This window comes from Pseudomonas sp. TE12234 (genome assembly GCF_054061835.1).
Genome location: NZ_JBSSEP010000007.1, coordinates 224,266 through 270,333, shown reverse-complemented (window position 1 = coordinate 270,333; position 46,068 = coordinate 224,266). Strand labels below are relative to the sequence as shown.

45 protein-coding genes (1 of these 45 only partly in view) are annotated in these 46,068 nt (G+C 59.9%); 25 read left to right on the top strand and 20 right to left on the bottom strand.

What is annotated here, in order from left to right; genetic code table 11:
* The coding region (locus ACVWYU_RS14135) for a type I secretion C-terminal target domain-containing protein (RefSeq protein WP_457372926.1) at positions 1-2,333 on the top strand (2,333 nt) is incomplete at its 5' end.
* A gap of 96 nt (positions 2,334-2,429) precedes the next feature.
* Here the strand turns inward: ACVWYU_RS14135 and lapD are convergent.
* From lapD to ACVWYU_RS14115, 4 genes are all read right to left on the bottom strand, one after another.
* Positions 2,430-4,370: a cyclic di-GMP receptor LapD gene (gene lapD / locus ACVWYU_RS14130; protein ID WP_457372925.1), complete on the bottom strand. Its 1,941-nt coding sequence runs from the start codon at positions 4,368-4,370 to the stop codon at positions 2,430-2,432.
* A 22-nt stretch (positions 4,371-4,392) separates the two neighbouring features.
* Positions 4,393-5,100, bottom strand: coding sequence for a cysteine protease LapG (lapG, locus tag ACVWYU_RS14125; RefSeq protein WP_247257659.1), 708 nt, complete (start codon positions 5,098-5,100; stop codon positions 4,393-4,395).
* Positions 5,101-5,218: 118 nt separating this feature from the next.
* Positions 5,219-5,614, bottom strand: a complete 396-nt coding sequence (locus ACVWYU_RS14120) for a YbaN family protein (protein ID WP_247257660.1) — start codon at positions 5,612-5,614, stop codon at positions 5,219-5,221.
* A gap of 10 nt (positions 5,615-5,624) precedes the next feature.
* Positions 5,625-6,212 carry a UPF0149 family protein gene (locus tag ACVWYU_RS14115; RefSeq protein ID WP_034146211.1) on the bottom strand — a complete coding sequence of 196 codons (588 nt, stop codon included), beginning with the start codon at positions 6,210-6,212 and terminating at the stop codon, positions 5,625-5,627.
* Between the two features lie 389 nt (positions 6,213-6,601).
* On the opposite strand from ACVWYU_RS14115, the gene recQ reads away from it, so the two are divergent.
* The 4 genes from recQ to ACVWYU_RS14095 all read left to right on the top strand — a co-directional run bounded on the left by recQ (position 6,602) and on the right by ACVWYU_RS14095 (position 11,049).
* Positions 6,602-8,728: a DNA helicase RecQ gene (gene recQ, locus ACVWYU_RS14110; protein ID WP_247257661.1), complete on the top strand. Its 2,127-nt coding sequence runs from the start codon at positions 6,602-6,604 to the stop codon at positions 8,726-8,728.
* A gap of 119 nt (positions 8,729-8,847) precedes the next feature.
* Positions 8,848-9,282, top strand: a complete 435-nt coding sequence (locus tag ACVWYU_RS14105) for a MarR family transcriptional regulator (RefSeq protein WP_090324385.1) — start codon at positions 8,848-8,850, stop codon at positions 9,280-9,282.
* Between the two features lie 127 nt (positions 9,283-9,409).
* Entirely contained in the window at positions 9,410-10,669 is a 1,260-nt protein-coding gene (locus ACVWYU_RS14100; protein ID WP_457372924.1) for a type IV pilus assembly protein FimV, read from the top strand.
* Positions 10,670-10,761: 92 nt separating this feature from the next.
* The gene (locus ACVWYU_RS14095; protein WP_457372923.1) at positions 10,762-11,049 is read left to right on the top strand and encodes a SelT/SelW/SelH family protein; all 288 of its coding nucleotides are present in this window, start codon (positions 10,762-10,764) and stop codon (positions 11,047-11,049) included.
* On the opposite strand, the gene ACVWYU_RS14090 is transcribed toward ACVWYU_RS14095, so the two are convergent.
* Positions 11,043-11,936: a DMT family transporter gene (locus ACVWYU_RS14090; protein ID WP_247257663.1), complete on the bottom strand. Its 894-nt coding sequence runs from the start codon at positions 11,934-11,936 to the stop codon at positions 11,043-11,045. The two genes, ACVWYU_RS14095 and ACVWYU_RS14090, sit on opposite strands and share 7 nt — an antisense overlap.
* Positions 11,937-12,116: 180 nt before the next feature.
* Here ACVWYU_RS14090 and ACVWYU_RS14085 point away from each other — a divergent pair, with 180 nt between their 5' ends.
* Positions 12,117-12,932 carry a UDP-2,3-diacylglucosamine diphosphatase gene (locus tag ACVWYU_RS14085; protein ID WP_457372922.1) on the top strand — a complete coding sequence of 272 codons (816 nt, stop codon included), beginning with the start codon at positions 12,117-12,119 and terminating at the stop codon, positions 12,930-12,932.
* Between the two features lie 135 nt (positions 12,933-13,067).
* On the opposite strand, the gene ACVWYU_RS14080 is transcribed toward ACVWYU_RS14085, so the two are convergent.
* The gene (locus ACVWYU_RS14080; protein ID WP_457372921.1) at positions 13,068-13,658 is read right to left on the bottom strand and encodes an HD domain-containing protein; all 591 of its coding nucleotides are present in this window, start codon (positions 13,656-13,658) and stop codon (positions 13,068-13,070) included.
* 18 nt (positions 13,659-13,676) lie between these two features.
* Positions 13,677-13,988, bottom strand: coding sequence for a DUF962 domain-containing protein (locus tag ACVWYU_RS14075; RefSeq protein WP_247257666.1), 312 nt, complete (start codon positions 13,986-13,988; stop codon positions 13,677-13,679).
* A 160-nt stretch (positions 13,989-14,148) separates the two neighbouring features.
* On the opposite strand from ACVWYU_RS14075, the gene ACVWYU_RS14070 reads away from it, so the two are divergent.
* Positions 14,149-15,207, top strand: coding sequence for an AraC family transcriptional regulator (locus ACVWYU_RS14070; RefSeq protein ID WP_247257667.1), 1,059 nt, complete (start codon positions 14,149-14,151; stop codon positions 15,205-15,207).
* On the opposite strand, the gene ACVWYU_RS14065 is transcribed toward ACVWYU_RS14070, so the two are convergent.
* The gene (locus ACVWYU_RS14065) at positions 15,164-16,618 is read right to left on the bottom strand and encodes a TrkH family potassium uptake protein (protein ID WP_090324373.1); all 1,455 of its coding nucleotides are present in this window, start codon (positions 16,616-16,618) and stop codon (positions 15,164-15,166) included. The genes ACVWYU_RS14070 and ACVWYU_RS14065 overlap by 44 nt on opposite strands.
* Before the next feature lie 121 nt (positions 16,619-16,739).
* Here ACVWYU_RS14065 and ACVWYU_RS14060 point away from each other — a divergent pair, with 121 nt between their 5' ends.
* Positions 16,740-17,306 (top strand): NAD(P)H nitroreductase, encoded by a 567-nt coding sequence (locus tag ACVWYU_RS14060; RefSeq protein WP_247257669.1) that lies wholly within the window; start codon positions 16,740-16,742, stop codon positions 17,304-17,306.
* 108 nt (positions 17,307-17,414) lie between these two features.
* Here the strand turns inward: ACVWYU_RS14060 and ACVWYU_RS14055 are convergent, their stop codons facing one another.
* The 6 genes from ACVWYU_RS14055 to ACVWYU_RS14030 form a co-directional block, all read right to left on the bottom strand.
* Positions 17,415-18,758, bottom strand: a complete 1,344-nt coding sequence (locus tag ACVWYU_RS14055) for an ATP-binding protein (RefSeq protein ID WP_457372920.1) — start codon at positions 18,756-18,758, stop codon at positions 17,415-17,417.
* 173 nt (positions 18,759-18,931) lie between these two features.
* Positions 18,932-19,381 carry a Spy/CpxP family protein refolding chaperone gene (locus ACVWYU_RS14050; RefSeq protein ID WP_457372919.1) on the bottom strand — a complete coding sequence of 150 codons (450 nt, stop codon included), beginning with the start codon at positions 19,379-19,381 and terminating at the stop codon, positions 18,932-18,934.
* A gap of 202 nt (positions 19,382-19,583) precedes the next feature.
* On the bottom strand, positions 19,584-20,261 hold the full coding sequence (locus tag ACVWYU_RS14045) for a response regulator transcription factor (protein WP_027922300.1): 678 nt from the start codon (positions 20,259-20,261) through the stop codon (positions 19,584-19,586).
* 7 nt (positions 20,262-20,268) lie between these two features.
* Positions 20,269-20,682 (bottom strand): translation initiation factor 2, encoded by a 414-nt coding sequence (locus tag ACVWYU_RS14040; RefSeq protein ID WP_247257672.1) that lies wholly within the window; start codon positions 20,680-20,682, stop codon positions 20,269-20,271.
* A gap of 110 nt (positions 20,683-20,792) precedes the next feature.
* Positions 20,793-21,092, bottom strand: coding sequence for a YciI family protein (locus ACVWYU_RS14035; protein ID WP_008156126.1), 300 nt, complete (start codon positions 21,090-21,092; stop codon positions 20,793-20,795).
* A 1-nt stretch (position 21,093) separates the two neighbouring features.
* Positions 21,094-21,690, bottom strand: coding sequence for a septation protein A (locus ACVWYU_RS14030; RefSeq protein ID WP_090324365.1), 597 nt, complete (start codon positions 21,688-21,690; stop codon positions 21,094-21,096).
* 87 nt (positions 21,691-21,777) lie between these two features.
* Between ACVWYU_RS14030 and ACVWYU_RS14025 the strand changes: the two genes are divergently transcribed.
* The 9 genes from ACVWYU_RS14025 to arfB all read left to right on the top strand — a co-directional run bounded on the left by ACVWYU_RS14025 (position 21,778) and on the right by arfB (position 31,356).
* A complete protein-coding gene (locus tag ACVWYU_RS14025; protein WP_247257674.1) occupies positions 21,778-22,641 on the top strand; it encodes a PHP domain-containing protein in 864 nt (287 codons plus the stop codon).
* 13 nt (positions 22,642-22,654) lie between these two features.
* A complete protein-coding gene (locus tag ACVWYU_RS14020) occupies positions 22,655-23,284 on the top strand; it encodes an L-threonylcarbamoyladenylate synthase (protein ID WP_090327507.1) in 630 nt (209 codons plus the stop codon).
* 60 nt (positions 23,285-23,344) lie between these two features.
* Positions 23,345-24,103: a segregation and condensation protein A gene (locus ACVWYU_RS14015; RefSeq protein ID WP_457372929.1), complete on the top strand. Its 759-nt coding sequence runs from the start codon at positions 23,345-23,347 to the stop codon at positions 24,101-24,103.
* Between the two features lie 11 nt (positions 24,104-24,114).
* Positions 24,115-25,104 carry an SMC-Scp complex subunit ScpB gene (gene scpB / locus ACVWYU_RS14010; RefSeq protein ID WP_390956981.1) on the top strand — a complete coding sequence of 330 codons (990 nt, stop codon included), beginning with the start codon at positions 24,115-24,117 and terminating at the stop codon, positions 25,102-25,104.
* 231 nt (positions 25,105-25,335) lie between these two features.
* Positions 25,336-26,547: a 23S rRNA pseudouridine(2605) synthase RluB gene (gene rluB / locus ACVWYU_RS14005; protein ID WP_090324361.1), complete on the top strand. Its 1,212-nt coding sequence runs from the start codon at positions 25,336-25,338 to the stop codon at positions 26,545-26,547.
* A gap of 866 nt (positions 26,548-27,413) precedes the next feature.
* Positions 27,414-28,829, top strand: a complete 1,416-nt coding sequence (locus ACVWYU_RS14000) for an amino acid permease (protein ID WP_390956980.1) — start codon at positions 27,414-27,416, stop codon at positions 28,827-28,829.
* Between the two features lie 225 nt (positions 28,830-29,054).
* Positions 29,055-29,555 carry an Hcp family type VI secretion system effector gene (locus tag ACVWYU_RS13995; RefSeq protein WP_457372918.1) on the top strand — a complete coding sequence of 167 codons (501 nt, stop codon included), beginning with the start codon at positions 29,055-29,057 and terminating at the stop codon, positions 29,553-29,555.
* Positions 29,548-30,237 (top strand): DUF4225 domain-containing protein, encoded by a 690-nt coding sequence (locus ACVWYU_RS13990; RefSeq protein ID WP_457372917.1) that lies wholly within the window; start codon positions 29,548-29,550, stop codon positions 30,235-30,237. Before ACVWYU_RS13995 ends, ACVWYU_RS13990 begins: the two co-directional genes overlap by 8 nt.
* 705 nt (positions 30,238-30,942) lie before the next feature.
* A complete protein-coding gene (arfB, locus tag ACVWYU_RS13985) occupies positions 30,943-31,356 on the top strand; it encodes an alternative ribosome rescue aminoacyl-tRNA hydrolase ArfB (protein WP_090324341.1) in 414 nt (137 codons plus the stop codon).
* On the opposite strand, the gene ACVWYU_RS13980 is transcribed toward arfB, so the two are convergent.
* The 6 genes from ACVWYU_RS13980 to phhA all read right to left on the bottom strand — a co-directional run bounded on the left by ACVWYU_RS13980 (position 31,353) and on the right by phhA (position 35,765).
* A complete protein-coding gene (locus tag ACVWYU_RS13980) occupies positions 31,353-32,552 on the bottom strand; it encodes an MFS transporter (protein ID WP_090324340.1) in 1,200 nt (399 codons plus the stop codon). The genes arfB and ACVWYU_RS13980 overlap by 4 nt on opposite strands.
* Before the next feature lie 103 nt (positions 32,553-32,655).
* A complete protein-coding gene (locus ACVWYU_RS13975) occupies positions 32,656-32,892 on the bottom strand; it encodes a hypothetical protein (protein ID WP_247257678.1) in 237 nt (78 codons plus the stop codon).
* A gap of 36 nt (positions 32,893-32,928) precedes the next feature.
* Complete coding sequence (locus tag ACVWYU_RS13970) at positions 32,929-33,060, bottom strand: hypothetical protein (RefSeq protein WP_281198496.1); 132 nt, start codon at positions 33,058-33,060, stop codon at positions 32,929-32,931.
* Between the two features lie 265 nt (positions 33,061-33,325).
* Entirely contained in the window at positions 33,326-34,519 is a 1,194-nt protein-coding gene (locus ACVWYU_RS13965; protein WP_457372916.1) for an amino acid aminotransferase, read from the bottom strand.
* Complete coding sequence (locus ACVWYU_RS13960; RefSeq protein ID WP_017337151.1) at positions 34,519-34,875, bottom strand: 4a-hydroxytetrahydrobiopterin dehydratase; 357 nt, start codon at positions 34,873-34,875, stop codon at positions 34,519-34,521. The genes ACVWYU_RS13965 and ACVWYU_RS13960 overlap by 1 nt, the downstream gene beginning before the upstream one ends.
* Before the next feature lie 104 nt (positions 34,876-34,979).
* The gene (phhA, locus tag ACVWYU_RS13955) at positions 34,980-35,765 is read right to left on the bottom strand and encodes a phenylalanine 4-monooxygenase (protein WP_090324335.1); all 786 of its coding nucleotides are present in this window, start codon (positions 35,763-35,765) and stop codon (positions 34,980-34,982) included.
* 313 nt (positions 35,766-36,078) lie between these two features.
* Between phhA and ACVWYU_RS13950 the strand changes: the two genes are divergently transcribed.
* From ACVWYU_RS13950 to ACVWYU_RS13915, 8 genes are all read left to right on the top strand, one after another.
* Positions 36,079-37,638, top strand: a complete 1,560-nt coding sequence (locus ACVWYU_RS13950; RefSeq protein WP_090324334.1) for a sigma-54-dependent transcriptional regulator — start codon at positions 36,079-36,081, stop codon at positions 37,636-37,638.
* Between the two features lie 248 nt (positions 37,639-37,886).
* The gene (locus ACVWYU_RS13945) at positions 37,887-38,627 is read left to right on the top strand and encodes a flagellar basal body rod protein FlgF (protein WP_090324332.1); all 741 of its coding nucleotides are present in this window, start codon (positions 37,887-37,889) and stop codon (positions 38,625-38,627) included.
* A gap of 45 nt (positions 38,628-38,672) precedes the next feature.
* On the top strand, positions 38,673-39,458 hold the full coding sequence (gene flgG / locus ACVWYU_RS13940; protein ID WP_247257681.1) for a flagellar basal-body rod protein FlgG: 786 nt from the start codon (positions 38,673-38,675) through the stop codon (positions 39,456-39,458).
* Between the two features lie 52 nt (positions 39,459-39,510).
* Positions 39,511-40,206 carry a flagellar basal body L-ring protein FlgH gene (flgH, locus tag ACVWYU_RS13935; RefSeq protein ID WP_457372915.1) on the top strand — a complete coding sequence of 232 codons (696 nt, stop codon included), beginning with the start codon at positions 39,511-39,513 and terminating at the stop codon, positions 40,204-40,206.
* An 18-nt stretch (positions 40,207-40,224) separates the two neighbouring features.
* Positions 40,225-41,334, top strand: a complete 1,110-nt coding sequence (locus ACVWYU_RS13930; RefSeq protein ID WP_247257728.1) for a flagellar basal body P-ring protein FlgI — start codon at positions 40,225-40,227, stop codon at positions 41,332-41,334.
* 11 nt (positions 41,335-41,345) lie between these two features.
* Positions 41,346-42,635 carry a flagellar assembly peptidoglycan hydrolase FlgJ gene (flgJ, locus tag ACVWYU_RS13925; protein ID WP_457372914.1) on the top strand — a complete coding sequence of 430 codons (1,290 nt, stop codon included), beginning with the start codon at positions 41,346-41,348 and terminating at the stop codon, positions 42,633-42,635.
* A 10-nt stretch (positions 42,636-42,645) separates the two neighbouring features.
* On the top strand, positions 42,646-44,691 hold the full coding sequence (flgK, locus tag ACVWYU_RS13920) for a flagellar hook-associated protein FlgK (protein WP_390956974.1): 2,046 nt from the start codon (positions 42,646-42,648) through the stop codon (positions 44,689-44,691).
* Between the two features lie 13 nt (positions 44,692-44,704).
* On the top strand, positions 44,705-46,068 hold the 5' portion of the coding sequence (locus ACVWYU_RS13915; RefSeq protein WP_457372913.1) for a flagellar hook-associated protein 3. Its footprint extends 208 nt past the window's final position; the window shows 1,364 of its 1,572 coding nt (coding positions 1-1,364); it begins with the start codon at positions 44,705-44,707; the stop codon falls past the right edge of the window.

Below are 46,068 nucleotides of genomic sequence, written 5' to 3'. Positions count from 1 at the left end.
ACACCTTCACCTACACCCTGCGCGACGGTGATGGCGATCAAAGCACCACCACCATCACCATCGACGTGCACAACAGCTGTATCCAGGCGGTCAGCGACAACGACGTGACCGTGTTTGAAAAAGCCCTCGACTTCACCAAGGACGGCCAGGACCTGAGCGGCGGGTACGCCACCGGCAGCGAGCCGGGCAACACCGGCGAGACCGCCAGCGGCACCCTGGTCGGCTCGGTCACCGGCGGCAGCGGTGCGCTCACCTACAGCCTGGTCGGCAGCGCCCAGGGCAACTTCGGGCTGATCCAGCTCAACCCCGACGGCACCTACACCTACACCCTGACCAACCCGGCGCACACCACGCCGCAGGCCAACGACGGTCCGAACACGGTGACCGAAACCTTCACCTACCACGCCACCGACTCCCTGGGGAACGTGGCCACCAGCACCATCGTGGTCAACATCGTCGACGACGTACCGAAGGCCAACGCCGATGTGGCCTCAGTCGGTGAGGGCGGCGTGATCACTGGCAACGTGCTGGCAAACGACGTCGGCGGTGCCGACGGCCCGGCCGTCGGTGGCGGTGTGGTCGGCGTGCGCGCCGGTTCGGACACCTCGACCCCGGTGGTCGGCGGCCTCAACAGCCAGATCAACGGCACCTACGGCTACCTGACCCTCGATGCCCACGGCAACGCCGAATACCACAGCTACCCCAACAGCGTGAATGGCCCCGGTGCGACCGACACCTTCACCTACACCCTGCGCGACGGTGATGGCGATCAAAGCACCACCACCATCACCATCGACGTGCACAACAGCTGTATCCAGGCGGTCAGCAATAACGACGGGAATGTCGTGGCAGTCGATGATCACGTCATCACCAACGTGCTGTCGGGCAGTGTGACGTTGCCGGGCGAGTTGCTGTTGGCCAACGACACTGCCGCCAATGGCGATCCGCTCACGGTGTCGCCGACGACCTTCAACACCGGCTGGATCTCCAAGGCAGCGGACTTCACCGGCACTGGCGCGATCAACTTCAAGGGTACCAACCCCAACAACACCGAGAACCAGAACCTGTGCGACGTGCGCAGTGCCTTCTCGGCCAATGCCGCGACCATGACGGCGGTGCTGGTGGTCAGCGGTTTCCTCGGTGCGGTGACCAATGCCCACGCCAATGATGAGGATCGCATCACCGTCAACCTGAAGCAGGGCGAAACCCTCAACCTGGACCACAACCTGGCAGCCGGCCATGTGGCCATGGAATATTCGGTCGACGGCGGAGCCTGGATTGCCCTTGCGGACGGGCAAACCCTGACAGCAACGTCGGATGCGACCTACCAGATCCACATCACCAACATCACCAACACCAGTGGCAGCAACTCCAACGGGGCGGAAGACTACCAGCTGACCATGACCGTCAATTACGCCGGTGCCCATGACATAGCGCCGGATTACCATGGCGCCTACACCGCCAGCGACAGCCATGGCGGCAGCGACAGCGCCAACCTGACCATCAGCTACCAGGACAGTCACATCCTCACCGGGACCGCAGGCAATGACACGCTGGTGGCGGGCAATGGCGACAATATCCTCAATGGCGGTGACGGCAATGACATCCTCACCGCAGGCACCGGCAATAACGAGTTGCACGGCGGCGCCGGCAACGACTTGCTCTACAGCGGTCCGGGCAATGATCTGCTCGACGGTGGCATTGGCAACGATACCGCCAGCTACGCCCACGCCACGGCCGGGGTCACGGTCAACCTGAGCCTGCTCGGTGCGCAAGACACCCTGGGTGCAGGCATCGATACCCTGACCGGTATCGAAAACCTGACGGGCTCGAACTACAACGACACCCTCACCGGTGACAATAACAACAACATCATCAACGGCGGCCTGGGCAACGACGTGCTCAACGGCGGGGGCGGCGATGACATTCTGATCGGCGGTCTGGGCAACAACACCCTCACCGGCGGCAGTGGTGCCGATACCTTCGAGTGGCTCAAGGGCAATAGTGGCCACGACGTGATCACCGACTTCGCACCGGGCACTGACAAACTGGACCTGTCGCAACTGCTGCAAGGCGAAACCAACACGGCGGCATCGCTGGATAACTATCTGCACTTCACCGTCAATGGCAGTGGCGCGTCGGTGGTGACCAGCATCGACGTCAGTGCATTGGCCGGCGCGGCGCCGAACCAGACCATCGATCTGGCAGGCGTCAACCTGGCCAGCCATTACGGGGTGACGCCGGGGGCGGGCGGGGTGATTACCGGGGCGGATACGGCGACCATCATCAACGGGATGCTCAATGATCATTCGTTGAAGGTGGATACCGTTTGATCTGAAATAAGATCGCCGCCTCCGGCAGCTCCTTACCTGGGTCGCGCAGACCCTGCAGGAACTGCCGAAGGCGGCGATCTGTTGATCTTGCTGGCCTCACATCGGCTCTGGCGGCCCGATCAGTCTTCCCATCACACCAAACACCCCCAGTTCCTTGATCGTTTCCAGTTCACCCCGGGTCTCGACCATCTCTGCAATCAACGGCAAATCGATGCTGTTGGTGGCCCTGAAGATTGCTTCGATGAACAGCCGTTTGTCTCGCTGCTCATCGATGTGCCTGATGTAGGCCCCATCGATTTTCAAGTAAGCCAGGCCAAGCTGCGTCAGGTTACCGATCTGGCTGAAGCTGCCGCCAAAATGCTGCAGGCCGATGCGGTAACCGGTGTTGAGCACACTGTGGCTCAGCCGTTGCAGTTCGTCCGCAGGGGGCAGTTGGCATTCGTCGATTTCCAGGGTCAGCAGCGGAGACAGGTCCGGCAGCGATTCGAGCATGTCGAGGATCAGTCGCAGTTGCACCGGGTCGCGCAGAGTACTGCCGGACAAGCTCAGTGCCAGTGGCCAACGGTTGGCGGCGAGATATTCGAGTGTGGCGTCGAGCATCGCCAGATCGAAGCGTGACGACCAGCCCAGTCGCTCGATCCACGGCAGAAAATGCCCGGCGGCAATCGCTTCGCCCTGCGGGTCGATCAGGCGCGCCAGGACTTTGTGGTGCAGCACCTGACTGGTGTCAGCGCATTGCACCACCGGCTGAAAATACAGTTGTAGTTTGCCTTCGGTCAGGGCGTCGTCGAGCCAGGTACGCCAGTCATGTTGAGGCTGATTCGGTACGGTCTCGTGGTGGCCCAGCATCACCCAGGGGCATTCGGGGCGTTGCCGGGCTTGAGTCAGTGCATGGTCCAGGCGCAGTAGCACGTCGCTGGCTGGCTCACCGGGGTGATAGGCGACAATTGCCAAGTGGGCGACGGGCGTGCAATCGCTGGCGCCTGTCAGGCGCAGGTTTTCCAGGGTGGTGCTGATCTCGGTCGCCAAACGCTCGGCGTCTTCGGTGTTCAGGCCCGGCATCAGCAGGCTGAATTCGCCGCCACGGTTGCGAGCCGCCAGCCAGGCCCGCCGCTCGGGCAATCGGGTCAAGCGCTTGAGCAATTCGCCCACCGCGCTGATCAATGCATCGGTGCGTTGCCCGCCACGACGTTGGTTGAGTCCCACCAGATCGTTGATCTGCAGCGTCAGCAAATGGCCGTCACTGTTTTGTTCATCGACCAGTAAATAATCGGCCAGTTGTTCATCCAGCAAACGACGATTGGCCAGCCCGGTCAGGCTGTCCTGATAGGACTCGCTTCGTAGTTTTTCACTGCGTTCGACTTCTTCGGCGAACAAGGCCTTGAGTTTCTCGACCATCTGGTTCATGGCCAACACCACGCGTTTCAATTCCGGGGTGCGTGGCAATTTCGGCAGGCTCAGGAACTCACGCTTGCTGATGGCTTCGGCCTGTTTGACCAAGGTGTCCAGCGGGCGAAATTGCCGACGCAACAGCCAGCCACCGAAGACCGCGCTGAGCAGTCCGCACACCATCAGCCAGATCAGGCTGCCGAGGGTACTGTCCCAGAGTTTGGCCAGGGCGAACTGCGGATTGCTTAATACTTCCACCCGCGCCGCTTGCTCCCAGCCGCGCATGATCAGCGCGTCGCCCCCCTGGACACGCAGGTTCACCAGGTTGACGAACCACCCCGGCACGCCCTCGATGCTCCCCGCAAAGTTGCGCTCTACCAGCACCTGCTGATTCTGGACATCGACAACGCGAATGCTACTGAAGTAGCCGCTGTCGAAAATCGAACTGACCATCAGCTCCATCATGGCTGGATCATCGATTTGTGCTGTGAGCGACAAACCCAATGCAGTGGCCGCGTCCTGGGCGTGGGAACGCAGTTGACCGAGCATCTGCTCGCGGGAGCTTTCAAGGCTGACAAAAAAACTGCCACTGAATGCCACCAGCAGGAACAGGCAGATGGCGAGAAACAATTGGTTGCGCAGTTTCATCGAACGCTCCTTGCTCTGGCCGTTAACCGTTGCCCACGGCGAACCCTTCGGCCTGCATCTTTTTCAGTACGTCTTGCCAGCGCGACAGTTTTTTCGAGTCGCTGCTGCGATTGCCGCCATTGGCACCGGGCAGGTACAGGCCTTCGGCATTGAAGGCATACACCGGCAACAAGTCTTTGCGTTGGGAAGCGGGGCGGATGTCACCGATCAGGTTATCCAGCACCAGCGGGTCGGCGGCAGGGTTGCTGTAGAAGGTCAGCACCATATGCGCCTGGTTCTGGGTCAGCGCCTTGACGTAGGTAATGCGCAGTTTCTCGCTGGGAATGCCGAGTTGGCGCAGGCTGAAATACTTCGCCAGTGCGTAGTCCTCGCAGTCGGCGGCGCCCTTGATAAGGGATTCGACCGGCGTGGCCCAGTAATCAGTCTGATGCCAGATGCGGCTGTCAGACTGAAAGCTCAGTTGTTGATTGAAGAAGCGATTGACCACATTGAGCTGTTCGCGCTCAGGCGCGTTGCGTTCGCCCTGGAGCATTTGACTCCAGGCCACGATACGTCCCTCTTCAACGCCGAGGGGGCCATAGCGCTGTTCGACGGTTTGCAGAATCTGCGCAAAATCCCAATAGGCCCAGGCACTGCTGAGCCCGATCAGTAGAAAAAACGCCAACAGCAGTCGTCCGCCGATCCGAAGTCGGAACGCTGGCCATCCTGGACTTCGCTGGCTGCGGGACATGTCCGGCTGCTCGTGTGCTGAGTGTTGAAGTCTAGGTGGTGTTTGCGACGAAGAGGGGCAGATCGTCGGACGAAGGTGTCACGCAGGACTGCCTGAGTGGCAAGGGACCCACGGAGGTTCAGGGTTTGTGCAGGGTTTTCTGGCGAAGGATATAGATCGTCACCAGCACCGCGCTGGTCAGCATGAAGCCGCGTGCCCATGGCAGCGGCACCAGATAGCAGGAGAACAGAATGCTTACCCACATCAGACCGATGGCGTAGACCTTGCCCTTGAGCGGAATGCCATTGCCATCGAGGTAGTCGCGAATCCAGGGCCCAAGGTGCCGGTGCTCCACCAGCCATCGATAAAATCGCGGCGAGCTGCGGGCGAAGCAGGCGGCCGCCAGCAGCAGGAAGGGCGTGGTGGGCAATACCGGCAGGAAAATCCCGATTACCCCCAGCGCTACGCTGAGCCAGCCGATGGCCAGCAGCACGTAGCGCAACATCAGGGGGCGGTTGCCTATGGGGGCGTCCATAGGCAGAACCTTAGTGGTGACGTGGCTTGAGGATCGCCGGTTTTTCGTCTGGCGCGTTGCACAGCAGGTACAGCGCGGTCAGGGCTTCCGGGATCTGCACGATCATGTCGTCCATCAGGTTGGCGTCGGCGGCGATGTCGGAGAACTCCGGTTGCTCGTCGAACAGGCCCGAACCGACCATGATCGGCAGCAGCATTTCGCTGACTTCATCTTCGGCGGTTTCGAACCAGGCTTCTTCGCGCAGGAATACACCTTCCATGAAACCGATGCACCAGCCGCGCAGATCGGAATCGTCCGGGTCTTCGCCCAGGTCCAGGTCGCACGGCAACTCGAACTCCTCATCGGAAGCCAGTTGACGGGCGATGTGGGCCTTGAGGGCCAGCAACGTCGATTCGATCGCTTCACGCTCGGTGTCGTCGGCGTAATGCGGCTCTTCGGCGAAGAGGGCGTCGATCCACTCACGATCCGGCACCACTTCGGAACAGATCGACAGGGCGGTGAGGTAGCCGTGGGCGGCCACGTAGTCCAGCGCCTCGTCATGCAGTTCATCGGCGTCGAGGAAGACTTGCAGGCGGGTTAGTTGCTCAGCGAAGGACATTAAAGGACTACCTTGGGGAATTAACAGATGCGGGAATTCTAGGCCTTCTTGAGCGCTCAGGCCAGCCGCGCGGCATATTTGCACCGCATTCCCTGTGGGAGGGAGCTTGCTCGCGATGAGGCCGTACCGTCCAACCCCATCGCTGCCTGATTCGCTGCTATCGCGAGCAAGCTGACTCCCACAGGATTTGTGCGCTGTTGGTGGAGTGTCTTATCAGCGGCGCCCTTTGCCGGACGGTGCTCGGGTATACTCGCGCGTTTTGTGATGCCCTGCTGGCGTCGCGGCTGAAATGTGAAGCGTCATGCAACGCGCACTTACGATTTGTCGGTGCGGTGCTGGTGGTTCTGGACCAGCCTTGCAGGGATGTTTCGGTGATTTTTGGAGTTTTTATGCTCGAACAGGCTCAACGCGTCCTCAAGGACATCTTCGGCTACGACAGTTTCCGTGGCCGTCAGGGTGCAATCATTGAGCGCGTGGCCAGCGGCGGCGATGCCCTGGTCCTGATGCCTACCGGTGGTGGCAAATCCTTGTGCTTCCAGGTGCCGGCGCTATTGCGCGATGGCCTGGCGGTCGTGGTGTCGCCGCTGATCGCCTTGATGGATGACCAGGTCGCGACCCTCGAAGAGCTGGGCGTGGCCGCCGCCGCGTTGAACTCCACCCTCAGTGCCGAGCAACAGCGCGACCTGGCGGCCCGCATCAAGCGCGGCGAAGTCAAAATGCTCTATCTCGCGCCCGAGCGGCTGGTCCAGCCGCGCATGCTGGCGTTCCTGCAAGGCTTGAACATTGCCCTGTTCGCCATTGACGAAGCGCACTGCGTGTCGCAATGGGGCCATGATTTCCGTCCGGAGTACCTGCAACTGGGCCAGTTGGCGGAAATGTTCCCCGACGTGCCGCGCATCGCCCTGACCGCCACCGCCGACAAACGCACCCGGGAAGAGATCGTCACTCGCCTGCACCTGCAGAACGCCGAGCGCTTCCTGTCGAGCTTCGACCGCCCGAACATCTTTTATCGCATCGTGCCCAAGGAACAGCCGCGCAAGCAGTTGCTGGCGTTCCTCGCCGAACGACGCAGCGATGCCGGCATCGTCTATTGCCTGTCGCGCAAAAAGGTCGAGGAAGTGGCGGCGTTCCTCAGTGAGCAAGGCTTCCCGGCGCTGCCGTACCACGCCGGACTGCCCAACGATTTGCGCGCCTATCACCAGAAGCGCTTCCTCAACGAGGAAGGCCTGATCATGGTCGCCACCGTGGCGTTTGGCATGGGTATCGACAAACCCAACGTACGTTTTGTCGCGCACCTCGATTTGCCGAAGTCCCTTGAGGCCTACTACCAGGAAACCGGTCGCGGTGGCCGTGACGGGCTGCCGGCAGATGCCTGGATGGCCTACGGCCTGCAAGACGTGGTGATGCTCAAGCAGATGCTGCAGAACTCCGAAGGCGACGAACGCCACAAGCGTCTGGAGCAACACAAGCTCGACGCCATGCTCTCGCTGTGCGAAGAAACCCGCTGCCGCCGCCAGACCCTGCTGGCCTATTTCGATGAAGACATGCCCGAGCCCTGCGGCCATTGCGACAACTGTGTCGACGGCGTGCAAACCTGGGACGCCACCGAGCCCGCCCGTCAGGCACTTTCCGCGATCTACCGCACCGGCCAGCGCTACGGTGTCGGGCATTTGGTGGATGTATTGTTGGGCAAGGACAATGAAAAGGTCCGCAGTTTCGGTCATCAACACCTGTCGGTTTTCGGTGTCGGCAAAGCGATGGCCGAAGGCGAATGGCGCTCGCTGTTTCGACAACTGGTGGCCCGTGGCCTGGCCGACATCGACCTCGAAGGCTACGGCGGCTTGCGCTTGAGCGACAGTTGCCGGCCGCTGCTCAAGGGTGAAGTGACCCTGGAGCTGCGCCGCGACCTCAAGGCGCAAACCACGACCAAAAGCAGCAAGAGCCAGGCGAGTCAACTGGTGCGCGGCGAAGAACGCGAACAGTGGGAAGCCCTGCGTGCCCTGCGCCGCAAACTCGCCGAAGAACACGGTGTGCCGCCTTACGTCATCTTCCCCGATTCCACCTTGCTGGAAATGCTTCGCAGCCAACCCACGTCCCTGGCGGAAATGGCCCGGGTCAGCGGCGTCGGCGCGCGCAAACTGGAGCGTTATGGCGAGGCCTTCCTCGAAGTGCTCGGCGGCCAGGTCGAGGCACCGAAGGCGGTGGCCGATGTGCGCCACGAATTGATCACCCTGGCACGCGCCGGCATGACGCCGCTGCAGATCGCCGGTCAGTTGCAATGTTCGGAAAAGAACGTCTACACCCTGCTGGCCGAGGCCATTGGCAATCAGCAGTTGTCGCTGGAACAGGCACTGGATTTGCCCGAGGACTTGATGGGCGAGGTTCAGGATGCCTTCCTCGACGGCGAAGGCGAGTTACCGCCGGTGTCGGAGATTTCAGCACTGTTTGCGGGCAGGGTGCCGGAAGGTGTTTTGTACTGTGTACGGGCCGCATTGCAGTCCGAATTCGAGATTTGAGTGGCCTGTCGGGCTGATTTAACGATTCACTAAAGATCAAGTCTTGCCTCAAGGCAAGGCTCATGCTTAGCTGACTAATAATTAGTATTTCTCTATTTCTGTCTAATCATGAGTGTTTTATGCCGTTAACCGATCAACACCGCTTTGGCATGCAACTGGCCCAGATGTCGCGGGGCTGGCGTGCCGAACTCGACCGCCGACTGGCCGGCCTCGGACTGTCCCAGGCGCGTTGGCTGGTGCTGCTGCACCTGGCGCGTTTCGATGAAGCCCCGACCCAACGTGAACTGGCGCAAAGTGTTGGCGTAGAAGGCCCCACCCTGGCCCGACTGCTCGATAGCCTGGAAAGTCAGGGCCTGGTGCAGCGTCAAGCGGTGCTGGAAGATCGTCGAGCCAAGAAAATCGTCCTCTGCGCCCCGGCGCTCCCCCTGATCGAACAAATTGAAACCATTGCCACGCAACTGCGCCACGAGCTGTTCGAAGGCGTCGATGAGGCGGATTTGGCGGTGTGCATGCGGGTGCACGGGCACATCCTGGCCAACCTTGAAAAATCTTGAGGCATAACCCCGCGCCAGACTTCTGAGATGCCGCGTTGAGCAGACTATAAGAACTACTGCGCAATATCGTGTTCGTACCGCAGGTGCGAACACGTGCAGGTTGGTTCTGGTTACCCAAGGGATGCTCATGCTTGAGAGTCGGCTTTTCGTTGTTCGGGGTTGCACCCGATTGTTGCTGGTCGGTGCCATTGTCATTTATTCGGGCTTGGCGTCAGCGCTGGGCCTCGGTGAGATTACCGTTCACTTGGCATTGAATCAGCCGTTGCGAGCCGACATTGCGCTGGTGGATGCCGCAGGCCTGCAGGAGGGTGAGCTGTCGGTCAGCCTGGCGACGGCGGACGAATTCAGCCGGGCCGGTGTCGAGCGAGGAATCTTTCTCAACGATCTGACGTTCACGCCGGTCCTGCGGGGCAACCGCAGCCTGATTCGGGTGACGTCGCGCAAACCGGTCAATGAACCTTTCCTCAATTTCCTGGTTCAGTTCAATCAGGCCAATGGCCGTGTGCTGCGCGAGTACACCCTGCTGATCGACCCTCCGGGATCACCTGCGATTGTGCCGGCGACGGATGAGCCGTTGGTCAGCCAAGCCTCTTCAGAATTTCCCGACGTGCAACCGGCCGTTGCGACAGTGCCGGAGCGCAAGGAACCCACCAGTGTCCCCGCCGCGCCGGCGATGGATCCCCTCGCCGAGCAATTGGCCGCCAGCGTTGTGCAAAACCAGCAGTTGCAGGCAACCATCGATGAGCTCAAGGCGAAGCTTCAGGCATCGGATGAACAGTTTGCCGCTGAGAAAAAGCAGGTGGCCGAGCTACAGGCCCGGTTGGCAGAAGTCCGGCAGGCGACAGCGAAGCCGATTGAACCGGAGGTGACGGCACCGGCTCCTGTCATTATTGAAAAGCCCGGAACGGACTGGCTATTGATGTGCGGGTTGCTGATGCTGGTGACGTTGCTTCTGCTGGCCTGGTTTATTCGGCGTCGCCGCCAGTCATTCCAGGCTGTCTCCGAACCCACTGGCAAGCAAGAACCGATGCTGAACCGATCTGAGGAACCATTGCTGCCAATGTCATTACTGAAGCCGGTTGCCACTCCCGCTGAAGAAACACCTGCAAGGGATGTACTTGAAGGGGGCGCCATGCCTGGCGACGAGTTCCAGTTGAACCTGAATGACCTGTCGATGGATGCTAACTGGGACTTGACTGCCCCGAGCGAAAACCCGCCACCCGCCGCGCTGCCATCGAGTGAGTGGTTACTGGCAAAGCCGGGGGTTGAATGGGACATCGAGCCTGTCCTCCAAACCGAGGACGACATCGTTCTCGACGAATTCGCAGAGCCCGGTCAGTTGTCCGGCCTTGAACCGCTGCACCTGGCACCGCCGCCAAACCGCTGAAACCGGCCGCGCGAATCCTGTACAGGTGTCATGTGTTGTAAGCTGGACCGCATTCAAACGTCAGTCTTTCTGCCTCAGGGAACCTGTCTTTCATGACCGCGCACAAACCGGAAATCGTCATCACCTATTGCACCCAATGTCAGTGGTTGTTGCGCGCTGCCTGGCTCGCCCAGGAACTGCTCAGCACTTTCGGTGACGATCTGGGAAAGGTGTCCCTGGTACCAGGCATGGGCGGGGTCTTTCATATTTTCTGTGACGACGTGCAGATCTGGGAGCGCAAGGTTGACGGTGGCTTTCCCGAGGCCAAGGTTCTGAAACAGCGGGTCCGCGATCAAATCGATCCAGACCGCGACCTCGGACACAACGACCGCACTCAGTGAGAGGCGGCCTCTGCGGCGACGGCTTTCTTACTCGATCCACCCGCAAGCCTGCTGGACACCACAATCGCGATGATGATCAGCGCACCGCCCAGCAACATGCGCAGGGTCGGGTTTTCATCGAATAACAGCCAGGCCACGGTGATGCCGTAAACCGGCTCCAGGGCAAAGACCACGGCGGCGGTACGCGCCTTGATCACGGCGAGACTGGCGACGAACAGACTGTGGGCGACCCCGGTGCAGAACACCCCGAGCAGGCCGATCCACAGCCAGTCGATGGCACGCACCTCGCTCAATTGCGGCGCCGCCACCGGCAACAGGCAAAGGGCGACCACCACGTTCTGACACAACGCTGCCTGCACCGGCGGAATGCGGCCGGAACTGACGCGATTGGTCAGCGACAGCAGGGCAAACAACAGACCTGAGGCCACTGCCCAGAGCAGGCCGGTGGTAGCGCCGCTGGCCAGATCGAACGCTGGCGTCACGAGTACCAGCCCGATACTGACCAGCACGACCAGCAGGATTTCATTGGCGCGGATGCGCTCGCGGAAAATCAGGCCTTCGAGGATGACCGTAAAGGCCGGGAAACTGGCAAAGCCCAGCGTTGCGATCGCCACGCCAGCCACTTTCACCGCAATGAAGAAACTCACCCAATGCCCGGCCAGCAACAGACCGCTGAGCAACAGTCGACGCCAATCCACGGCTTGAAGTTTTTGCCAGCGGTGCTGGCTGGCGAATCGCGCAAAGAATGCCAGCGCCAGTACTGCGAAGGCCGCACGGCCGAAAACGATGATGGCCGGCGAAGCCGCGGCGAGTTTGCCGAACACGCCGGTCAGGCCAAACATCAGTGCGCCGATATGCAGGGCGCCAAGGGCGGTTCGGGGAGTCATTACAGTCCTTGATAAGCATTGTGAGCCAGGCCATTTAACCGCGCCCGCTACCGTCGTGTCTGTCGCCAGACGCTCACAGTTTGTCGGCTGCCTCGCGTTGTCACAAGACTGACTTGCCGCTGTCATGGGCTATTAACCCACTCGGAGCAAGCTGGCAAAAACCAGTCCTGAGGGTTGCCCATGACCAGCGCCGAGCTCGCCAAACCCAGCCGTAAGCAACGTGTGCGCACCCTATGGATTTCCGACGTGCATTTGGGCACGCGCGATTGTCAGGCCGAGCACCTGTCGCAGTTTCTCAAGGGTTACCACGCAGACAAAATCTATCTGGTGGGCGATATCATCGACGGCTGGAAACTGCGCGGCGGCATGTACTGGCCGCAGGCGCACACCAATGTGATCCGGCGCTTGCTGACGATGGCCAAGCGCGGTACCGAGGTGATCTACGTCACCGGCAACCATGATGAGTTCCTGCGCCGCTATTCAAAGCTGATTCTGGGCAACATCCAGCTGGTGGACGAAGCGGTGCACGTGACCGCTGACGGCCGGCACCTGCTGGTGATCCACGGTGACCAGTTTGACGTGATCACCCGCTATCACCGCTGGCTGGCGTTTCTTGGCGACTCGGCCTACGAATTCACCCTGACCCTCAACCGTTGGCTCAACCATTGGCGTGCCCGTTATGGCTATGGCTACTGGTCGCTGTCGGCGTACCTCAAGCACAAGGTGAAAACCGCCGTCAGCTTCATCAGCGATTTTGAAGAAGCCATTGCCCATGAGTGTGCCAAACGCGAGCTGCATGGCGTGGTATGCGGGCACATTCACCATGCCGAGATTCGCAAGGTCGGTGAGGTTGACTACCTCAATTGCGGGGACTGGGTGGAGTCGTGCACAGCGTTGATCGAGCATTGGGATGGCACGATCGAGTTGTATCGCCTGGCCGATGCCCAGGCGCGGGAGGCGCAGTTGAAGACGTTGAAAGTGGCCGAGCCGGCGTGAACATCGCGCTGATAGTACTGGCCTCATCGCGAGCAGGCTCGCTCCCACAATTGGATTGATTTTCCTGAAAGAACGCGGTCACCTGTGGGAGCGAGCCTGCTCACGATGGACCGTGCGGCGGTCTCCCGAGGTCTTTCAGGCGGGTGAATATTCTTCCATCGCCGCCTTGTAGATCGAGTGCTTGGGCTGCGCAAACAAGCGCGCCATCATCGGTTCAAAGAAGCTCAGCGGCAGCGTGTCATACGCTGGATCAAACGCCGCGGCATCGTACCTGGCGCAGAACTCGATCGTCGCCTGGTATTGCGGGTGGTCGCTGAATTGCTCACGCAGGTGCCGGTCCATGCCCAGGTGATGGAAGAAGTAGTAACCCTGGAAAATCCCGTGCTTCTCCACCATCCACAAATTCTCGCCGCTGACGAACGGCTTGAGGATGGCGGCTGCGATGTCCGGGTGATTGTAGGAGCCCAGGGTGTCGCCGATGTCGTGGAGCAGGGCGCAGACCACGTACTCTTCATCCCGGCCGTCGCGCCAGGCGCGGGTGGCGGTTTGCAGCGAGTGGGTCAGGCGGTCCACCGGAAAGCCGCCAAAATCACCCTCCAACAACTTCAGGTGCGCCGCGATTCGTGTTGGTAATTGGCGGGCATAGGCACTGAAGTCGGCAGCAATGATCGCCCAGTCTTCCTGGGTGCCGTCCTTCATGTGGGTGAAACGGGCATTGGCATTCATCGGCAATCCTCTTGTCCTCTAGAACGGCACGCGTCCCAGAATCATGTCGCGATACATCACGAAATCGCCGAGCAGGCTGTAGAAGGGATGCTGGAAGGTTGCCGGGCGATTCCTTTCGAAGAAAAAATGCCCGACCCAGGCGAAGCTGTAACCGGCCAGCGGCAAAGCCCACAACAGCATCCAGGCGCCCCGACCGATGGTCAACGCCAGAATGAAAATAACCAAAGTCGTGCCGATGAAGTGCATTCGTCGGCAAGTACTGTTGCTGTGTTCGCTGAGGTAATACGGGTAAAACTCAGCGAAGCTGTTGAATCGTTTGACGTTTTCCACGACTGCGATCTCTGTGGTTATTGTTCTGACTGCAAGTTGTTCTGCGGGTAGCTTATTTAAGTCTAGAGTGATCAAAGGCATCAGCCAGTGACAATAGGCGCCACTTTAGTATCCTTGGGAAATTGGCCGTGACCGGCGGCTCATCATGTAAGAACCCGACATGAGCGAACGAACGACTTCTGCAAGCTGGGCGATGGGGATTGTCAAAGCACTGGAAATGGACGGCCTGGATTGCCGGGTTCTGTTCAAACAGCTGGGGCTCGACTTCGAGGCACTGGATGATCCGGATGCGCGGTTCCCGCAGGACTCCATGACACGACTTTGGCAGCGCGCGGTTGAGCTGTCCGGCAACCCGGCGATTGGCCTGAACATGGGCAAGGTGGTGCGGCCTGCGCAGTTTCATGTAACCGGTTACGCCTTGATGTCCAGTCAGACCCTGGCCGAAGGCTTCAAGCGCCTGGTGCGTTACCAGCGAATCATCGCTGAAAGCGCCGACCTGAGTTTCCGACTGCTGGATGAGGGGTATGCGCTGATCCTGACGGTCCACGGCGACCATTTACCACCCACCCGCCAAAGCGCCGAAGCTTCACTGGCCTGCGCTCTGGCGCTGTGCGGCTGGCTGACCGGACGCACGCTGCACCCGCGCAAGGTGCTGGTCCAGGGCGATCAACCGGCGAATCTCGAACCCTACAAACAAGCCTTTCATGCGCCGCTGGTGTTCAACGCGCCTTACGATGCGCTGATTTTCGAGCGATCGGACATGGAAGCACCGCTGCCGACGGCTAACGAGGCCATGGCGCTGCTGCATGACCGCTTTGCCGGCGAATACCTGGCCCGATTTTCCGAGAGTCGCGTGACCCACAAGGCGCGGCAGGTGTTGTGCCGCTTGCTGCCACAGGGCGAACCCAAGCGCGACGCCGTGGCGCAAACGCTGCACCTGTCGCAACGTACTTTGCAGAGACGCTTGCAGGAAGAGGGCACGAGTTTTCAAACGTTGCTCGACGACACCCGGCGTGAACTGGCCGAGCAGTATCTGGCACAGCCGACCATGACCTTGCTGGAAATTGCCTACCTGCTGGGGTTCGCTGATCCGAGCAACTTCTTCCGCGCCTTCCGGCGCTGGTTCGATGCCACCCCCGGCGAGTACCGGGCGCGGCTGATGGAAGTGCCGCCGGTCAGTGACGCCAGAACGCCGGAATACACAGAACAAACACCGTAATGATCTCGAGTCGGCCCAAGAGCATGCCGAACGAGAGAATCCATTTGGCGGCGTCTGGCAAAGAGGCGAAGTTGCCGGCCGGGCCGATGGTTTCACCCAGGCCGGGGCCGACGCCGGACACGGTGCTGGCGGCACCGGTGAGGGCGGTCATCCAGTCGACCCCGAGCAGCGACAGCAACAGCGCGATCACGCAGATGGTGATGGCGAAGAAGAACGAAAAGGTCAGAATCGACCGTACGATTTCTTCATCGAGTCGGTGACCGTTGTACTTCTGCTTGATCACCGCGCGCGGGTGAATCAACTGGTTAAGGTTGGACTTGAGCAGGATGTAGGCCACCTGGAAACGGAAAATCTTGATCCCGCCGGCCGTCGAGCCGGAACAACCGCCGACAAAGCCCAGATAGAAGAACAGCATCAGCGAGAAATTACCCCACAGGCTGTAGTCTCCCAGTGCGAAACCAGTGGTCGTCACCACCGACGTCACGTTCAGCGCTACGTGCCGCAGCGCTTCCAGCCAATGCAGTTTGGTGGTCCACCAGTACCAGGTGCCGAGCACCAGCCAGGTCACCAGCAACATGCCGAGCAGGCCTTGAACCTGTTGATCCTTGATCAGCGCCCGCCGATTGCCGCGCAGGGTCGCTACATACAGGGTGAACGGCAGGCTGCCGAGAATCATGATGACGATCGCCACCCAGTGCACCGCCGGCTGCGTCCATTTGGCCAGGGACTGGTCGGAGGTGGAGAACCCACCGGTGGAAATTGCCGACATCGCGTGGTTGATTGCATCGAACAGGCTCATCCCGGCCCACCAGAACGCCAGGCTGCCGACAATGGTGATGCCGACGTAGGCGGCGACGATCAAGCGCGCCACCATGTGCGAACGGGGCATGACTTTTTCGGATCGGTCCGATGACTCGGTCTGAAACAGGCGCATGCCACCGATGCGCAGCAGCGGCAGAATCGCCACCGCCATGCCGATGAAACCGATGCCGCCGAGCCAGTGCAACAACGAGCGCCACATCAGAATGCCGGGGGACATGGTGTCCAGGCCACTGAGCACCGTCGAGCCGGTGGCGGTGATGCCCGACATGCTTTCGAAGAACGAGTCGGTGTAGCTGATGTGCTGGGTCAGCAGAAACGGCAGTGCGGCGAAGATGCACACCACCAGCCAGCTGCTGACTGTCAGCAGGTACATGTCCCTGGGACGCAGGTGTATGTGTTCGGGACGTCCGGGAATCACCAGGGCCAGGCCGGCGACAAAGGTGATCATGCTGGCCCAGAGGAACGACGGCAGGTCACTGGTGCGGTCGAAGATCACCAGCGTGGCCATGGGGATGACCATGGAAATGGCCAGGGTTATCAGGAAGATGCCGATGATGAAACCAATGATCCGTAAGGTCGGCAACGCCATGAGGTCCGCTCGGCTGATAGGGGAAAGGGCGCCATTCTACCTGCGGTGCGGGGCATGTAAACCGGCACTCCGGCGGTAGATACCGCTAGAATGGCCGCACACATTTTTCAGGAGGTGGCCGATGCAGGCTCTCGACGTATTGCTCAACCGTGTTTCCGTCCCACGTCTGGTCGAGCCGGCCCCCACCGCCGAGCAGCGCGAAGCGCTGTTTGCCGCGGCCATGCGTGCACCCGATCACGGTCATTTGCAGCCTTGGCGGTTCCTGACGGTCGAAGGTGCTGCGCGCGAGCAAATGGGTGAGCTGCTGGCAGAGGCGGCGAAGCTGCAGGATGGCGACGTCAGCGAGGCGGTCATCGACAAGGCGCGCAACGGTCCGCTGCGGGCACCGCTGGTGGTCGTGGTGATTGCACGCTTGCAGGATCACATCAAGTATCCGAAGTCCGAGCAGTTGCTGGCGGCTGGCTGCGCGGCCCACGGGATTTTGCTGGCGGCCTATGCGCAGGGCATTGGCGCGGTGTGGCGCACCGGCGACCTGGCCTATTCGGAGCATGTGGCCAAGGGCCTGGGGCTGGCTGAAGGGGAAGAGGTGATTGCGTTTCTGTACCTGGGCACGCCGCAGAAAGAACCGCGCGTTGCGGAGAAAGTCGACCTGACTGAATTCGTCAGTGCCTGGCCCGGTAAAGCGTGACGACCTCGATCAAAGGTGGGAACGAGCCTGCTCGCGATAGCGGTGTTTCAGTCACATTGATTGTGAATGTACTGCCGCTTTTGCGAGCAGGCTCGCTTCCACAGGGGGTCAGGGTTGAACCACTGCGCCGGGGACGAGCGGCAATTCCAGACTCGCGATAAACCCGCCTTCCGGGTGATTGGCCAGCACCAGACTGCCGCCATGTCTCTCCGCTGCCCGTCGTGCAATGGCTAAACCCAAACCATGGCCTGCCGCCGTCTGGCCCGGTGCGCGGTAGAACGGCTCGCCGAGTTGATGCAGGTGTTCGGCGTCGACGCCAGGCCCATGATCGCGCACGGTCACCATGATCCGTTCACCCTGACGCAATGCCAGCATTTCGATCGGTTGCCCGCCCACCGGGTTGAAGCGTTGGGCGTTGCGCAGCAGGTTGTCCACGGCGCGCTCAATCATGGTCGGCCAGCCTTTGAGGTTCAGTTGCGACTCGGCCTCCAGTCGTACGCTTTGCTCCGGTGATGCCAATTGCGCATCCCGTTGCAACGTTGTGAGCAAGGCATTGAGATCGACCTCTTCAGCGCTGGCGTTATCGGCATCGACCCGTGCCAGTACCAGAATTTCGCTGATCAGCGCTTCGAGTCGGTCGCATTCGCGAGTCAGTCGCGGCCAGAGCTTCTGCCGTTCTTCCGGTGTCGCCCGTTCGGCCAAGGCCAGGGCAATGCGCAGCCGTGCGAGGGGAGAACGCAGTTCGTGGGATACATCGCGCAGCAACTGTCGCTGGCTGCCGATCAGGCTTTGCAAGCGTGCACCCATGCGGTTGAAATCAGTGGCCAGTACGCCAAACTCATCGCGACGGTTGGCCAGTTTGACCAGGCTGTTTTGTTGGTAAGTGGTTTGCCCCAGATCATGCACGGCACCGCGCAAACGGCTGAGGGGGCGGGTGATGGAAAGGGTGACGAACAAGCTGAACAGGGTCAGCACCACCAGGGCGATCCCCAGTGCGCTCAGCGGCCAGAGCAGGCTTTCGCGGTGCCAGGCGTCCAGTTCCGGGTGTGGAATACGATAAATCAGCAGGTAGGTGTCACCGGTTTTTTCGCTGGTGTATTCCGCGGTCAGACGGCGCCATGGCAGGCGTCGGTCATCATTGTTCTGGCGTGCTTCGAAGGCCGCCGCGCGACGGGGGAAGGTGCCGCGTACCACTGGATCGCCGCTTTCGTTGAGCACTTGGACGTCGATGTGGTACTGGCGTTTGCGCTGTTCGAGAATGTCCTGGGCGGCGTCCTCGCCCTGGCTCTCATAGGTTTGCGTCCACTCTTGGGCCAGGGTGTTGAGGCCAGGATGGCGACTGAGAATCCACGCGTCCTGATTGAGCATGTGCCCCAGCAGAATGGAGAGTCCTGCAACCAAAGCGATCGCCAGCCAGAAGCTGGCCAGAATACGCCAGAACAATGAGCGCACAGAAAATCCTCGAACTGACACAAACCTGTGTGGGAGCGAGCCTGCTCGCGATAGCGTCGGCACATTCAACATCAACGTGACTGAAAGAACGCTAATCGTGAGCAGGCTCGCTCCCACATTTTCAAAAGCAGCAGACCCAACGGGGTGAGCCATTGGGTCCGGGGGTTAACGCATTATTGCGCTTTTTGCGGTTGTTGCGCTTTCCAGGCCTGGAATTCGGCCCATTCGGCGCGGCGCTCAGCCTGTTGCTTCTGGATCTCGTCGAATTTCTTCTGTTGATCCGGCTTCAGCAGGGCGCGGACGTCGGCTTCGGCTTTCTTGTGGTTGGCGGCCATTTCGTCTTTCATCGCCTTCTGGTCGGCTGGCGAGAGTTTTTCCAGGTACTTCTCGACCAGTTGCTTACGCTCGTGCATCTGCTCGCCCATGATCTTGCGGATCTGGTCGCGCTGTTCGCGGCTCAGGTCCAGTTGGCTGTACGGGCCTTTGCCGTGCATGCCGTGCATCTGACCGCCGTGGCGCGAACCGTCCATTGGCCCACCCATCGGGCCGGTGCCTTCAGGCATGGCCATGGCAACGGTCGGCAGGGCGGCGGCGAACATCAGAGCGATAAGGGTCTTGCGCATGGTGAATCTCCTTGTCTCGTTCCCGGTACGTTCCGGATGAGTACAGATTACGGAGATCAAGGTCAGCGGCGGTCAGTGGAGCGTAAAGCTTGGGTAAAGATGGTTTTGCGCCGACCTGACATAACGCCATGTGGGGCGTCGGTCTGTGGCCAGGGAGCAAGCTCCCTCGCCATAGGTTGCAGTCGGCCAGCTCTTTCTCGGTTTACAGGCTGTAGTAGTAACCGCGGCTACGCAGGGCGACGATGCGCGGACGGCCATCGGGGTGTGGGCCGATCTTCTTGCGCAGGTTGCTGACGTGCATGTCCAGGCTGCGGTCATACAGGGTCAGTTTGCGGCCAAGGGCGATTTGCGCCAGTTCCTGTTTGTCCAGTGGCTCGCCGGGTTGCTTGAGCAGGGCTTCCAGCAAGCGGCTCTCGGAGACGGTGAGGGTGAATTCCTGTTCGTCGATACTGACCACGCCACGCACCGGGCTGAAACACAGGTCGCCCAGTTCCAGTTGGCTGGAAACGGCGGCCGGGTGGCTGCGGCGTAGCACCGCTCGCAGGCGCGCGGTCAGTTCCCGAGGGTCGCAAGGTTTGGCCAGATAATCGTCGGCGCCCAGCTCCAGACCAAGGATGCGGTCCAGCGGTTCACCACGGGCCGACAGCATCAGCACCGGCAAGTCCGGGTGATCGCTGCGCAGCTGCTTGAGCAGTTCCAGGCCGCTGCCGTCCGGCAACATCACATCCAGCACGACGGCTGCCGGGGACGTTTCGGCCAGTGCACGACGGGCGCTCTGACCATCGTGACAGGCACGGACCTGAAAGCCTTCCTGGCTCAGCCAACTGCTCAGGAGCTCGCACAGCTCCTGGTCATCATCAATAAGTAACAGCTCGCTCATGACTCACTCAATTTAGCCATTGTCGACGTTTTCGACTTGCACCACTGGCGAAGATACCGCAGAGCAGGGCCAATAGCGCAACTCCTGCGCCAATGACGAACCATTGTTGCTGGTCGGTCAGCAAGCGCGGCAGAGGGCTGCTGGCCTGGGCCTCCTTGAGTTGCAGCTTCAAGCGCTGGTTCTCCTGGCGCAAACGGGCCAGCACAGGGCTTTCGCGTTCGCCATCGGCATTCTGCAATTGTTTGCTCAATTCTTCCCGTTGCCGTTCGCTCTCTTTCAAGCGCTGCTGCAACTCGGTGATCTGGCTGCCGGCGCTCAGGGACAGCGGCGTCGAACTACCGCCGCTGGCGCTTTCTTCACCGTGGGCGGGGACCACGATCGATAACGTGACCAACATCAGACACAACGGACCCTTGCGCATCGCGACTCCTGGTTCCAATACGAGTATTGGGCAGTTTGTCGGCCGGCAAACGGGAATAATGAGCGATTGAGAGCGCGATGAACCGATAAGGTTCATCGCGAGAGGGGGAATTACGGCAGGACTTGCTTGAACGGCTTGACCGAAACGTTGGCGTAGACGCCCGCAGCGATGTACGGATCGGCGTCGGCCCAGGCCTGGGCGGCGCTCAGGGAGTCGAATTCGGCAACGATCAGACTGCCGGTGAAACCCGCCGCGCCCGGATCATTGCTGTCGACAGCCGGATGCGGGCCGGCCAATACGATGCGACCTTCGCCCTTGAGCACTTGCAGGCGCTCAAGGTGCGCAGGCCGGGCGGCCAGGCGGGCTTCCAGGGAGTTGGCGACGTCTGTGGCAATGATTGCGTAAAGCATGTCAGTCCTCGGTTTTTGGCGTAGTGGTATCGGCGTCGTGCAGGTGGCGGGACAGGTAGATGCCCTGGCCGACCAGGAACAGCAGCGTCATGCCCAGGCTGCCGAAGACCTTGAAGTCGACCCAGTAGCTCTGGAAGGTGAACGCGACAAACAGGTTGGCGGCACCGCAAAACAGGAAAAACACGATCCAGGCGATGTTCAGGCGCGTCCAGACCGGTTCCGGCAGGGTCAGCGCGTGGCCCATGATGCGTTTGATCAGCAATTGATCACCGACGAAATGGCTGCCGATGAACGCGAGGGCGAACAGCCAGTTGACCACCGGGGCTTTCCATTTCAGGAACGTCTCGCTGTGGAAGGCCAGGGTCAGGCTGCCGAAGACCAGGCAGGCAATGAGGGTCAGCCACTGGCTCTTTTCCAGCTTGCGCTGTTTGATGAATAGCGTGCCGTAGACCACCAGGGAGCTGATGATGAGCATCGCGGTGGCGCTGTAGATACCGCCTACAGTGACCTCGTGGCCGGCAATGTCGACGACCCGTGGATCGATCTTGAAGACGATGAAAAACAGCAGGAGCGGGATGAAATCGATGAATTGTTTCACAGTGGCAGCCAGAAGCAGGATGTGGCGGCATAATAACAAACATATGGGCGCGCGATAGCGCCAGCTGATTTGAGGTTACAAAGCCCCGTGAATGTTGATTTGCATTGCCATAGCACGGCCTCCGATGGCGCCCTGGCGCCTGCGGTTCTGGTTGCGCGTGCGTTCGAGAAAGGCGTGCGAGTCCTGGCCTTGACCGATCACGACACCCTGGAGGGCCTTGATGAGGCGCGCGACGCGGCGAGCGCGCTGGGGATGCAACTGGTCAACGGCGTTGAGTTGTCTTGCACCTGGGGTGGCGCGACCATTCATGTGCTGGGTTACGGTTTTGACGTGAATGCCGCGCCGCTGGTCGAAGCCATTGCCCGATTGCGCGATGGCCGCTGGCTGCGTTCGGAGGAGATCAGTCGAAAACTGGCGCTCAAAGGCATGCCGGGCGCGCTGGAAGGCGCACGGGAGATCCAGCAGGAGTTGGGTGACAGCGGCAACGCGCCGGCCCGCCCGCACTTTGCCGACTGGATGGTACGCGAAGGTTTCGTCAAGGATCGTGCCGAAGCGTTCCGCAAATGGCTGGGCGCCGGCAAGCTGGGCGACGTCAAGCAACATTGGCCGACCCTGGAAGAGACCGTCGAAACCCTGCGCGCGGCCAAGGCCTGGGTCAGTCTGGCGCACCCATGGCACTATGATTTCACTCGCAGCAAGCGTCGCCGCCTGATTGCCGACTATATTCAAGCAGGGGGCCACGCGATTGAAGTGGTCAATGGTCATCAGCCCGCCGAGCAAGTGGGCAGCCTGGCCATTCTCGCCCGGGAGTTTGGTCTGCTGGTCAGCGCCGGCAGTGATTTTCATGGCCCTGGAGGCTGGTCAGAGATCGGTGAGTACCGCCCGGTCCCGGAGGATCTGCCACCACTTTGGTGTCGATTCAAACATGACCCAATTATTGCCGCCGTCTGAACAGGTAGAGAATGTGAGTCAATTTTTCCAGATTCATCCGGAAAACCCGCAAGCGCGCCTGATCAAACAGGCGGTCGAAATCATCCGCAAAGGCGGGGTGGTGATTTATCCCACAGACTCGGCTTACGCCATTGGTTGCCAGATCGGCGACAAGACCGCCGTGGAACGCGTGCGGCGTTTGCGTGGGCTGGATGACAAGCACAACTTCGCGCTGATTTGCAGCGATCTGTCGCAATTGGGGTTGTTTGCCAAGATCGACACCGGCCTTTTCCGCCTGCTCAAGGCCCATCTGCCGGGCCCGTACACCTTCATTCTCAACGCCACCCGTGAAGTGCCACGTCTGCTGTTGCACCCGAAAAAACGCACCATCGGCCTGCGGGTGCCCAGCCATCCGATTGCCTTGGCGCTGCTCGAAGAGCTCGGCGAGCCGCTGATGAGCGTGACCCTGATACTGCCCGGCGAAACCGACCCGATGACCGATCCCTATGAAATGCGCCAGGTGCTTGAGCATCAGGTTGACCTGATCATCGACGGCGGTTTCGGCGGGGTCAAGGCGTCCACCGTGATCAACCTCGCCGACGGCGAGCCGGAAGTGATCCGCGTCGGTTGCGGCGATCCCGCGCCGTTCATGGCCGAAGCCTAGATGTCTGCAGTAGAACCCGTCGACAGTCAGGCCGGAGCCCAGCAAGAGCTGCCCTTCGCGATGGTGTACGGCCAGGCGGTCATGGAGATGCCGCTGGACCTGTACATCCCGCCGGATGCGCTCGAAGTCTTTCTCGAAGCCTTCGAAGGCCCGCTGGATCTGCTGCTGTACCTGATCCGCAAACAGAACATCAACATCCTCGACATTCCGGTGGCGGAAATCACCCGCCAGTACATGGGCTACGTCGAGTTGATGCAGTCGGTGCGCCTGGAGCTGGCCGCCGAATACCTGGTGATGGCCGCGATGCTGGCCGAGATCAAGTCGCGGATGCTGTTGCCCAGGGCCGAAACCGTCGAAGACGAGGAAGATGACCCGCGCGCCGAACTGATCCGCCGCTTGCAAGAGTACGAGCGCTTCAAGGCCGCTGCCGAAGGCATCGACGGGCTGAGTCGCGTCGGTCGCGATGTGCTGGTGCCCAAGCTCGACGCCCCGGAAGCCCGGGCGCGCAAGCTGCTGCCGGACGTGCGGTTGTCGGAACTGCTGCTGTCCATGGCCGAAGTGCTGCGTCGCGGCGACATGTTTGAAAGCCACCAGGTCAGCCGCGAGGCGCTGTCCACCCGCGAACGCATGAGCGATGTGCTGGAACGGCTCAAGGGCGGCGGGTTTGTGCCGTTCGTCGAGCTGTTCACCGCCGAAGAAGGGCGTCTGGGAGTGGTAGTGACTTTTATGGCGATCCTCGAGCTGGTCAAGGAATCCTTGGTCGAGCTGGTGCAGAATGAGCCGTTCGCAGCGATCCATGTGCGAGCCCGAGCCGAATAACGAGTTGAATCATGAACCTGAGTGAACCCCGCGAGCTGGCACCTTTGCTCGAAGCCTTTCTGTTGGCCTCGGGAAAACCGCAATCCCTGGAGCGCCTGTACGAACTCTTCGAAGAGGGCGAACGGCCTGAGCCACCGGTTTTCAAGAAAGCGCTGACGATACTCGCCAAGTCTTGCGATGGCCGCGCCTTCGAACTGAAGGAAGTTGCGTCCGGTTATCGCCTGCAAATCCGCGAAAAGTTCTCGCCGTGGGTCGGTCGTTTGTGGGAAGAACGCCCGCAGCGCTATTCCCGCGCCATGCTCGAAACCATCGCTCTGATCGCCTATCGCCAGCCGATCACCCGTGGCGAGATCGAAGACGTACGGGGTGTGGCGGTCAACAGTCAGATCGTAAAAACACTGATGGAGCGTGAGTGGATCCGCATCGTCGGATACCGCGACGTGCCGGGCAAACCGGCGATGTTCGCCACCACCAAGGCGTTTCTCGATCACTTCAACCTGAAGAACCTAGACGACCTGCCGCCGCTGGCCGAGCTGCGCGAACTGGAGCCCGATCCGGTGCTCGATTTCGACGACGCGCCAGTGCCTGCCGGTCTGCAAGAATTGGCGGACGCCAGCGCCGAGCCGGAAGAGCCCAAGGAAGAAACCAGTTTCCATACGCTGTTGCTGGAACTGGACAGCATGGAGGAGGGGATCAAGACCGATTTCGATGATTTGTTGCGCGATGGCGAGGCATCCGTGACTGATCCGGAGTTCGCTGATGTTCAGCCGGGCACCGAAGTCGCGCAGATCGAGCCGGAGCCCGACCTTGAAGTCGAGCCCGAACCCGACATCGAGCCGGAGCAGGAAGACGACATTCTTGGTGTCGCCGAAGCCCGGGAAAAACTGCTGGCGGCGGTCGCTGCCCTGGAACAGCCGAAACCCGAGCTCAGCGATGAAGAGGCCGAAGCACTGGCTTTAGCCGAAGCCATCGAAGCCGAACGCCGCGAATTCGAAGACTGACCGCAATCCTGTAACCACCCAATCCCCCTGTGGGAGCGGGCTTTGGTAAAACATCACCCAATCACCGGTCGGCGGAAAAGCCATTAAGCTTTGGCGGATCAACTAGTCTCTGATGCGCAAACGCCCTGATGAGCGTATGATTCGCGACCCTTCGGCGATCCCTTCGCCCAGGTACACAGATTTGCAACGTTCCAGGCCACGCCTGGACAGACCACACCGGGAGGTGCCCAGATGAGTATCAACGACCAGAAAGACGACCAGGAAATCGGCCCAGCAGGCGAAAAACTGCAAAAGGTCCTCGCCCGTATCGGCGTCGGCTCGCGCCGTGACGTGGAAGCCTGGATCAGCCACGGCCGCATCAAGGTCAATGGCAAAGACGCCACCCTTGGCCAGCGTGTCGACATGCACGACGCCATTACCATCGATGGCAAGGTGATCAAGCGCGAAGAAGCCGCCGAGTCGGTACGCCGCGTGATCATGTACAACAAACCCGACGGGGAGATCTGCACCCGTGTCGATCCGGAAGGTCGTCCGACCGTGTTCGACAAGCTGCCGCGTCCGAAAGAAGGGCGCTGGATCAATATCGGTCGCCTGGACATCAACACCACGGGTTTGCTGATGTTCACCACCGACGGTGAACTGGCCAACCGCCTGATGCATCCGTCCTACGAGATGGACCGCGAATACGCCGTGCGTGTACGTGGCGAAGTCGATGACGAGATGATCGAGCGCCTGAAAGCGGGCGTTGTGCTCGAAGACGGCCCGGCGCGTTTCACCGATATCCAGCAGGCTCCGGGTGGCGAAGGTTTCAACCACTGGTACCACTGCGTGGTGATGGAAGGTCGCAACCGCGAAGTCCGTCGTCTGTGGGAGTCCCAGGGGCTGGTGGTCAGCCGTCTGAAGCGCGTGCGTTTTGGTCCGGTGTTCCTCAACTCCGACCTGCCGATGGGACGCTGGCGCGAAATGAGCCAGTACGAAGTCGACATTCTCAGTGCCGAAGTTGGCTTGACCCCAGTGGCCATGCCGCAACTGAATGCCAAGAGCAAAGACAAGCTTGAGCGCATGCAGCGCAAATCGTCGCGTCCGATGGCCAAGACCGAGCGTGTACGTACCTTGCGTCCGGCGGCTGGTGCGCCGGCCGCGCCACGCGAAAGCCGCGAGCCGCAGATCGAAGGCGAGCGTCCGGGTCGCAAGCCTGCTGCGCGTCAGGACGGTGAGCGCGGTCCACGTTCGCCACGTCCGGCCAATGGCCGCACCGAGCGCGGCGAAGGTCGTGGTACGCCAGTCGCCGATCGTCCGGCCGACACAAAGCGCCCGGCCAAACCGGCGCCGAAGCGTCCGGGGATCAAGCTGGTCGAGGGTGACAAGCCTTCCGGCAAGCGTCGCGGCGCACCGGCCGGTTCGGGCCAGCGTCCGGGGTTTGGTCGTCGCAAGCCGGAGTGATCGGTAAGCGCTTCATAAAAAAACGCCAACCCTTGGGTTGGCGTTTTTTTTTTGCGCCTGGTTTTAGCAGTGTGTTGATTTTGGGTGCCTCTTCGCTGGCAGGCCAGCTCCCACAGGGTTATTGGGTGTAGCTGAAATTGAGCAGTGCCAGAGATCAGTGTGGGAGCGGGCTTGCCCGCGAAGGCGTCAGGCGCAACGCCGCCATACTGGAAATGGAAATCCGTCGTTACACTCTGTAAAGAAAATCTGACGGAATCCACGGATTATCCCCGTGAAATCCTCACTCTTCTGAGGCTGTAAGAAAATTCTTCCACTTCACTACCCGTTCAGTCTCCATCGAGGGCTCTAACCCGCTTGTTTGAACGCCTCATGCAGGGTGTTATGCGCGCCATGCCTGTCGTGCAGGTGCATAACAAGAAGGAGGCGCAATGAACGCCGCAATCCGTTTTCACCTCTCTGCATGGGACGAGTTTTCTGCCGTCCCCGTCAATGATCCGCAAGGGTCTGAGCCCTTTTTTGCAGCCGCCCGAGCCATTCGGGGTGGACACAGGCAATCCCGGCAACCGACACGCTGATTCAGCGGCGTCTGGCAGCAGGGGGTTAGCGGTGTACAATGCGCCGCGTTTTACCTGTGACCTCCTGCGCACCTGCGCAAACCTCGAGGCTATCCGCCTTGTTCACTCCGCCGCGTCACGAGCGCGTCGGGTTCGATTTCGTCACAGATAAAAACAAACAGGTGACGCATGACCGTTGTAAATACGCTGAACTCCTGGTGCCTGCGCTGGGGTTTGATCGGTGCCGCTTAACGTCTTTCCTGAGCAGCAACGTCGACTGAACATCATCAAACCTTGCGTGAGACCCTTTTCATGAGTGGACAAAACTCGCATTCAGGCGAGCTGAAACGCGGCCTGAAAAATCGCCACATCCAACTGATTGCCCTCGGTGGCGCGATTGGTACCGGTTTGTTCCTCGGCTCGGCCGGGGTACTGAAATCCGCCGGTCCGTCGATGATCCTTGGCTACGCCATTTGCGGCTTCATTGCCTTCATGATCATGCGCCAACTGGGCGAAATGATCGTTGAAGAGCCTGTGGCCGGTTCTTTCAGCCACTTCGCACACAAGTACTGGGGCGGTTTCGCCGGCTTCCTGTCGGGCTGGAACTGCTGGATCCTGTACATTCTGGTGGGCATGTCGGAGCTGACCGCCGTTGGCAAATACATTCACTACTGGGCGCCGCACATCCCGAGCTGGGTCACGGCTGCTGCCTTCTTCATGCTGATCAACTTGATCAATCTGGCCAACGTCAAAGTCTTTGGCGAGGCCGAGTTCTGGTTCGCGATCATCAAGGTCGTGGCGATCGTCGGCATGATTGCCCTGGGCAGCTACCTGCTGGTCAGTGGTCACGGCGGCCCACAAGCCTCGGTGAGCAACCTGTGGTCCCACGGTGGCTTCTTCCCGAACGGTGTCAGCGGCCTGGTGATGGCCATGGCGATCATCATGTTCTCCTTCGGTGGCCTGGAAATGCTCGGTTTCACCGCAGCCGAAGCCGACAAGCCGAAAACCGTGATCCCCAAAGCCATCAACCAGGTGATCTACCGCATCCTGATTTTCTACATTGGTGCGCTGGTTATCCTGCTGTCGCTGACCCCATGGGACAGCCTGCTGGGCACATTGAACGCCTCCGGCGATTCCTACAGCGGCAGCCCGTTCGTCCAGGTGTTCTCGATGCTGGGTAGCAGCACCGCCGCGCACATCCTCAACTTCGTGGTCCTGACGGCAGCGTTGTCGGTGTACAACAGTGGCACCTACTGCAACAGCCGCATGCTGCTGGGCATGGCCGAACAGGGCGATGCGCCGAAAGCGCTGTCGAAGATCGACAAGCGCGGCGTGCCGGTGCGTTCGATCCTGGCCTCGGCCGCTGTGACCCTGATTGCGGTGCTGCTGAACTACCTGATGCCGCAAAGCGCGCTGGAATTGCTGATGTCGCTGGTGGTGGCCACCCTGGTGATCAACTGGGCGATGATCAGCTTCTCGCACTTCAAGTTCCGCCAACACATGAACAAGACCCGCCAGACGCCGCTGTTCAAGGCCCTGTGGTACCCGTACGGTAACTACATCTGCCTGGCGTTCGTGGTGTTCATCCTCGGCGTGATGCTGTTGATCCCGGGGATCCAGATCTCGGTGTACGCGATTCCGGTCTGGATCGTGTTCATGTGGGTCTGTTACGGCATCAAGAACAAGCGCAGTGCGCAACAGGCGTTGCAGGCTGCAAGCGCGAAATAAGCGTAGAGCACAGAAACAACGAACCCGGCCATGTGCCGGGTTTTTTGTTCTTGATGTTCTTGTTTCGCGATTGTGCTGTAGTCTGGTTCCTACAAGGTAGGGTGTCGATTACTACAGTCATTTCGGAACTTTTAATAAAACGGATTAATTCAGAACGGGCCTACACCCTGCCTGCTTGTGTTTGCCCTAGACTCGGGCGCTCCCATTAACCAAGGAGTGCTGATTGTGGCGAGTCAAAGTTACATGAGTATCACCGGTAAGCGACAAGGCTTGATTTCGGCGGGCTGCTCAAGCCAACGCTCTATCGGCAACAAGTGCCAACTCGGCCATCAGGATGAAATCATGGTGTTGGCCTACTCGCACGATATGCTCACGGGTAAAGATGGCAGTGTTACAGGCGGTCGCGGCAGGCATATGCCGATCATGATTACCAAGGCCATCGATAAATCATCGCCTCTGCTGGCAAGTGCGCTGCATGAAGGTGAAGAACTGGACTGCATCATCAATTTATACCGAACCTCCTCGACCGGAGGTCAAGAACGATATTATTCGATACACCTCACCGATGCGCGTATTGCACATATCAGTCAGCAGGTTCCCCATGCCATTCGCATGAATGATGCCGAGCCGCAAGAGTTGGTGTCTATTCGATACGGAAATATTGCCTGGGCGCATGTTCCAGCGGCCACCAGTGCTTATAGCAACTGGATGAAAGAGGGTGACTGAATCTTCCTGCGATATTCATGATGTAACCAGGTCTGCTTCTGATCTGGTTGCAGCGGGATGCGCCATTGGCATGGCGCATATTCCTGACGGTTTTGCACGGCTTCGATTTGGTTCGATGGTCGCCGCCTATGTTGATGAAGTGATTCAGGCGGTTGATGAGGGGGTTATCAGTGCGTGGCAGGCCGTGCAGGAATTAAGAGCCGAATATGAAGACTTGTCGGCAAAGGCGCGCTTTTATCTTCAAAATGGTGTTGGGGTTGTGGCGGGGGTGATGCAGGTTGGGAGCGGTATTTCGGTCATTGGTAGTTCGAGAGGGCTGGGTGTAGTTCCGGGGGGACTAATGGTCGGCCATGGCGTGAATAATGTTTATGAAAGCCTGGGTAATATCTATCTTGGGCCTAATGCTATAGGTACGGTTGGGCCTGTTAGACGTATTTACCAAATGGTATTTGATAATGATTATGAAGGTGATATGAAGTATTACGCAGTTGATCTGGCTCTTTCGGTATATGGGGTATCCAGGCCAGTTTCAAAGCTCGGTTCGGTGGAGCTGTTTAGGCGCGATCCGATTAATTATGAGATGGCTTATCGACAGACCGGGAAATTGGCGTTGTCTCTGGAGGCATTGGTAGATTTGTTAACGATAGATGCGATGGTTTCAGGAGGTGGTGTAGAGAATTAAATGAGGTTGGTGGTTTTTATATTATTCCGCGCATTCTTGGGATATAGAATCGTAAGCCCCAGAAGACCGTAATTGTGTATGCTGAAATAAAAGCGATGTGTCGATGCTTTTCATTAAGATCGATGAGTTTCGTTATTCCCAATGCGATGAGGCCGGCAGGTAGGACGGAGCAAGCAAAAACCAAGAGGGTTACTGATGTGTAATAGCGAATGTTTTCATAGTTCATTTTTAAGTTCTTGTTTGTTGTATTTTGGCTGAAGTGAGTTGTTGTGGTTGTGGGGTTGTTTTATGTGTTTTCTATAAAATTCCCCGCATTCTTGGTGTGTAAAGGCGCAGTCCAAGGAGAACAAGTATTATGTATGAGGCTAAGTATGCGGTATTTAGGTGTTCTTCATCTATATGGATAACCTTGGTTATGCCGAATACGATGACTCCTGCCGGTAAACCAGAGCAGCCTAATACCATGAGGGTAACGACGATGTGGTATCGAATATTCTCAAAATTCATTATCTAAGTAATCGGGTTGGTGTGAAGTCTTAGATTAGTGTGGTCACTGGAAACAATGCAACATCCCTTTTGTAAATCCGACAACACTGTAAGAATAATCCGACAAAGGCTTTTTCAATTTCGCCTGCACCAGTGATTGTCCCCTATTCAAAACGCTATCGCGGTATCCTGAACGCTCCCCACCCCGGACGCTTTTCCATGCTGGTGATTTCCAACAACGTGCACATACCGGATGCCGAGATCGAGTTGACCGCCATTCGCGCCCAGGGCGCCGGTGGGCAGAACGTCAACAAGGTCTCCAGCGCCGTGCACTTGCGCTTCGACATTCCGGCCTCATCCTTGCCCGAGTTCTACAAGGAGCGGCTGCTGGCGTTGCGCGACAGTCGTATCACCAGTGAAGGCGTATTGATCATCAAGGCCCAGCAATACCGGACCCAGGAACAGAACCGGGCCGATGCGTTGGCGCGTTTGACCGAGTTGATCCTCAGCGCCACCAAGGTCGAAAAGAAACGTCGCCCGACCAAGCCGACCCTCGGTTCGAAGACCCGTCGGCTCGAATCCAAGAGTAAGCGCGGCAATATCAAGGCCGGGCGCGGCAAGGTCGATTTCTAGCGGGATTCTCGCGCTTCGCGCTGTTTCGGCGCCTGCCGGTACAAGTAGATGCTGAGCATCAAACCGCTCAAGGCGGCGAGGGCGGCGAACAGGAAGATCGAAGCAAAACCGAAGCCTGCCGCAATCGCGCCGGCCAATGGCCCGGTGATCCCCAGCGACAGGTCGATGAACAGCGAATAGGCGCCAACCGCCGCACCACGGCTGGAAGCAGGCACGAGGTTGACCGCTTCGACCCCCAGCGCCGGAAACACCAGTGAGAAACCAAAGCCACTGAGCGCCGCGCCCGCGAGCGCCCAATGCGCGTCGGGTGCCAGCCACAGCAGCAACAGCCCCAGGGTTTCCACCGACAGGCAGGCAATCGCCACACGAAAGCCGCCGAGACGGTTGATCAGGTTGCCGAACAACAGCCGTGCACCGATGAAGCTGGCGCCAAACAGGCTCAGGCACAGTACGGCGTTGTCCCAATGCCGGGTGGCGTAATACAGGGTGATAAACGTGGCGATAGTGCCGAAACCGATGGAGCCCAAGGCCAGTCCGCAGCCGTGGGGCAACACTCGCCCGAGTACATGCATGAACGGCAAACGCTCACCGACCACAATCGGCGCAGCGGTTTTCGGCCACGCCAGCAACAGTCCCAAAGCGGCCAGCAGCACGATGCTCACGCCCATGCTCCACAAGCCCATTCGATTGACCAGTAGCACCCCCAACGGCGCACCGACCGCCAGTGCGCCATAACTGGCAATGCCATTCCAGGAGATGACTTTGGCGGTGTTCGCCGCGCCAACCCGGCCGATGCCCCAACCAATCGAACCGGAGCCCACCAGGCTTTCCGCGCTGCCGAGCACCAGGCGGCCGACCAGCAGGCTGATCAGACTCAACATCGGCAGGCTTTGGGTCCAGGCTGATATCAACATGAAAACACCACTCAAGCCGCAGCCGGCGAGGCCATACATCACCGCCAGTTTGCTGCCCTTGTTATCGATTATTTTCCCGGCGTACGGACGGCTGAGCAGGGTAGCGAGGTATTGCACGCTAATGACCAATCCAGCGATCACGGCGCCAAAGCCGAGGTCGCTGTGGACGTAGCCCGGCAATACGGCCAAGGGAATGCCGATGTTCAGGTAGCCGATAAAGGTAAACAGGACGATGGAGACAACTTGCAGCGTGACCGCCAGGGGGCGCTGGTTTTCAGACATGGGTAAAGGTCCACGGGGAAGCAGATAGATAGGCTGCTTATGATAACGGCGTAGACGGTCGTGGGTTGTGAAAAAAGTAAAACTATTTGCCGAACGGGATTGTTCAGGGCTTGGCCGGTGCAACCAGTTGCGTAGTGACCAGGGCGGCCAACGCATTTTCTTCGCTGCCGAATCGAGCCAGCAACGCGGCTTGTTTTTCAGGCGGGAGACGATTCCAGATTTCGATCATTTTCTCGGCGGTGCCGATCAGGACGCTGGCCTGCAGCGCTTCATCAAAAGGAGGCGTGAAATCATCGGTCATGGTGCGGGGCTCAGGGTTCAGGCTGTGTGGAAAGCGCATGTTAGCGCTTTCCACACGGTCTGTACGGCGGGTGTTTCAGTCTTCGCTGTCGGCCTTGCGGCTGTCAGTGGCTTCTTTCGGCTGGGGCTGTTGGGCACCGGCTTGTTGCGTGGTCGTCTGCTCAGGTTCGTGCAGGCTTGGGAAGGGGAGATTGGGAATCTCGTGCATAGTCGCGCTCCTCGCTAAGTCTGTTGATAGATCTGGTAGATCCGCGCTTTTAAAAAAAGCCTGGGCAGGATACAGCAGGAGAAATGACAAACAGACTTTTATATCCATTTGTTTCGACGGATGGGATTGTCTAGACAGGTCTATTGTTTTGTCGCAGGTCCACTTGCAGGAGCGAGCTTGCTCGCGATGGTGTGTCAGTCACTGAGGTGTCAGCTGATACTCCATCGCGAGCAAGCTCGCGCCTACAGGGGGCAGTGTTAGAGGGTTACTTGCAGACGTCAGCAATCGCCTCGGCCAGCAGATCCAGCCGTGTCGCATCAATCCCCGCCACGTTGGCCCGACCTGAACTGACCATGTACACGCTGTGGTGGTCGCGCAGTTTTTTCACTTGTTCCGGTGTCAAACCGGTGTAGGAAAACATCCCGCGCTGCACACCGATATGCGCAAAGCGCTCGCGCAAACCATAGGGTTCAAGGGCGTGCACCAGGCCGCTGCGCAGTTGGGCGATGCGCAAGCGCATGGTTTCCACTTCGTCGGCCCAGAGGCGTTTCAACTCCGGATCGCCGAGGATAGTTGCCACCACGGCTGCACCGTGATCCGGTGGCGTCGACCACAGGTTGCGGGCGATGTTGGCCAGCTGGCTGCGGATATCCACCAGCTTGTCGGCGGTTTTTGCGCAGACAATCAGGGCGCCGGTGCGGTCGCGATACAGGCCGAAGTTCTTCGAGCAAGAGCTGGTGATCAGTACTTCCGGCAACTCGGCGGCGAACAGCCGGGTCGACCAGGCGTCCTGTTCCAGGCCATCGCCGAAGCCCTGGTAGGCGAAGTCGATCAGCGGCAGCAATTCACGCCGGCGCACCACTTCCAGCACGCGGCGCCAATCTTCATGGGTCAGATCGAAACCGGTCGGGTTATGGCAGCAGGCATGCAGCAGTACCACGTCACCCTTTGGTGCTTCATTGAGCACGGCGAGCATGGCATCGACGTCGAGACGGTTGTCGCTGCCCACGTAGGGGTAATGACTGACCTTGACCTTGGCCGCCGCGAAAATGGTTTCGTGGATTGGCCAGGTCGGATTGCTCAACCAGATGCCCCGGCCCGGCAGGCACTGGGCGATGAAGTCGGCACTCAAGCGCAACGCGCCGGTACCGCCCGGTGTCTGGGTGGCGCCGGCGCGCTGTTCACTGATCAGCTTCGAGTCGGTGCCGAGCACCAGCTCACTGATGAGCCTGCCGAAGGCCGGTTCGCCATGACCACCGATGTAGGTCTTGGTGGTCTGGCGCTCGACCAGTCGCGCCTCGGCGAGTTTCACGGCCTGGGGAATCGACGTCAGGCCCTGGGCGTCTTTATAGACACCCACGCCGAGGTCGAATTTGCGCGGGTTGGGGTCCTGCGCATAGGCCTCCATCAGACCGAGGATCGGGTCGCCGGGCACCCGGCCGATGGCGTCGAAATGCATTACTTGCGGCCCTCGGCGTCCTTGGCCACTTCGTCGGTGCGCGCGGCCATGATGAAGTCGTTACGGTGCAGGCCCTTGATCGAGTGGCTCCACCAGGTCACGGTGACTTTGCCCCACTCGGTCAGCAGGCCCGGGTGATGACCTTCAGCCTCGGAGATTTCACCGACGGCGTTGGTGAATGCCAGGGCGTGCTTGAAATTTTTGAACAAGAAGACTTTTTCCAGCTGCATGATGCTGTCGCGTACTTCGATGTTCCAGTCCGGGATCTGCTTGATCAGTACCGGCAGTTCTTCGTCGCTGACTTGCGGTGCATCGGCGCGGCAGGCTTCGCAGTGGGCTTGGTTCAATGTGGACATGATGGATTCCTGAAATCGAATAAATGGAAATCGGCCGTCAATGTCACCACGCTAAAGCAAAGCGTGGATTCCTGACAGACTCACTTGATCGTAAAAGTCGCGGGTCACGCGGCTTTTGGCGGAAATTTCGGGGCGTGCAGACCCAGCTGCATGCCTTGTTTGACCAGGCCCATGATGTCTTCATGGGCGAGATCGAACAGGCGCTTGAGGTTCGGAAGGACAAAGTACAACGGCTGCAGGATGTCAATGCGGTAAGGCGTGCGCATGCATTCCAGCGGGTCGAAGGCCTGATGCTCAGGCTCGTCCGACAGGCTGTAAACGGTTTCTTTCGGCGAAGACAGAATGCCGCCACCGTAGATGCGCCGGCCTTGCGGGGTTTCCACCAGGCCGAACTCGATGGTCATCCAGTACAGGCGCGCCAGGTATACGCGTTCTTCCTTGGAAGCCTGCAGGCCAAGTTTGCCGTAGGTGTGGGTAAATTCCGCGAACCAGGGGTTGGTCAGCAGCGGGCAGTGGCCGAAGATCTCATGGAAAATGTCCGGCTCTTGCAGGTAGTCCAGCTCTTCGCGGGTGCGAATGAAGGTGGCCACCGGAAACTGCTTGTTGGCGAGCAATTCGAAAAAGGTCTGGAAGGGGATCAGCGCCGGCACACGGGCGACCTGCCAACCGGTGGTTTCACCGAGGACCTTGTTGATTTCGCCCAGTTGCGGAATGCGGTCGTGGGGCAGACCGAGTTTTTCGATACCGTCCAGGTATTCCTGGCACGCACGCCCTTCGATCACTTTCAACTGGCGAGTGATCAGCGTGTTCCACACCGCGTGTTCTTCGGCGGTGTAGTCGATAAAACCTTGCGCATCGGGCTCGCGAGCCACGTATTGCGTCTGCTTCATGCTGCTCTCCTGCGAGGGGGATTCGTTCTTGTTATGTCCAGCTATGGACCTAGAAATAACCCATGGATTGCAGCCTTGCAGCAGGTGTTCAGCGTCGAGCGCAGGAAAAATTCGCAGAAAACGTAAAGTTTTCGTTACGTGTTGAGCGGCATCGCGCAGCTATTGAGATTTGCCGGTTTGAAAAGCGCTCCGGGTGTCACATAATCTTGACGACTATCTGTTGACCTTGGCAGAAATATCCGTCCGTGGCGCTGCAATTTCCCGGTGGGTGCGCCGGCAATGACTTCATCCACCGCTTTTCCAGGCCTTTTATATGCGTATCAAAGTCCACTGCCAGAACCGCATTGGCATCCTGCGTGACATTCTCAACTTACTGGTGGAGTACGGGATCAACGTCGCTCGCGGGGAAGTGGGCGGCGAGCATGGCAACGCGATCTACCTGCATTGCCCGAACCTGATCAACATTCAGTTCCAGGCCTTGCGTCCGAAGTTCGAGGCGATTGCAGGGGTTTTCGGCGTCAAGCGCGTAGGGCTGATGCCCAGCGAGCGCCGGCACATGGAACTCAACGCGTTGCTCGGCGCGCTGGAATTTCCGGTGCTGTCGATCGACATGGGCGGCTCCATAGTCGCGGCCAACCGTGCAGCCGCACAGTTGCTGGGTGTACGCGTCGATGAAGTGCCGGGGATACCGCTGTCGCGTTACGCCGAAGATTTCGATTTGCCGGAACTGGTACGCGCCAACAAATCGCGGATCAATGGGCTGCGGGTCAAGGTCAAGGGCGACGTGTTTCTGGCCGATATTGCGCCGTTGCAATCGGAGCATGACGACAGCGAAGCGATGGCCGGTGCGGTATTGACGCTGCACCGCGCTGACCGGGTGGGTGAGCGCATCTATAACGTGCGCAAACAGGAGTTGCGTGGCTTCGACAGTATCTTTCAAAGCTCGAAAGTCATGGCAGCGGTGGTGCGTGAGGCACGGCGCATGGCGCCGCTCGACGCACCGCTATTGATAGAAGGTGAAACCGGCACCGGTAAGGAATTGCTGGCGCGTGCCTGTCATCTGGCCAGTCCTCGCGGTCAGTCGCCATTGATGGCGCTCAATTGCGCCGGTCTGCCGGAGTCCATGGCCGAGACCGAATTGTTCGGCTACGGCCCTGGTGCTTTCGAAGGTGCGCGGGCCGAAGGCAAGCTCGGCCTATTGGAACTGACGGCGGGCGGTACGCTGTTTCTCGATGGCGTTGGGGAAATGAGCCCGCGCTTGCAGGTGAAATTGCTGCGCTTCCTGCAGGACGGTTGCTTCCGTCGTGTAGGCAGTGATGAAGAGGTCTATCTCGATGTGCGAGTGATCTGTGCGACCCAGGTCGACCTGTCCGAGTTGTGCGCCCGCGGGGAATTTCGCCAGGACCTCTATCACCGCTTGAACGTGTTGTCGCTGCACATCCCGCCGCTGCGCGAATGCCTCGACGGTTTGACGCCGCTGGTGGAGCACTTCCTCGATCAGGCCAGTCGGCAGATCGGTTGCCCGCTGCCGAAACTGGCACCGACGGTCATGGAGCGACTCAGTCATTACCATTGGCCGGGCAACGTTCGCCAGCTGGAAAATGTGCTGTTCCAGGCGGTGTCCCTGTGCGACGGCGGTACCGTCAAGCCTGAACACATCCGTTTGCCTGATTACGGCGTGCGTCAGCCTCTTGGCGATTTTTCCCTCGATGGTGGCCTGGATGAAATTGTCGGGCGCTTCGAAAAGGCCGTGCTGGAGCGGCTGTACGCCGAGCATCCGAGCAGTCGGCAGTTGGGCAAGCGATTGGGGGTATCCCACACCACCATTGCCAACAAGCTGCGTGATTATGAGGTTGGCAAGGACAACGCCTGATCCTGTGGCGAGGGAGCAAGCTCCCTCGCCACAGGATGCTGTGCTGCTCCGACAGGTCAAGCATTGCCTCCCACCGGCATAACACCGCCGGTTTTTCGTCTTTGATACAAATCCTCCCCGTCAGCTCAATCCCTCAAGTCCTTTGTTTGCCGGGTCTCGTGCCGTCAAAAACAAGTTGGTCTGCAAATTGCTTATCGCTCAGCAGTACAGCAGTGGGCGGCAAACGTCCGGCAGGCAGAGGAAAGAGCGTGGACAAGTACCTTTACGTGGCAATGACCGGCGCCAGCCAGAATGCACTGGCGCAAAAGGCCCATGCCAACAACCTGGCGAACATCTCCACCAACGGCTTCCAGAAAGATCTGGAGCAGGCGCGTTCGATGCCGGTGTTCGGTGACAGCTTTCCGGCGCGTGCGTTTGCGATGTCCGAACGCCCGGCCACGGACTTCTCCCCGGGCGCCCTGGTAGAAACCGGTCGCGACCTCGATGTTGCCGTGCAAGGCAGCGGCTGGCTGGCAGTGCAGAACCCCGATGGCGGTGAAAGCTACGTGCGCACCGGCAGCCTGGTGGTTGACGCCCTGGGCGTGTTGCGGGCCGGCAACGGCATGCCGGTGATGGGCAATGGCGGGCCGATTGCCGTGCCGCCGCAGCAGCAGGTCGAAGTGGGCGAAGACGGCACCATCAGTATCCGTGCAATGGGCGAAGGCCCGCGCGTGATGGCCGAAGTCGACCGTATCAAGCTGGTCAACCCCGACATCAAGAACATGACCAAAGGCCTGGACGGTTCGATTCACACCAAGGACGGTCAGCCGGCGCAAGCCGATGCCAACGTCAAACTGGTGTCCGGGTTCCTCGAGTCGAGCAACGTCAACGCCGTGGAAGAAATGACCTCGGTACTGGCCTTGTCCAAGCAATTCGAACTGCACATCAAGATGATGAACACCGCCAAAGACGACGACCAGGCCATGGCTCGGGTCTTGCAGATCAGCTAATTATCAGAACGTCGCGCCGTAAAACAGGCGCACGAGGAGAATCGAATGCTTCCGGCTCTATGGGTTGCCAAAACCGGTCTGTCCGCCCAGGACACCAACCTGACCACCATTTCCAACAACCTGGCCAACGTGTCGACCACGGGTTTCAAGCGTGACCGTGCCGAATTCCAGGATCTGCTCTATCAGATCAAGCGTCAGCCAGGCGCCCAGTCGACCCAGGACAGCGAACTGCCGTCGGGCCTGCAACTGGGTACCGGTGTGCGTATCGTCGGCACCCAGAAGAACTTCACCGCCGGCAGCCTGCAAACCACCGAGCAGCCGCTGGACATGGCCATCGACGGTCGTGGCTTCTTCCAGATCCTGCAGCCGGACGGCACCACGGCCTACACCCGTGACGGTACCTTCCATCTCAATGCCAATGGCCAGATCGTCAACGCCAGCGGTTTCGCCCTGGAGCCGGCCATCGTCATCCCGAACAACGCCCAGAGCTTCACCGTCGGCACCGACGGCACGGTATCCATCACCGTGCCAGGCAACCCGGCCGCTCAGGTGATCGGCAACCTGCAAACCGCCGACTTCATCAACCCGACCGGTCTGCAGGCCGTCGGCAACAACCTGTTCCTGGAAACCGCCGCTTCCGGCGCGCCGCAAATCGGCACCCCGGGCCTGAACGGTTTCGGTACCACGCTGCAGAACACCCTGGAAGGTTCCAACGTCAGCACGGTTGAGGAGATGGTCAACATGATCACCACTCAGCGTGCCTACGAGATGAACTCCAAGGTGATCTCCACCGCCGACCAGATGCTCTCGTTCGTAACGCAGAATCTGTAATCAAGTCTATGAGGCGGCCATGAGGCCGCCTGCAACACCGTGAGGAAGGGTCATGAATCGTTTCGTTTCTGTTCTGGCATTGACCGGGGTTACCGTGCTCGCGGGCTGCGTGCCGTCGACACCCAAGCCCAATGATCCCTACTACGCCCCGGTGTTGCCGCGTACGCCGCTGCCGGCTGCCGCGAACAACGGATCGATCTATCAGGCCGGTTTCGAACAGAACCTGTACAGCGACCGCAAGGCGTTCCGGATCGGTGACATCATCACCATCACCCTGAACGAGAAGACCCAGGCCAGCAAGAACGCCAACTCGCAGATCGACAAGAACAGCAAGACCGGCATCGGTCTGACGTCGCTGTTCGGCTCTACGCCCAATACCAACAACCCGTTCGGCAGTGGCAACCTGAGTCTGAACGCCAGCTATGAAGGCGACCGTGCGACCAAGGGTGACAGCAAGGCGGCACAGGGCAACACCCTGACCGGTTCGATCACCGTGACCGTCGCCGACGTGTTGCCCAACGGCATCATTGCCGTGCGAGGCGAGAAGTGGATGACCCTCAACACCGGCGACGAGCTGGTGCGGATCGCAGGCCTGGTGCGCGCTGACGACATCGCCACCGACAACACCGTTTCGTCGACCCGTGTCGCCGATGCGCGCATCACCTACTCGGGCACCGGTTCGTTTGCCGATGCGAGTCAGCCAGGCTGGTTCGACCGTTTCTTCCTCAGCCCGCTGTTCCCTTTCTAGGTGGCTTTCCAGTTGAGCATGTTGAACTTCAAACACCTCATGGTGGCCGCCGTTTTGTTGTCCGCGGCCTTCAACGCTCACGCCGAGCGATTGAAGGACATCGCCAGTATTTCCGGCGTGCGTTCCAACCAATTGATCGGTTACGGCCTGGTGGTCGGGCTCAATGGCACCGGCGACCAGACGACCCAGACGCCGTTCACCCTACAGACCTTCAACAACATGTTGTCGCAGTTCGGTATCAAGGTGCCGCCGGGCTCGGGCAACGTGCAGTTGAAGAACGTCGCTGCGGTGTCGATCAGTGCTGAGCTGCCGGCGTTCGCCAAGCCGGGGCAGCAGATCGACATCACCGTTTCGTCCATCGGCAACTCCAAGAGCCTGCGTGGCGGTACCTTGCTGCTGACGCCGCTCAAGGGTATCGACGGCAACGTCTATGCCGTCGCTCAGGGCAACCTGGTGGTGGGTGGCTTCGATGCCGAGGGGCGTGACGGCTCGAAGATTACCGTCAACGTTCCGTCGGCCGGTCGCATCCCGGGCGGTGCTTCGGTAGAGCGGGCGGTGCCAAGCGGATTCAACCAGGGCAATAGCCTGACCCTGAACCTCAACCGTTCCGACTTCACCACGGCCAAACGCGTCGTCGACAAGATCAACGACATGCTTGGCCCAGGTGTGGCTCAGGCCATCGACGGCGGTTCGATTCGCGTCAGTGCGCCACTGGACTCCAGCCAGCGCGTCGATTACCTGTCGATCCTCGAGAACCTTGAAGTCGATCCGGGTCAGGCGGTGGCGAAAGTCATCATCAACTCCCGTACCGGCACCATCGTGATCGGTCAGAACGTCAAGGTTTCCCCGGCCGCCGTTACCCACGGCAGCCTGACCGTGACCATCACCGAAGACCCGATCGTCAGCCAGCCGGGGCCACTGTCCAATGGCACGACGGCCGTCGTGCCTCGCTCTAAGATCAACGCCCAGCAGGAAGCCAAGCCGATGTTCAAGTTCGGCCCGGGCACCACCCTCGACGAAATCGTGCGGGCGGTGAACCAGGTCGGCGCGGCACCGGGTGACTTGATGGCGATCCTCGAAGCACTCAAGCAGGCCGGCGCATTGCAAGCCGATCTGATCGTGATCTGAGGACGGCGCTCATGGATATGCGCAAGAGTGGTTTGGCCAGCAGCAGTGACTCAGGCTCCTATTCGGACCTCAATCGCCTGAACCAGCTCAAGGTCGGCGACAAGAACAGCGACGGCAACATGCGCAAGGTTGCGCAGGAGTTCGAGTCGCTGTTTCTCGGTGAAATGCTCAAGTCCATGCGCTCGGCCACCGAAGCGCTCGGTCAGGACAATCCGCTCAACACCCCGGCGGCCAAGCAATACCAGGAAATGTACGACCAGCAGTTGGCCGTTTCCATGTCCCGCGAGGGCGGTGGTATCGGTCTGGCGGACGTCCTGATGCGGCAGATGTCGAAGAACAAGCCGATGGCACCCGGTGAGGCGGCAGCCGCATCGGCCGCCAGGCAGGAAGCGGCAAAAGCTGCGGTGCAGACCCCGGTGGCTGCCGGTACCGTCGCACTCGGCGGGCCGCTTTCGCGGGTCAATGGCCAGCGTCCATTGTGGGCCTCGCGGTCGGTGCACGCGCCGACGGGCGAGGGTACCCATCTCAATGACATGGCAATGATCAATCGGCGGCGCCTTGCATTACCACCGAAACTGGCTGATCGCTTGCTGGCGGGGCTGGTGCCCTCGGCAACGACCACGGCGGCGAGCGCAAACACGGCGCAGAACAAGATCCAGTTGCCACAGAACACGCGCAGCGGCTCCGGCCCGTTGTACAACGGCGACTGGCTCGCTGCGCAAGCGGATTCACCATCGAGCGGCGGCCTGCAGATTTACGGTCGTGCAATGGCGCAGATTCCTCTCGCACCGGCGAAAAAAGCCTTCAGCTCCGCCGACGAATTCGTCAACACGATGTTGCCGATGGCCAAGGAAGCCGCCGCGCGCATCGGTGTCGACCCGCGTTACCTGGTGGCCCAGGCGGCGCTGGAAACCGGTTGGGGCAAATCGGTCATGCGCGCCCAGGATGGCAGCAGTAGCCACAACCTGTTCGGCATCAAGGCGGGCGATAGCTGGAAAGGTAATTCGGCGCGGGCCATCACCAGCGAATTCAGGAATGGCGAGATGGTCAAGGAAACGGCGCAGTTCCGTTCCTACGACTCTTACAAGGACAGCTTCCATGACCTTGTGACTTTGTTGCAAACCAACAATCGCTATCAAGATGTCGTGAAGTCGGCCGATAACCCAGAACAGTTTGTACGCGAGTTGCAAAAGGCCGGTTATGCAACCGACCCGGACTACGCAAGCAAGATTTCGCAGATAGCCAGGCAGATGACGAGTTACCAGAACTACGCTGCGGCGGGCGTTTCAACGAATTTATAAGGTCTGAACCATGAGTTTGCTCAATATCGGGATGTCGGGTCTGAGTGCGAGCCAGAGCGCGTTGGTGACCACGGGCAACAACATTTCCAACGTCGACACCGCCGGGTACTCGCGCCAGCAGACTGTGCAGGGCACCAAAGGCTCTATTCAGTACGGCAATGTGTTCATCGGTACCGGCACGACGCTGGCCGATGTGCGCCGGGTGTATAACTCCTATCTCGATTCGCAGCTGCGTACCGCCACTTCGCTCAACAGCGAAGCATCGGCCTACAGCGCTCAGGTCACACCGCTGGACGCCACGCTTTCCGATAACAACACCGGTTTGACCGGTGTGTTGCAGAACTTCTTCACCTCGATGCAGGGTGTTGCGACTTCGCCAACCGACGACACGTCCCGCCAGTCGGTGCTGACCGGTGCACAGGCGCTGTCCAGCCGTTTCAATTCGATTGCCAAGCAGCTGAACGACCAGAACACCAACCTCAATGGCAGCCTGTCTGACATGGCGGGCCAGGTGAACAAGCTGGCCACCTCGATTGCCAATCTCAATCAGAAGATCTCCGAGCTTTCCACCGGCAGCAGCCAGCCCAACGACCTGCTCGACTCGCGCAACGAAGCCGTGCGTCAGCTGTCCGAGCTGGTCGGTGCGCAGGTTGTCGAGCGCGGCACCAACTTCGACGTCTATGTCGGCAGCGGTCAGCCATTGGTCGTCGGCAATACCACCAACACCCTGCAAACCGTCCCGAGCAGCGATGATCCGTCGCGCATGGCGCTGCAGATGAACCGTGGCTCCAGCACCATCGACATCACCTCGGTGGTCAGCGGCGGTTCGATCGGTGGTCTGCTCAACTACCGCAAGGACGTGCTCGACCCGTCGCTCAATGAGCTGGGGCGTGTGGCGCTGGTGGTGGCTGACCAGATGAACAGTCAGCAAGCGCAGGGCATCGACAAGAACGGCGATTTCGGCGCGGCGATTTTCAACAACATCAACAGTGCCGCCCTGGTCAGCCAGCGCAGCATTGCCCAGGCCGGCAACAGCGCCGGTTCCGGCAACCTCGATGTGACCATCAAGGACACTGGAAAGCTGACCACCAGCGACTATCAGGTTACGTTCACCAGCCCGACCGACTACACGGTCAAGCGCTCGGACGGCACTGACATGGGCGCCTTCAGCACCACGACCACACCGCCTCCGGTGATCGACGGCTTCACCCTGAACCTCAACGGTGGCGCGCTCAGCGCCGGCGATTCGTTCAAGGTGACACCGACCCGTGGCGCGGCGGCGAGCATCCAGACCGTGCTCACCGACCCGAAAAAAATCGCCGCGGCTGCACCCTTGACCGGCAATGCCAGCGCCAATAACGGCGGTACCTACACTCAGCCGGCACTGACCAGCACCCTCGATATCTACAATCCGGCGGCCCAGGCGGAAATGCAGACCGCGCTCAAGTACTCGACGCCGGTCAAGCTGGTTTTCGGTGCCGCAAGCGGTGGCAGCCAGAGCTACAACCTGGTCGATGCCAAGGGCAATTCGATCAGTACCGGCACCATTGTTCCGGGTCAGAGCAACACCCTGAACCTGAACGTGGGGATGGTCGATGGCACGGGTGCTCCGATCATGGACAACAGTGTCGTTCCGGCGGTGCAGAAGACCTTCACCGTGCAGACCACGGTCGGCGGCACACCGGCCAGCGGCGAAAGCTTCACGATCAACCTGACCGGCGCCGCGTCTTCGGATAACCGTAACGCGCGATCCCTGGTGGGGCTGCAAACCAAACAGACCGTCGATACCGGCTCGGCGAGCAAGGGCATCAGCCTGACCGACGCGTACGGCAAGCTGGTGACCAACGTCGGCACCAAGGCCGCCCAGGGCAAGTCTGACGGCGACGCCACTACGGCGATCCTGACCAATGCCAAAGGTGCCCGTGATTCGGTGTCCGGGGTGAACCTGGATGAAGAAAGCGGCAACCTGGTCAAATACCAGCAGTACTACACCGCCTCTTCGCAGATCATCAAAGCTGCGCAGGAAATTTTCAGCACGCTGATCAACAGCCTTTAAGGAGTCGTAATTCATGCGCATTTCTACCGCCCAGTATTACGAAACCACCGCTGCCAACTATCAGAGCAACTACAGCAAGGCCATCGCGACCAGCAATGAAGCCAGCAGCCTGACTCGCATCAACACCGCCGCCGATGATCCGATCGGTGCCGGGCGCTTGCTGAGCCTTGGCCAGCAGAGTGCGGCGCTGAATCAGTACGGCACTAACATCGACAGCACCAAGAGTGCGTTGAGCCTGCAGGAAACCACGCTGACCTCCATTGGCAACGCGTTGCAACGCGCCAAGGAGCTCGCCCTGGCTGCCAGCAACGGCACGGCTACTGACGCCGACCGCAAGGCCTATGCGTCGGAAATGGGCCAGATCCAGCAGCAAGTAATGGGCCTGATGAACTCCAAGGACTCGGCGGGCAACTACCTGTTCTCCGGTTCGAAAACCGACACCGCGCCTTATTCGCAGAACTCGGACGGCACCTTTACCTACAACGGTGACCAGACCAGCATCAACCTGGGCATTGGCGACGGCATGACGGTGGCGACCAACACCACCGGTTGGGATGCTTTCCAGCAGGCCATCAACACCAGCCGCACCCAGACCACCATGACCGCTCCAGCGGTGGATGACGGTCGGGTGGTGCTGTCCAACGGTACGATCGGCACCAGTTCCACCTACAACGCCAAGTTCGCCGGCGGCCAGCCCTACACCGTCAACTTTCTCAGCAGCACCCAGTTGCAGATCACTGATGCGCTGGGTAATGACGTGACGGCCGAAGCCAGCCAGAACGGTGTCATCAGCAATGCCAACGGTGCCAACCAGACGGTGAGTTTCCGTGGCGTTGACCTGAAGCTGAACATCAACCTCAAGTCCACTGACGCCAACCCGGATGCGGTGATCGCCGGCCACAGCTTCCAGTTGGCGGCCACGCCTGACAGCTTCAATGCTTCGCGCAGTCCTGGAAACACCTCGACCGCGGTCATCACCGGTTCCAGCGTGACCAACCAGGCGGCTTACACCAATGCCTTCCCGTCGGGCGGTGCAGTGCTCAAGTTCACCAGTGCCACGGCCTTTGACCTGTACGCCGCACCGATCACCGCCGACAGCCGGCCGGTCTCCTCGGGCACCGTCTCGGGTGGCAATGCCACCGCAGCGGGCGTGACCTTTGCCTTGGGCGGCGGCGCTCCGGCCTCCGGTGACCAGTTCCTGATCCAGAACAACGATCATCAAACCCAGAACGTGCTCGACACCCTGGGCCACATGGTGACCGCGCTGAATACGCCGATCGACGGCAACCCGGTGGCCAAGCAGAATTTCCTCGGCGCCATGGAATCCGGCCTCGGCAACATCGACAGCGCGGTCAACCAGATCGGCTCGGCCGTTAC

Excerpts from the sequence above, each read along its gene's own strand:
- lapD (WP_457372925.1), bottom strand. The coding sequence starts at position 4,370 with ATGAAACTGCGCAACCAATTGTTTCTCGCCATCTGCCTGTTCCTGCTG.
- ACVWYU_RS14065 (WP_090324373.1), bottom strand. The coding sequence starts at position 16,618 with ATGGCGTTGCCGACCTTACGGATCATTGGTTTCATCATCGGCATCTTC.
- ACVWYU_RS14080 (WP_457372921.1), bottom strand. The coding sequence starts at position 13,658 with ATGAATGCCAATGCCCGTTTCACCCACATGAAGGACGGCACCCAGGAA.
- flgK (WP_390956974.1), top strand. The coding sequence starts at position 42,646 with ATGAGTTTGCTCAATATCGGGATGTCGGGTCTGAGTGCGAGCCAGAGC.
- ACVWYU_RS14095 (WP_457372923.1), top strand. The coding sequence starts at position 10,762 with ATGACCGCGCACAAACCGGAAATCGTCATCACCTATTGCACCCAATGT.
- arfB (WP_090324341.1), top strand. The coding sequence starts at position 30,943 with ATGCTGGTGATTTCCAACAACGTGCACATACCGGATGCCGAGATCGAG.
- flgH (WP_457372915.1), top strand. The coding sequence starts at position 39,511 with ATGAATCGTTTCGTTTCTGTTCTGGCATTGACCGGGGTTACCGTGCTC.
- ACVWYU_RS14060 (WP_247257669.1), top strand. The coding sequence starts at position 16,740 with ATGCAGGCTCTCGACGTATTGCTCAACCGTGTTTCCGTCCCACGTCTG.
- ACVWYU_RS14000 (WP_390956980.1), top strand. The coding sequence starts at position 27,414 with ATGAGTGGACAAAACTCGCATTCAGGCGAGCTGAAACGCGGCCTGAAA.
- rluB (WP_090324361.1), top strand. The coding sequence starts at position 25,336 with ATGAGTATCAACGACCAGAAAGACGACCAGGAAATCGGCCCAGCAGGC.
- recQ (WP_247257661.1), top strand. The coding sequence starts at position 6,602 with ATGCTCGAACAGGCTCAACGCGTCCTCAAGGACATCTTCGGCTACGAC.
- ACVWYU_RS14070 (WP_247257667.1), top strand. The coding sequence starts at position 14,149 with ATGAGCGAACGAACGACTTCTGCAAGCTGGGCGATGGGGATTGTCAAA.
- ACVWYU_RS14045 (WP_027922300.1), bottom strand. The coding sequence starts at position 20,261 with ATGAGCGAGCTGTTACTTATTGATGATGACCAGGAGCTGTGCGAGCTC.
- ACVWYU_RS13965 (WP_457372916.1), bottom strand. The coding sequence starts at position 34,519 with ATGCATTTCGACGCCATCGGCCGGGTGCCCGGCGACCCGATCCTCGGT.
- ACVWYU_RS14050 (WP_457372919.1), bottom strand. The coding sequence starts at position 19,381 with ATGCGCAAGACCCTTATCGCTCTGATGTTCGCCGCCGCCCTGCCGACC.
- ACVWYU_RS14100 (WP_457372924.1), top strand. The coding sequence starts at position 9,410 with ATGCTTGAGAGTCGGCTTTTCGTTGTTCGGGGTTGCACCCGATTGTTG.
- ACVWYU_RS14120 (WP_247257660.1), bottom strand. The coding sequence starts at position 5,614 with ATGGACGCCCCCATAGGCAACCGCCCCCTGATGTTGCGCTACGTGCTG.
- ACVWYU_RS14040 (WP_247257672.1), bottom strand. The coding sequence starts at position 20,682 with ATGCGCAAGGGTCCGTTGTGTCTGATGTTGGTCACGTTATCGATCGTG.
- ACVWYU_RS13980 (WP_090324340.1), bottom strand. The coding sequence starts at position 32,552 with ATGTCTGAAAACCAGCGCCCCCTGGCGGTCACGCTGCAAGTTGTCTCC.
- ACVWYU_RS13975 (WP_247257678.1), bottom strand. The coding sequence starts at position 32,892 with ATGCGCTTTCCACACAGCCTGAACCCTGAGCCCCGCACCATGACCGAT.
- flgJ (WP_457372914.1), top strand. The coding sequence starts at position 41,346 with ATGGATATGCGCAAGAGTGGTTTGGCCAGCAGCAGTGACTCAGGCTCC.
- ACVWYU_RS14115 (WP_034146211.1), bottom strand. The coding sequence starts at position 6,212 with ATGTCCTTCGCTGAGCAACTAACCCGCCTGCAAGTCTTCCTCGACGCC.
- ACVWYU_RS14085 (WP_457372922.1), top strand. The coding sequence starts at position 12,117 with ATGACCAGCGCCGAGCTCGCCAAACCCAGCCGTAAGCAACGTGTGCGC.
- ACVWYU_RS13950 (WP_090324334.1), top strand. The coding sequence starts at position 36,079 with ATGCGTATCAAAGTCCACTGCCAGAACCGCATTGGCATCCTGCGTGAC.
- ACVWYU_RS13930 (WP_247257728.1), top strand. The coding sequence starts at position 40,225 with ATGTTGAACTTCAAACACCTCATGGTGGCCGCCGTTTTGTTGTCCGCG.
- ACVWYU_RS13970 (WP_281198496.1), bottom strand. The coding sequence starts at position 33,060 with ATGCACGAGATTCCCAATCTCCCCTTCCCAAGCCTGCACGAACCTGAG.
- ACVWYU_RS14035 (WP_008156126.1), bottom strand. The coding sequence starts at position 21,092 with ATGCTTTACGCAATCATTGCCACAGACGTCGCCAACTCCCTGGAAGCC.
- ACVWYU_RS14090 (WP_247257663.1), bottom strand. The coding sequence starts at position 11,936 with ATGACTCCCCGAACCGCCCTTGGCGCCCTGCATATCGGCGCACTGATG.
- flgG (WP_247257681.1), top strand. The coding sequence starts at position 38,673 with ATGCTTCCGGCTCTATGGGTTGCCAAAACCGGTCTGTCCGCCCAGGAC.
- lapG (WP_247257659.1), bottom strand. The coding sequence starts at position 5,100 with ATGTCCCGCAGCCAGCGAAGTCCAGGATGGCCAGCGTTCCGACTTCGG.
- ACVWYU_RS13960 (WP_017337151.1), bottom strand. The coding sequence starts at position 34,875 with ATGTCCACATTGAACCAAGCCCACTGCGAAGCCTGCCGCGCCGATGCA.
- scpB (WP_390956981.1), top strand. The coding sequence starts at position 24,115 with ATGAACCTGAGTGAACCCCGCGAGCTGGCACCTTTGCTCGAAGCCTTT.
- phhA (WP_090324335.1), bottom strand. The coding sequence starts at position 35,765 with ATGAAGCAGACGCAATACGTGGCTCGCGAGCCCGATGCGCAAGGTTTT.
- ACVWYU_RS14015 (WP_457372929.1), top strand. The coding sequence starts at position 23,345 with ATGGTGTACGGCCAGGCGGTCATGGAGATGCCGCTGGACCTGTACATC.
- ACVWYU_RS14105 (WP_090324385.1), top strand. The coding sequence starts at position 8,848 with ATGCCGTTAACCGATCAACACCGCTTTGGCATGCAACTGGCCCAGATG.